This window comes from Candidatus Palauibacter sp. (assembly GCF_965208055.1).
Lineage (GTDB): Bacteria > Gemmatimonadota > Gemmatimonadetes > Palauibacterales > Palauibacteraceae > Palauibacter.
Window position 1 is genome coordinate 1,263,130 of record NZ_CBDBNY010000004.1, and the last position, 57,671, is coordinate 1,320,800.

Here is a 57,671-nt window from a genome sequence, read left to right on the forward strand (position 1 = left end):
CGTCGATTCCGCCTACGTCGAGATCACGCGCGGCAGCAACGCGACGCCGACACTCGGCGACCTCGATGGAGACGGCGACCTCGACCTCGTGATCGGGGAGTCCTCGGGGGCGCTGAACTACTACGAGAACACCGGGTCGGCATCGAACCCCAACTTCGAATTCGTGAGCGACGAGTACGGGGACATCGACGTTGGCCGCCGGAGCTTCCCCAAGCTCCGCGACCATGATGGGGATGGAGATCTGGACCTCATCGTGGGCACCGAATCCGACGGGATCCGCTATTTCAGAAATGACGGGGGATCCGGGTCGCCCGATTTTGTCGAGGCGGACGGCTTCTTCCCCGCCCCGGATGAACTTCCGCTCTTCTCCACGCCCGAGTTCGGAGACCTCGACGGGGACGGGGATCCGGATCTCGTCGTCGGCACCGCCGGCGGCGGCCTCTATTACTTCGAGAGACACTGATGAGATTGATGAAATCGATGAACGGAACACGGACTTTCTTCGCCGCGGTCGCCTGCGGCTTCCTCACGGTCGGCGGCGCGGAAGCGCAGGAATTCGGCGGCGCCGTCGTGCTTCACGAGGGCCGAATCATCGTCGGCGAAGCGATCGACCCCGACGCGGATCCGCAGAATCCGGCGACATCCGCTCCCCGCAGCCTCTACGTGTATGAGCGGAGCGGCGACGGCTGGACGCGCACCGCGACGCTGGGCGCGCCGGAGCACGAGGGTGCGGACTTTTTCGGCCGCTTCATCATCGCCGACGGCGACCGATTGCTCGTCGGCGCCACGGCCCTCGACCAGGACGGCGACGGCGAGAGCGACGGGAGCGTCCTCATCTATCGGCGCGCCGGGGATGGCTGGGAGTTCGAGCGGTATCTCCGTCCCGAGAGCGTGCCGCTCGGATCGTCCTTCGGCCGCTTCGCCTCGCTTGCGGGCGACGTGCTCGTCGTCACATCGCTGGGCTACCAGGGGACCGGAGGCGCGTGGGTCTTCACGCGCGGAGACGATGGCGCCTGGATCGAGGACGGCATCCTGACCGCCGCCGACCCGGATCCGCAGCAGGAGTTCTTCGGCTGGGGCGTCCACACCGATGGCGAGCGCGTGATCGTGGGCGCTTTCGGCGGACCCCAGCTTCCCGGCGCCGCGTACGTATTCGGCCGCGACGCGGATGGCGACTGGACGCAGGAGGCCCGGCTCGGCTTCGAGGGGGACGAGATCCAGCCGGGCGCGGCCATCGTGGGCAATCGTGCCGCTTCGGTTGCGGTCGGCATCGGCGGTTCCCACGCATTGCTCGGCTTGCCGGGCGCGTATGACGGCACGGGAACCGTGCTGAACTACGTTCGTCGCCCATCCGGCGACTGGGTGCGGCAGGGATCGCTGTCGGCCTTCCACCGTGAGCCCGGCGACAACTTCGGAGCCACCATCACGGCCCGGGACGACGAACTGTGGATTGCGGCTCCCGGCGCGGGCCTGTTCGGCGCCATCTACGCCTTCTCGTGGGACACCTCGGCCGGCGGCTTCGGTGCGGCGACCCGGATCGTTCCGGGCTCCGGAACGGACGCGGGAGACGGGTTTGGCCTCTCGATTTCCGCCAGCGGCGACCTCGCGGTCGTCGGGCAGCCGTGGGACGATGCGGATCTCGGCTCGGCCCTGGTGTTCGAGCGTCGGGACGGAGCGTGGACCGAGTCGGCAAAGATCTTCATCCCCGAGGAACGGCGCGCGCTGACGGCGCTCTCCGAGGTCGACTGCGCCGAGGACGGGATGGCGGACCAGTTCACCTGCGACCAGGTGGACGTACTCTCGTTCCTGCCGCTGGACGCGATCGGCGGCTCCGACCGCGGCATCGAGACGAACGACGTCTGGGGCTGGGCGGATCCGCAGACGGGGCGCGAGTACGCGATCGTCGGGCGCACGGATGGCACGGCGTTCATCGACATCTCCGACCCCTCGGCGCCCGCCTATCTGGGCAGCCTTCCGAAGACGCCCGGCTCGGTCACGCAGTCGTGGCGGGACATCAAGGTCTACGCGAACCATGCCTTCGTGGTGGCGGACAACGCGGGCGAGCACGGGATGCAGGTGTTCGACCTCACGCGGCTCCGGGACGTCGGGGACGCACCGGTCGAATTCGACCCCGACACGGTGTACGAGGGGATCGCGAGCGCCCACAACGTGGTCATCAACGAGGAGACCGCGACCGCCTACGCCGTGGGCTCGAGCGGGGGCGGCGAGACGTGCGGCGGCGGGCTGCACATGATCGACATCAGCGATCCGAAAGCGCCGAGCTTCCTCGGCTGCCACGCGCAGGAGGGTACCGGACGCGGCCAGACCGGGTACACGCACGACGCGCAGTGCGTGAACTACCACGGCCCGGATGCCGAGCACGCCGGAAAGGAGATCTGCCTGAAGGCGAACGAGACCGCAGTCGTGATCGCCGACGTCACGGACCGGGACAACCCCGTCACGCTCTCCACGGCCGACTACCCGGCGGTCGCCTACACGCATCAGGGCTGGCTCACGGAAGACCACCGCTACTTCTACCAGAACGACGAACTCGACGAGATGGCTTCCGTGGGCCGCGCGCAGGAGGCAGGGACCGAGCCGGACATGGGCGCCAGCCGCACGCTCATCTGGGACGTGTCGGATCTGGACGATCCGATCCTCGTCAAGGAGCACTTCGGGGAGACGTTCACGATCGACCACAACCTCTACATCGTCGGCGACCTCATGTACCAGTCGAACTACGTGAGCGGGCTGCGCGTGCTCGACATCAGCGACCGCGAGAACCCGCGCGAGGTCGGCTTCTTCGACACGGTGCCGTGGGACGAGTCCGTCACCTTCGACGGCTCGTGGTCGAACTACCCGTTCTTCGCGAGCGGGACGATCGTCGTGTCGAGCGGCAAGGAGGGCGTGTTCTTCCTCAGGTACCGCCGGCCGGAACTGGTGCCCTGAGGCGCTCGGGCCGCCCGGCCGCCGCGGCCACCCGGCCGCTGACGGCGCAAGCGCTTGCGCTGCTGGCGGGGGTGGCGAGTTGGGGATGCTCGGATGGCACGGGCCCCTCCCCGGCTCCGCCACCGCCGCCCGCGCCGCCGGAACCCGCCGCCTTCGAACTGGCGGTGAACGAAGTCCTGACCGGACTCTCGCAGCCGGTCTTCCTCGCCGCCCCGCCGGGCGACTCGAGGCTCTTCGTCGTGGAGCAGGTGGGCCGCATCCGCATCGGGAACGCGGACGGGCAACTCCTCGGGAATCCCTTCCTCGACCTCTCGGGCCGCGTGGGCACGGCGCCCGAAGGCGGCCTTCTCACGATGGCGTTCCACCCGCGGTACGCGGACAACGGCCAGGTCTTCGTCTACTACACCGACACGGAGGACCACACGGTGGTCGAGCGCTACACCGTCTCCGGGGACCCCGACCGTCTGGATTCGAGCTCGGCGAAGCCGATCCTTGCGCTCACCCAGCGTCGCCGGAACCACAACGGCGGGATGCTGCAGTTCGGGCCCGACGGGATGCTGTACATTTTCCTCGGCGACGAAGGCGGGGCGGGCGACCCGTTCGGCAACGGGCAGAACCCGGAGACGCTGCACGGTTCGATCCTCCGCATCGACGTGGACCGAGGCGACCCGTACGCGATCCCGGATGACAACCCCTTCGCCGGAGAGGAGGGCGCGCGGGGCGAGATCTGGGCCATCGGCGTGCGGAATCCGTGGCGCTCGACCTTCGACTTCGCGGGCGATGCGCTCTACGTGGCGGACGTGGGCCAGAACGAACGCGAGGAGATCAACGCGGTGCCCGCGGGCGAGGCGGGCGTGAACTACGGCTGGAGTACGATGGAAGGGTCCGCCTGTTACCAGAGTTCCGGGTGCGACATGTCGGGTCTCACGCTGCCTGTTGTCGAGTACGTCCACGACGGCAGCGTCTGCTCCGTGACGGGAGGTTATGTGTACCGCGGCTCACAGCTCCCCGAGATTGTGGGGCACTACTTCTACTCGGACTTCTGCACCGGCTTCCTGCGGAGCTTCCGTCTCGACGGCGGGCGGGCGGCGGACGAGCGACGCTGGAATGTGGGAAGCCTGGGGGCCGTGTCCTCCTTCGGCGTCGACGGCTCGGGGGAGCTGTATGTCGTGAACCTCAACGGCTCCGTATCCCGCCTGGAGCGCCGCCAACCGTAGCGGATCGGCTCACCGTTGCGGCCCGGCTCAGATTCCGAACGTCATCCCCACCTGGAAGAGCACGAAGTCGACATCCGAGGCGATCGGTGAGAACGAACTGCCGCCGAAACCGTCCTCGACGATGCTCCCGGGCACGAGATACTCCGTGCGGCCGTGCCTCCGGTATTGGGCCTCGACCCGCAGCAGTCCCGGGTTGGCGGACCGGTTGATCGGGATCGCGAGTCCGCCGCCGAAGCCGTACGCGGCGCGTACGTCGTCGAAGTTCACCGTCGTCCCGTAATCGGGCGATTCCCGGAGATCCCAACCACGCTCGACGGTGCTGACCGTGAAGAAATAGCCGAGCCCCACGAAGCCGTTCACGTAGGGCTGTACGGGGCCGTGCGGAAGCCGGATCTCGGGGCCGAGTCCCAGATAGCCCACGTTGTTGCGCGTGACGATGTCGGTCAGGATCCGATCCGTCGCCGCGAACAGGGGGAAGCCAAGCGTCTCCGATCCGTAGTTCACGTAGCCGGCGTCGAACCGAACCCGGAAGGCGGGGGAGTCCTCGAAGCCGAGCAGAGCGGTGAACGCCGCCCCGAACCCCTCCCCGACGTACGAACCGAATTGCCCCTGCGGCGCCATCACGGAGAAGGTGCCGCCCAGATCCCACTGCGTGCCGTTTCCGCCCGAAGATGGCTCCCCGGACGGCTGGCCGTGGAAGTGTCCGCCGCGGACCTGCGCCGCGGCGTCTACGGGCGCCAGCACCCACAAAGCCCCCAGCGTCGTCAGGGCGGCGAGTCCGACCCCGAGGGCGCACAGGCTCCCGCTCCGTATCCGTGTACGCATCGTACGCATCATCTGTCCCGCTCCATCCCGCGTCTCCGTGGCGTCCGGCCGGTCGCCCGGCCCCACGCCCGCAGTCATACGCCGTTTCATCCGCCGCCCCGTAGACGGCCGCACTCCGGAATCCGTCACAGCATGATCTCGCCGGAAAGGTAGAGCGCCGCGCGGCCGGCGATCGTCACCCGGTCCCCGAGGTGGCGACAGACAAGGGTACCGCCGCGGGCGCTGATCTGCCGCGCCTCGAGCGGCGCCTCGCCGCGGCCGAGCCGCTCGGCCCAGTAGGGCGCCAGCGTGCAGTGCGCGGAACCCGTGACCGGATCCTCGGGCACGCCGACGCTGGGCGCAAAGAAGCGGGACACGAAGTCCGCGCTCACTCCCGGCGCACTCACGATGATCCCGAGGCGATCCAGTCCGCGCAGCCGGGTGAAATCCGGCTTCAGCTTCCGGACGTCGTCCTCGGCATCCAGGAGTACGAGGTAGTCCCGGTCCGAGGCCAGAACATCCGCGGGTTCCGCTCCCAATCCCTCCACTAGGGCGCGAGGAGCTTCGCGCGACATCGCGGGACGCGCCGGAAAATCCATCACGAGGAGATCTCCTTCGCCCCGTTCCACGATGAGTTCGCCGCTTCTCGTCTCGAAGCGCACACTCTCGCGGTCCGGCGCCAGCCTCCGGAGAATGACCCAGGCGGAGGCCAGCGTCGCATGTCCGCACAGGTCGACCTCGGAAACGGGCGTGAACCAGCGGAGCCCGAACCCGCCCTCCTCGCCCGCGCCATCGCGAACGAAGAACGCGGTCTCCGAGAGGTTGTTCTCCGCCGCGATCTGCTGCATGACATCGTCATCGAGCCACGCCTCGAGCGGACACACCGCCGCCGGATTGCCCTCGAAGGGCCGGTCCGAGAAGGCGTCGAGCTGATACAGCGGAATTTTCATGCGTTCTCCGTGCGCCGTGACCTCTCAGGGCGGCTGCGCGCCCGTTCCGGTTCAGGCAAGCTACTGTCGTATCGCAGAGGTCCGCGAGCAACCGGGAGTGCCGGAGCACGGGGTTCACGGTGCGCGGCCGTGCCGGTAGATTCGGCCCATCCGCGCGAAACGTCCGCGCGCCGTCGGGACGCGGCAGAAAACGAGCAAGGAAGGCGTGACATGCCGGTTGAAATCACCGGATACTGGCTGGCCAAGACCGAACCGCACGTATACTCGATCGACGACCTCGCCCGGGATGGCGAGACGGAATGGGACGGCGTGCGAAATTACCAGGTCCGGAACTTCATGCGCGACCGGATGAATCCGGGCGAGAAGATCCTCATCTATCACTCCAACACGAAGGTGCTCGGCGTGTACGGCGTGGCGGAGGTCGCGGGCCCGGCGCACCCGGACTCCACTCAGTTCGATCCGGACAGCAACTATTTCGATGCGAAGTCGAGCCGGGAGAACCCCCGCTGGTGGTGCCCGGATTTCCGCTACGTGGAGACCTTCGGGACGCCCGTGACCCGCCAGATGATGAAAGAAACGGCCGGCCTCGAGACTATCAATGTGATGAAACGCGGCATGAGACTCTCGGTCATGCCGGTGACGGAGGACGAGTTCGAGATCATCCTCCGCCTGGGGCGCGGAGCATAAGAGGAAACAGGGGCAAGCCATGTTGTGGTTCGTGATCATACTCGCGGTGGTCGCCTTCATCGTCATCGGGATGTACAACGGCCTCGTGCGGCTGCGCGTACGCGTGAACAGCGCCTGGGCCGACATCGACGTCCAGCTCACGCGCCGCTGGGATCTCATCCCCAACCTCATGAAGACGGTGGAGGCGTCGGCGGGCCACGAACGCGAGACGCTCGAGGCCGTGGTAGAGGCGAGGAACCGGGCCATGGGCGCGCGGGGGCCCGCCGAGGCGGGCGCGGCGGAGGGAGCGCTCGCGGGGGCACTCGGGAGGCTGTTCGCGCTCTCGGAGGCCTATCCCCAGCTGCGGGCGGTCGAGGCGTTCACCGACCTCCAGCGCTCCCTCGATGAGATCGAGGAGGCGGTGCAGAACGCGCGACGCTACTACAACGCCGTCGTCCGGGACTACAACACGAAGACCCAGATCTTCCCGACGAACCTGCTCGCCGGGGTGTTCGGCCACACGCGCCGGGAGTTTTTTTCACTCGACGACGAGCGGCGGCGCGAGGGGCCGAAGGTGGCGTTCTCGTGAAGCGGCGGCATCCGCGACGAGCCGCGGCAGTCGCGGCCCGAGCCGCCATGCCGGCGGGCGCGATGGTCGGCGCGATGGTCGGCGTCATGGTCGGCGCGATCGTCGGGGCCGTCGTCGGGGCCCTCTGCCTTTCCCCTTCCCCGGCGGCCGCGCAGGAGCGCTCCTGGCTCATCGAGAGCTTCCACGCCGACATCCGGGTGCTGGAGAACGGGTCCCTCGAGGTGACCGAAACGATCCGGCCCCGCTTCGATGGAAGCTACAACGGCATCTACCGGACGATTCCCGTCGAGTACCGGAGCAACAGATTCCGCTACAAGCTGCGCCTTTCCGTGGAGGCGGTGACGGACGCCGACGGGAACCCCCTGCGCTACGAGACGAAGCGCGATGGGGATTACCTGAACACGAAGATCTGGGTGCCGGACGCGGTCGACGCGGTGCGCACGGTCCGGCTCTCCTACGGCGTGACGAACGGGCTCCGCTTCTTCGCAGCCGATGAAGGAGAAGACGGCATCGTCGAGGCGTACGACGAGTTGTACTGGAACGTGACGGGGACCGAATGGCCGGTCCCGATCGAGACGGCGAGCGCGACCGTGAGCCTTCCGCAGGCGGTCGAGGGCGTGCGCGCCCACGCCTTCACCGGCGGTTACGGTGCGACGGGCCAGGACGCGGCGGTCGACGTCACGGGAAGCCGGGTCGACGTGCGAACCGACGGACCGCTCGGCTTCCGGGAAGGCCTGACCATCGGCATCGGATGGGATGCCGGGGTCGTCCGGCGGCCCACGGCGATCGACCTCGCGAGCATGTACCTGTTCGCGAACTGGCCGCTCTTCCTGCCCTTCTTCGCCCTCGCCTTCATGTACCGCCGCTGGAACGAACGGGGTCGCGACCCCGAAATCGGGTCGATCGAGCCGCGCTACGAGCCGCCCGGTGACCTGACGCCCGCCGAGGTCGGCGTCATCATCGACAACCGCGCCGATCTGCGCGACATCACGGCGACGCTGATCGACCTCGCCGTCCGCGGGCACCTGTCGATCGAGGAACGCGGGGAGAAGGACTACCTCTTCGAGCGACGCGACACCGCGGGCGACCCCCTGGCTCCGCACGAGAGTGCGCTCCTGCGGTCGGTCTTCGGGGGGCGAACGACCCGCCGGCTCTCGGACCTCAAGGACCGCTTCTACAAGGACCTGCCGGAACTGAAGTCGACGTTGCTGGCGACGCTCATCGAGCACGGCGTGTATACGGAATCGCCAGCCATGGTCCGCGGGAAGTACGTGGGGCTGGGGTTCCTGGTCGGAATCGTGATCTTCTTCGGCGGGCTGCTCGTCCAGGTCCAGGCCGTGCTCCCGCTGGCGATGCCGGCCGTCCTGGCGGCGGCCGTCGCCTCGGCGCTCGTCATCATGATCTTCGGGCTCTTCATGCCGGCGCGCACGAAGAGGGGGACGGAACTGCTGCGGCAGGTGAAGGGGTTCGAGGAATTCCTCACGCGCGTCGAGTCCGACCGTTACAGGCGGAAGATCACGGGCCCGGAGATGTTCGAGAAGTGTCTGCCGTACGCCATGGCGCTTGGCGTCGCGGCGCAGTGGGCCAGGGCCTTCAGGGACCTGTATCGCGAACCCCCGGACTGGTATCATGGGCATGCCCTATCGACGTTCAACTCTCACATTCTGGTCTCGAACCTGAACAGCATGTCCGCGGAGACGCACAGCGTGATGCAGTCCGCGCCGCGCAGCGCCCAGAGCTCGAGCTTCCCGGGCGGCGGGATCTCGGGGGGCGGCGGATTCTCGGGCGGCGGATTCGGCGGAGGCGGAGGAGGCGCGTTCTGATATGACTTCCAGCACGAAGATCTCGGTCGGCGACCGCGTGGAGCCGTTCACGCTGCCCCACGAAGCCGGGGGAACGATCGATCTGGGGGATCACCTCGGCCGCGACCGGGTCGTGCTCCTCTTCTTCCCTCTCGCGTTCACCTCGGTCTGCACGGCGGAGATGTGCCGGGTGCGGGATGAGTGGAGCGCGTATGCGTCGCTCGACGCCGCCGTGTTCGCGATCTCCGTGGACAGCCCGTTCGTCACGTCCCGATTCAGGGCCGAGGAAGGCATCCCCTTCCCCATCCTCTCCGACTTCAACCGCACGGTCTCGCGTGACTGGGGCGTGTTGTACGAGGAGTTTCACGGGCTCCGCGGCGTCTCCAAGCGGTCGGCGTTCGTGATCGGAACGGACGGCAGGGTGGCGTACGCGTGGGTGTCGGAAGATGCGGGCGTTGAGCCGGATTATGAAGAACTCCTGCAAGCGGTTGCCGACGCGCCCTGAGGACGGAGACCGACAGCAGCTACGGAGACGATGCCATGTCGATACCGCTCGCGCAGCAGCAGTGCATCCCCTGTCGAGGCGGGGTGCCACCCCTTGAGGGAGAGGCCCTCGACGCGCTCGCGGAACAGCTGGGGGCCGACTGGAGCGTCGTGGACGGGCACCACCTCGAGAAGGAATACCGTTTTCCGGACTTCGTGACGGCGCTCGGCTTCGTGAATCGCGTGGGCGAGATGGCGGAGGAACAAAACCATCACCCGGACCTGTTCCTCGCCTGGGGACGGGTCGTCGTCCGGATCTGGACGCACAAGATCGACGGACTGACGGAGAGCGACTTCGTGTTCGCGGCGAAGGCGGAAACGCTGCACCGACCCGGCGCGTGAAGCAAACGACATCCTCGACGGCCATCGAGGAGCCCGGCGACCAGGGACGGCGAATCGGCGCGTACAGGGGCGCCGAGCCCGGGCCGCTCGTCATCTGCATCGCATCGCTGCACGGGAATGAGCCGGCGGGCATCGAGGCGCTGGAACGGGTAATGGGCGTCCTCTCGGAGAGCCGGCTTCGGATGCGCGGGGATCTCGTGGGTCTTTGCGGCAATCTCCAGGCGCACAGAGCGGGGACGCGGTTCATCGATGAGGACCTCAACCGCGTGTGGCAGCATGACCGCGTGGACGCGGTGCTGGAGTCTCTGCGGGGCGGAGGGTCGGCGCGGGACGGCGACGGGGCGCCGATGGTGGGGAGCGCCGAGTTGGCGGAGCAACGGGACCTGCTGGCCGCCTTCCAATCGGAACAACGGCGCGCGCGGGGGCCCATCCATGTCCTCGACCTGCATACCACCTCGTCGGAAAGCGCGCCCTTCACGACGCTCGGGGACACCCTTCAGAACCGGGCGCTCGCGCTCTGCCTTCCCGTCCCGGTGGTCCTGGGACTGGAAGAGCAGATCGACGGCGCCATGCTTCACTACTTCGACCGCCTGGGTTGGGCGAACATCGGCATCGAGGCGGGGCAGCACAGGGCCGCGTCGTCCATCGACGCGCACGAGGAGGCGGTGTGGATCCTGCTTGAGGCTCTCGGACTGATCGAGGCAGGAAGCGCTCCGGAGGGGGAGGAGCGGAGGGCTCGTCTCGCCCGCCGGGCGGAGGGTCTGCCGCGGGTGCTGGATGTGCGCTACCGCCACGTGGTGTCGGAAGAGGACGGATTCCGGATGCACCCCGGGTTCACGAACTTCGACCTGGTCGAGGCCGGGCAGGAACTCGCCGTGGATCGGCGCGGACCCGTGCAGACGGCGTTCGCGGGCCGGGTTTTCCTCCCACTCTACCAGCGGCAGGGAGACGACGGGTTCTTCATCGTCCGGCAGCGGGCTCGCGTGTGGCTCACGGTGTCCCGGGTGCTGCGGACGGCCGGCGCGGATCGCATGGCCGCCTGGATCCCGGGGGTCAGCCCGCATCCCGAGCGGGGCGACGCGGTCATCCTGGCCCGGTGGGCGCGCAACCGGTTCGTGATCGGATACCTCCACCTCCTCGGGTTCATCGCCCGGAGCGAGAGCGGCGGACGGGTGATGGTGAGGCGGCAAGAGGGGCCCGGCCCCCGACCGGAGCCTCCGCCCAGAGCCAGCTAGGGATCGGATCGGACCCGTGGCTCGTTCCCGGCCTCCATTCGGCATCCGCCGGGCCATGGCCGCGCTCGCGGCCGCAGCGGGGATAGCGGGGATCAGCGCCTGCGGAACGGAGGTCACGCCGCCGGAGCCCCCGGGGAACCGGAGTCCGGTGGCGGTGGACGCCCTTCCCGACCTCGACGTGCGGCTCGGGCATCCGGCCGTCCTCGACGTGGCCCCCTGGTTCCGGGATCCGGACGGCGATGCGCTGACGTTTGCCGCAACGTCCCTCGACGCGGGCGTGGCGCGCGTGACGGCGGCCGCGCATCGGGTGACGGTGGAAGGGGTCGCGCCGGGGTCCGCGACCCTGGAAGTGGCGGCCCGCGATGGCGGGGGGCTTTCGGTCGCGCAGCGCTTCGAGGCGACGGTCGGGGTCGGCGTCGCGCTCTCCCTCGGCGTGGCGCAGGCTCGGGAAGGCGGCATCGCGCGAGTCGAAGTCGTGCTCGACGACCCTGCGGAGTCGCGGCTGACCGTGCGCTATGCGCTGGGGGTGGATGACGCGCGGCTGACGGATGACGCGGATTCGGCGGACGTGCTGGCCGCAAGCGAGGGCGCGGTCGAGGTCCCCGGGGGAGCGAGCGGCGCCGTCATCGAGATCCGGATCGCCGACGACGATGAGATCGAGCCGCCCCGGGAAGTCCTCACCGTTACGCTGGAGCGACCCGCGACCGGGAGCGGTTTCGTGCTCGCCCCTCCTTCGAGCGCCGTGGTCGTCATCCGTGAGGGAGTGTGCGACCGGACGGCCGCCGTGCGCGACGCGATCGTGCGCGGGCTCCGGGCCGACGACTGCAGCGCCCCGGACGGGCAGGCGCTGGCCGCGCTCCGCTCTCTGAGGATCAGGGCGCGGGAATCAGCCCCCGAGGGCGGCACCGGAGCTGTCCTCGGCGAACTGCGCCCGGACGACCTGAGCGCGCTCTCCGGCCTCGAGTGGCTCGCACTCCAGGACTACCGCCTGAAAGCCCTTCCCTCCGGGGCCTTCTCCGATCTCTCCAGTCTGGAGGTGCTCGATCTGGCGGGAAACCTGATCGCCGACCTGCCCCCGGGCGTGTTCGCGGGTCTCCGCAGGCTCGAATGGCTCTCCCTGGTCGATAATCGGCTGCAGGCGCTTCCGGCGGGCATATTCGGCGACCTCGCCGGCCTGCGGGAACTGTATCTGCAGGACAACGAACTGAGCACCCTGCCCCCGGGCGCGCTCGCGGGCCTGCGGAGTCTGGAACGGCTGACCCTCGGGGGGAACGAGGCCGCCTTCGCCTTCCCCGTGCGCCTCGCGCGAACGGACGATGAGGACGCGACGGCTCCGGGACCCGCCAGAATCGAGGCCCGGATACTTGAGGGTGCGCCCTTCGACGTCCGGCTCCCGCTTCTCGCCCAGGGGGGGACGCTCTCGGTCGATTCGGTCCTGGTGCGGGCGGGCACCACGGCGAGCGCCACCGTGACGCTCACGCCGGGCGACGCCGCCGATTCCCCGGTCTCCGTGACCGTCGGCTCGGACGAGGCGCTGGCCGAAGCCTGCGCGGATCGTTGCGACGGGTTCGATCTCGTCGCGGGGGACCCGCTCGTCGTGTCCAACCCCGCCTCGGTCACGATGTCCGTCCCCTACGCCTATCTCACGCAGGCGGCGCAGAACCGGGAGGGCGGCGTACCTCTGGTCGCCAACCGGCGCGCCCTCCTTCGCGTCTTCGCGACCGCCGACGAAGTCAACGGCTTCCGGCCGGGGGCGACGGCGACCTTCTTCCGCGACGGAGTGGAGACGTACCGGACGGAGCTTGACGCACCCGGCGGAGGGATCCCGCTGGCCGTCGACGAGAGCCGGCTCGAAAGATCCTTCAACGCCGCCATACCGGGCCACGTCCTGCAACCGGGCTTGAGCATGGTCGTGGAACTCGACGCGGAGGGCGCGCTCCCCCTGACCTCCTCGAGCCGGTCCCGGTTCCCGCCCGAGGGCCGGCACGACCTCGACGTGCGGGGGGTGCCCCCGCTGCGCGTGACACTCGTCCCCGTGCAGTACCATTCGGAGGAGAACCGGGATGTGAATCCGGGCGTGGCGGCGTTCGCGCGCGAACTCGCGGAGGCGGGCACGGGAGGGGGCTCGGCCGTCGGCCGGAGCGTGCTGCGCTACGCCCGCACGGTGCTGCCCGTCGGCGACCTGCAGGTGGCGCTCCGCGAACCCTACCATACGGGGGCGGACACGTCGGAGGCGGGGGCCATCGGCCTCATTCGCGAGATCGAACTGCTCCGGGTGATGGAAGCGGAAGACCCCGGGGAGCACTACGCCGGGATCTTCGGAGTCCCGAAGCCGCTCTCGCGACACCCCGACGCGTACTGGATCGACGGGCTCGGGATGCTCGGCGGGCAGAGTTCTCTCACGGGCTCGCACGGCCCGGACCGGCTGCTGCAGAGAACGGGTCGTCTCCGCCTCGTGTTCGCGCACGAGTTGGGACACAACCTGGGGCGCCCGCATACCCCGTGTGACGAACCCCTCACCGACCCCGGGACGGTCGACGCCGACTATCCGTGGCCCGATGGCCGTATCGGGGTGTGGGGACACGATTTCGGGGACGGTGGCGGGGACGGTGGCGACGAAAGCGGCGGTGACGGGCCGGGGCTCGGGCACCTGTTCAACCCGGAGGGATACCGGGACCTGATGTCCTATTGCTATCCCCAGTGGATCAGCGACTACAGCTTCACGAGGATGCTGGAGTTCCGCCTCGCGGACGCCGGCAGTGCCGGGATCTCGTCGTCGGCGCAGGCGGCGGATCGCCGAACCGCGCGGGGCGACATGCTCCTGCTCTGGGGCGGCGTCGACGATGGCGAACTGCGGCTGGAACCCGCCTTCGTATATCGGACAGCCGCACGTCGTCCATCGCAGCCCGGCCCGTACCGTCTGTCGGGTCGCGACACGGAGGGACGGAGCCTGTTCTCGGTCGGCTTCACGCCGACTCCGGTCGCCCACGGGATCGATGACGACAACCGCGCGTTCGCATTCGCGATCCCCTTCGACCCCGCCTGGGCGGAGACGCTGGATGTCCTCACGCTCAGCGGTCCGGAGGGCACGACAACCGTGGACCGCGCCCGGGGCGGCCGCGCGGCCCTACTCGTGGACCGCGTCACCGGGCGCGTCCGCAGCATCGTCCGACATTGGTCCGATACGATACCGCCGATGGGGGCGACGGACGGAACCGGGGTTCGAGCGGTGCGCGGGCTCCCGCGCCGTCCGGGCTGAAGCCACGGCGCGAGATCCGGGCTCGGATGGCCCGTTGCGCCAAGGATTTCCTCACCGAAGCATGGGCCGGCGTCGCTCCGGTGTCGCCGGGGTTCGCACCCCGGCCTTCGTTGAGCGGCCATGGCCGCGAGATGGTCGGCGTTGGCCCAGCATGTGTGGTAACAGCGCAGCACGGTCTTGGCCGCCTTCCACCCTCCGAGTTCGCAGAGCACCTTGAGCGGCAGGTCCATCAGGTCGCTGGCAAACTTCCGTCTCAGCGAGTGCCAGCCCCTTCCGCGCTTCGGCGCGAGTCCTGCGAGGCGCTCCGCCCGCTGCCACCAGAAGCGGGCTTGCGGGAAGCGCAGGCATGCCGAGGGATTCATGGTCGCGGGCAGGACCGGCGCGTCCCCGCTCGCCGGGTTGCGCCTTCGCGCCTCCTCGAAGACTTCGATGGCTTCGGGGGTCAAGGGCGTGCGGTGCTCGTAGCCCGTCCTCTCGTGCTCGGCGCGCCACCGCACCGTTTCGCATTCGAGGTCGATGTCAGACCACCTGAGGTTGCGAATCGCGCCGATCCGATGCCCGGTCTCGTGCGCGAGCACGAGGGCGACGTGGCATCGCCAATCGACCTGCCGCGAGATTTGGAGAAGTGCCTGGTATTCGTCGTCCGTGAGAACGACCCGGGTTGGGTTCTTCTCGACGGGCTTCCTGAGGCCCTTGAGCGGGTTCCTGTCGAGGAGCAGGCGGCCCTGCTCGTCCCTCGACCGCGCCGCCCAGTTCAGCACCGCCATCAGGAACGTGAGGTCCCATTCGATCATCCGGTTGCCCACGGGCTTTCCACTGGGGCCGACCGCGCCCGCCCGGCGCTCCCGGATGAACCGGTCCCAGTCTCGCTGGGAAAGGGTCTCGGGCCTTCGGTCCCTGCCGAAGAACTTGACGGTGGAGGGTTCGAGCCCTCGACTCCTCGCCCATCGCCACGCGGATCGTCCCGGGAACGCCTGATCCAGAGCGGTTTCGGCACATCTACGGGCTCTAGGATCGCCCAGGATCGATGATCGCCGGCCTCCGAAGGGTATGGGTCGGGTGGATTTCCGCTTGGCGGAGGCCTCCACAGCCATCCGGCTGCGGTCAGGGACCCACCTCGAATTCCGAACGGGGGAGGCCTGACTGGCGAATGATCGACATCAGCGTACCGATCCGCAGCTCTCGGTGGTCCGGAACCGGGACGGTGAGCGTTCCGTCGGCATCCGCCTTCTGCATGGCGATGTGGCTGCCCCGTCGTCGGACCTCGACGAAACCGTTGGCCGCCAAGATGCGGCAGGCTTCACGGCCGGACAGGACGCGAAGCCTAGCCAACCGCAACCTCGATCTGAGTTACGTAGACTTCGCCTCGCAGGCGCCGGTCGACCTCGCCGGGCGGCGCGGTCTCGAAGAACAGGGCGAGGGCTTCGGCGAGATTGTCGCGAGCCTCGACCACGGTCTCGCCCTGGCTCGCAACGTCCAACTCGGGGCAGAGCGCCACATAGCCCTCACCCTCGCGCTCGCGCTCGACGATCGCAGTCAGGCGTCGGGTCATTGCGGTTCCTCCATGGGAGCGAGACCGAAGACCCGGTTGGCTTCGACGACCAGTGCGATGGCTTCTCGAAGGCTCGTCCGAGCTTCTTCGAGGGAAGCGCCTTGGGTGTTGGCACCGGGGAACCCCTCGATGAAGGCGATGTAGCCTTCAGGAACTTTCCGGAACACCGCCATGCATTGCAGGTCCACAACTGACCTCCTTGATGCTCATGATGCATTGACGCTAGCAGTCACCCGGCGCTAGCGCCATCCTCGCCCGGCCTTTCGCGCAGAGCCCGTCGAAGCCCTGAACGGCGAAGGTAACAGCTTGTCCCGCCGAGGTTGCCGTTCCCCCGTCCGCGCGACAACCGCGCGTTCGCGTTCGCGATCCCCTTCGACCCCGCCTGGGCGGAGACGCTGGATCTCCTCACTCTGAGCGGACCCGAAGGCACGACATCGGTGGACCGGGGCCGGGGCGGCCGCGCGGCCCTACTCGTGGACCACGTAACCGGACGCGTCCGCAGCATCGCTCGACACTGGCCCGACACGGCCCCGCCGGCGCGGGCGACGGACGGAACCGGGGTTCGAGCCGTACGCGGGCTTCCGCGCCATCCGGGCTGAAGCCACGGCGCGAGGTCCGTACTCCAGCGGAGTCGGTCGCCCCGACCGCTCTACGGGTTCGTGGCCGTGTCCCCACCCTCGGCTGAGACGGGGCCGCGCCCCCGAAAGGTCTCTTCGATACTGAGCAGCCGGGCGTCAACCCCACCCAGGCGTCGATTCACGTCATCCAACCGCCGGTTCACGTCATCCAGGCGCAGGTCCACTCCATCCAGACGCTTCACGGCGTCCAACCCGGCCTCCAGCCGCTGTTCCACGCCATCGATCCTGGCTTCGACCGAACCCAACCGGGTGCCGAGATGCCAAACGCCGCTGAACCACAGGGACAGCAACGTCACGAGAGACACGAGGCCGCCCGCCCCCACGATCCATCGATCAGGATTCTTCATCATCGTACTTCGTTCTCAGCTTCCAAACGCCGCCATGGCATTACACTGGCCCCATCCCGCATCCGCGGCAGATCGCGCCCCGCCCGCCGTTTCGCTTCGCCGTCCACGCCCAACGTGGCACGGGCTCGCAACGGGTCGTCAAGACGAATGTGGATGGCCTTCCCACACAACGAAGACGCTGGATCCCCGCACGCTGTTGATCATTGACCGCATCACCGCCTGCGTCTTCGGCATCCGTGCGTAGAAATTCGCGCAGCTCGGTGACGGTGCTGACCACGCCCTCGCCGCCCTGCGCGCAGTCATGCTCCGCCACGGCGGCGAACCGAAAGCGGACGGCTTCGACCGCGAAGATCCGCGGGTGATCGCGGAGCAGGATGAAGACCTCGCCGTTCCAGTCCGCCGCGAACTCGGCCATCCGTTCCCCCCTACCTCGTCGAGCGTCAGGGCCACGTCCGCCCCCCTCGATTCACAGCCACTGCCCGGTCGGCATCCTAATCGCCCGAAACCAGACGTTTTCGATGATCGCGGCAAGCAGAGTATCTTGGGTCGTGTGCCCGTGCCGATTCGTCGCCGGATTCCCACCCCGGCCTTCGTTGAGCGAGTACGGTGCCGCTTGGGACAAGCGCGAGCATCGTTGTGTCACCGGGGCTTTGGCCCCGGTCTTCGTGCATCAGCACCGGTCGATGGCCCGTTGATCGGTGACGTTAGCTTGGCGGGAGTTGCGCCGATCAGCCGCTCCGTCATGAGCCCCTTGACCATCCCGCCGTTGAAGTGTATCCATCCAACGTTTCCGATTCTCAAGTTTATCTTGTTCCAAGTGGAACTGTAGTATATTCTAGAGCGCATTAGGGACACTCGACGTGGGGGACAACATGAAAAACGGCATGAACCTCGAAACGCTCGTCGCGGCGTGCGCGGACAGCTCGCTCGACGACGGCATCCGCATCGACACCGATCTGGAGTCGCTGGCGGGGCCGGGAGGGCCCGTGAAGCCCGCCGTTTACGAGGGCGGCAGGTATCAGGAAGACCGCCGATGGGCCTCGCCCTCCGACGAGGAGCCGACACCCGTCATCGTGATCGACAACGTCCCGTCGCAGGCCAACCGGCTCGAGGACGCACTGCGGCGTCATCGAGCTTCTGCCTCGGTGCCGGAACTGGTTCTCGACCTGTCCGACCTTACCAACCTGCCCTCGCATCTGCCGTCGCAGATATCGAGTCTGCAATTCCCCCACCGGAACGCGGACGCTTACCTCCGCGACGCGCAGCTGGATGGGGAGGATTTCGTCAGCACAACCCTCGGACGCGCCATCCTCGCGGCTACGCCCGAGGCGTGCGGTCCCCTCATGGCATGGTTTCCGCAGGCGCTCCTCTACGGATTCTGGCAGTCCCACCTTGGCAAGAAGCGTCACAACACGAAGCACGCGCGCGCCTGGGTATCGGAGATCATTGGCTGGAAACCCGCGGCGAGCGAAACGCGAGTCCTCGGCCTCAAGGGGGATCCGTTGAACCTCAACACCGATGAGACGTTGGCCTCGAATCCCGATGATCGCCTTCACTGGGAAATCGGAACGGCGAAGTTGAAGGAGATCGAGGGCGGCAAGCGAGACAAGCTGTCCGAGATCGGTCACGGGCAGGTGCCCTTCATGGGAGATGAGGCAGCGGCCGCCGCAGTCTCGTTCGCCAGGGTCACTCAGCGCGCGACGCTCTCGCTGGCCCAGCTCCGGCGCGTGGGTCTCGGGCCGGATCACTCCGCCGAGGCGGACGCGGCGGCCCGCGCCTTGCTCGTCGGGCTTGGGCTCCATGCGCACGCGATGGCGTTCGGTCGTGGATTCGCGCTTCGGTCCGGGGCGGAACTGCGGCCGACGAGGTCTACCGCGACATGGCTGGGTGCGGGTGGAGATGTAAAGTTCGAACTCGGCGGCAGCGAGGAAACCGGCGAGTTGTTACGGGCGGCTCTCGGGCACGCGAGGTCGGCAGACGTCCCGCTCGATGGCTGGGGAGAGTCCCCGATGCGGCTCACGCCCAAGAGCAACCTGCGGCAGGCAATTCTCGCGACGTGGCCGGAGATGGAGGACTGATGCTGGCGATCTCCGTCGAACTGCTGCACGGCACATTTCGCGCGGATCCCGATGGCACCGCCCACACCGGACACCTGAGAACCGGCGAGTGGCCACCCGCCCCCTCCCGCTTGTTCGCCGCTCTCGTGGCCGCAGACGGGACGAGAGACCGGTGTCGGGTCACCACGGGTCGGGAGCTGGAGTGGTTCGAGAAGCTTCCGGCCCCCGTCATCCACGCGCACGCGGAACCCTGGCACCAGCCGTTACTTCCGCGCTACGTGGCCGCCGCCGACAGAACCTTCGCGACGACCCCGCCTGCGAAGAAGGGCCTTCGCAGGGGCACCCGCGCTCATCTCGAGTACATAGGGCGCCAAGGTGTCGAGGTGCGGCCGGGGGTACGCGTTACCCCCCGCCACTCGAGCGTTGTATATGCTTGGGACACACCCTGCCCGGGCGAGATGGTGCACGCCCTGCGCCAGCGCGCCGCCCGCATCGGATACCTTGGAACCGCCGATTCTCCCGTTCGGGTCCGCGTGCACGCGAAACTGCCGGACTCCATCACGCCCGACGATGCGTTTCGGCCGCAGGACGATGGCGACATGGCGGTTCGCGTGCCGCGCTCAGGAGACGTGCAGCGGCTGGATGCGGCATACGATGCGTGGGCGGAGCGCGGAGTTACGGCGGCCCGCGGCCAGTTCCCTGCCCTCAGGCACGAGGCCAAGTATCTCTCCCCGACGGCGGATTCGACCGTTGATCGGGGCACGGTGGTCGCGTGGCTTCGGCTCGAGGCCGCCGTCTCGGGGCGTCGCGTCTCGACCGTCAACGCTGTGTTCAAGGGGGCCGTGCTCCGCAAGTACCAAGATTTCTACGGAGAGCCGCCTGCGACCCTACACGGTCATGGATTTCGTAAGCGCGGCTACGACTTGGCCCGCTTCCTCGCACTCCCCGACGCGGGGTTCAAGCGATCCCGGGGTCGCATCCACGGTCTGGCGCTCTGGCTGCCGCCGGGCTGCGAGCCGGGAGTCAAGAGCCGGGCCGGACAAGCTGCCCTCGCCGTCCGACGCCTCTGGGGAGGGGGCCTCGACGTGGCCGTGATGCCTCACGCCAACCGGGGCGGGCCCGTTGCGGCGCGACGATCGCGTTGGGAACGTTCCGCACGCTGCTGGATTACGGCCTTTCCGGCAGTGCACGAGCGCCGAGTGCCCCTCGATCTGGCGGAAGTGACGAGGTGGTGCGCGCATGCGGGGCTGCCGGCACCGGTGGCATTCCGCTCGGCGCGTGCTCCGCTCGTCCGCGGCGGCGTCGACCTGGCGCCCGTGGAGGTCAATCGTCCCGGAAGGCCGGGGCTTCCCTACTCCCATGTTCAACTCTGGTTCGCCGAACCAGTTCGCGGGCCGGTCGTGATCGGGTCCGCTCGGCAGCGCGGTCTCGGCCTTTGCATCGACCTCCAAGAGAGGGATGCGGCAAATGACTGATGGGTCGCGGCTAGCTCCGATACCGAAGTTTCCCGACTTCTATGAGGCGCTCAACGACCGGGAGCCCTTCCCGTGGCAGACTCGACTCGCCGAGCAGGTCGGGGATTCCGGTTGTTGGCCCCCCGAAATCGGCGTTCCCACGGGCTTGGGGAAGACGGCGTGCCTCGACATCGCCATTTGGTGGCTCGCTTCGCAAGCCGGACTGCCCCCGTCCGACCGCACGGCCCCCACGCGGATCTGGTGGCTGGTCAATCGGCGACTGCTCGTCGATTCCACGGCCGACCACGCCGAGCGGATCCGTGACGCGCTCCGTGAGGGCGGAAACGACGTCCTCCGAACCGTCGCCGCACGGCTGCGTTCCCTTGCGGCCGCACCCACCGCCTCACCGCTCGAAGTGATCCGCCTGCGTGGCGGCGTCGCGTCCCGGCGGCCGACCGATCCCTCCGTGCCCACCGTAATCCTCTCAACCATCCCGATGTACGGATCTCGCTTGTTGTTTCGCGGTTACGGGACAAGCCGGACGCTGCGCCCGGTCGAGGCGGCCCTGGCCGGGTGCGATAGCCTTCTCCTGGTGGACGAGGCGCATCTCGCGCGTCACTTGACGAACCTGATCCCGGCCCTCGCGGCCTGTAACCCCGGTGCGGAACAGGTTCTCAACGCGTCACGGTCTCGGCCTCGCGTGGTGGCCCTCACCGCCACCGGCGAAGCATCGGAGGAGGACCGTTTCGATCTTGACGAACAGGATCGGGCGAACGAGACGGTTCGGAAGAGGCTCAACGCCGCCAAGCCAGTGCGGGTGGTCGAAGTGTCCAAGGGCAGGCCCGAAGAACACTTGGCGGACGTGGCAACGGAACTGGTTGAGACGGCAGGCTTCGCATCGTCTTGTCTTGTGTTCGCAAACACCCCGGACACCGCCAGAAGGGTTCTCGCGCGCCTGCGGAAGCAGTTCTCGCGGAATGCGGCGGACCTGCTCCTGCTCACGGGCCGCACGCGGGAGCGCGAGGCCGAGCGCATCAGGAAGCGGATTCTTCATCGGGGCGAGGGTATGGCGGCGAACCGTGACCCGCGGGCGGAGCGGACTCGCCACCTGATCGTTGTCGCCACGCAGACGCTGGAGGTCGGGGCCGACATCGACGCGGAGTACATGGTCACCGAGGCGTGCGGAGTGCGTGCGCTCACGCAGCGGCTTGGTCGCCTCAACCGCCTCGGCCGCTTCGACCACGCGCGGGGAGTGTATGTCCATGCGCCCCCACCCAAGCAAAAAGCGCGGAAGGGGGCGGGGACGGCCGGGTGGCCCGTCTACGGCCGTGAACCGGTCACCGTGCTGGAGCGCCTCAAGGATGAGTTGCACCCCCGACGAGGAGACGTCGACCTCTCGCCGAGCCGCGTGTCAAATGTGCTCGGTGAACCGCACGACGATCCCGGACGGGCTCCAGAGGTGCTAGACGGACTGCTGTGGGAATGGGTGAAGACGACCACGCAGCCTGCGGGAGAAGCCCCGGTCGAGCCGTACTTCTCGGGCATCTCCGGCGTCGATTATTCGGTGGCCGTCATCTGGCGGGCCCACCTGCCCGAGGCGGGCATGCGGATCTGGCCACGCCCCTTCGAACGCGAAGTGGTGAGCGTTCCAATCAGAAAGCTGCGGGATGCCCTCGCCGAAACCTCGGACGTGCATCGGCTCCGATCCGACCAGACCACCGTTGAGGTGGTCGCCGTTCGAGATGTCCGGCCCGGAGACACAGTGCTGCTTCCATCGAACGAAGGCCGACTCGACGAGTTCGGCTGGAATCCAGATGCGGTTTCGCCGGTCCTGGATGTGTCGATCTTGGAGCGCGGTCTACCCCTCGACCAAACCGCTATCGAACGACTGGGCTTCTCCCTGAGCAAGAAGACGGAGACGAAGTCTGGTCTCGTACGCCTGCAGCACCTCCTCGCGATGGCGCTGGGCGAGGTTCGAGACGACGAAGAGATCGACAAGGCCGAACAACGGGAAGCCGCGGAACAGTTCCTCCAAGCCCTGCTCCGCATTACGCCCGGCGGTTGGGACGAGTCCGAGTGGGACGCAACGATCTCGCGTCTTGATCCTGAAGTCGTGGTTACACCCAGGGAAGTCGCGCGCCTGCGACTGACGGCTCCCGAAACCGAGGAAGAGCGAGGCATCGGGAGCGACGAGATGGACGAGACCTCACTCTCTCCAGCCGCCGTCCACCTCGACCCTCACGGAGAAGCGGTGGGGGCCTTGTCCGGATTGATCGCGGAGCGACTTGGGTTGGCCCGGGAACTCGCGACCGTGGTGGGGCAGGCGGGAAGGTGGCACGACATCGGGAAGGCCGATCCACGGTTCCAACGCTGGCTTGATCCAGACGCAGGCGCGCGAAACGGACGGTCCTCTCCGTTGCTCGCCAAGTCGGGGATGCCCAGGAGCCGTTGGAACGCCACGCAGGCAACATCGGGCTGGCCCCGCGGGGGCCGACATGAGGAGTTGTCGGCGCGGCTGCTCCAGACCCGGATGGAGAACCAAGACGATGAGTTCGACCCAGGCGAGGCCGATCTCCTCCTTCATCTCGTCGCCAGCCATCACGGCAATGGGCGGCCACTCACTCCACCCACCGACGATGGTGCGCCGGACCGCGTCGCATGGGAGGTCGAGGGCGTCCGAGTCGAGGCCCCGGCCGACCTCTCGCTGATTGACTGGGAACAGCCAGCCCGGTTCCGCCGACTCAACCGGCGGTTCGGACCGTGGGGGCTGGCCCTCCTGGAAGCAGTTCTGCGCCAAGCCGACCATGCCGTCTCGAGCGGCATGCTCGTACCGGAAGGGGAGGCCACGCCATGAAGGAGTTCACCTGCCCCGGGTTGCCGGCGTCTTGGGTGAATGGGTGGCTCGCGGCGGTCGGAGCGACCGTTCTCAGCCCGGAACTTCGCCTCCGCTGGACCACCGGCGGAACGCCTTGCGCGGTGTTGTGCGCACGGGAAGGCGAACCGGTCTCCCTTCTCGCGGATTCCTGGCCGAGCCGTGCGCAACTCGAGAGCATGCCGATCAAGAGGACTTGGCCGGACGTGGAAGCCATGCCGAGGAACGTTCCGGTCGACGCGTTTGCCAAGCGCATCGCCGCCGTACGCGGGGAGCCACTCGCGTGGACGCTCTCTTCGACCGTCACCGACCTTCACGTCGACGACAAGGGGAACGTCGCGCATGCGCCATTCGACCCGCCCGTGCCGCGCGGATACGTGATGCACGACCGGCTGCTACGGATTTACTTCGAGCCGTCGGCCGAGCGTCTTGGGCAAACGCTGGAGGGGACCGGCGAGCGAATCGAGAGCAACGGTCTCGGCTTCGACATTGCACGGATGGGCTCTGCGGCGGACAACGCCTCCAAGTGGGTTGATCCGGTTGTGGAGACGCTCGCGTTTTTTGGCTTGGCCCTTCTCCCCGTACGCGGACAAGGGACGGACGCGGGCTTGGGGAGGAGCGTGCGCCCCTCCACCATCCAGCGCGGGTGGGTGCGAGAGAACGAACCGCGGGCGCGGCCTCGGTTCGTCTGGCCCGCCTGGACCAGTCCACTGGACTCCCCAGCGATCGATGCTCTCCTTGATGTCTGGAGGGCGGAATCGAGAGCTAGCTGGCCCTCAGTGGGGATCCACGCGGCGTGGCGTAGTGTGAGTTACGAGGCGAAGAGTACATCGGATACCACGCGCGGCTACGGTTCGGAACGAATTTGACCGACCGTCCGGTGGTCCTCATCTCGGCCATCGAGCATTTTGCGTACTGCCCCCGGCAATGTGCTCTCATCCACTCTGACGGCGTCTGGGCCGAGAATGCGCACACCGTCCGCGGTGCCAGGGCACATCGACGCGTGGACTCCGGAAAATCCCGCCACGAGCGCGGCAAGCTCGTGCTTCGGGCGATTCCGCTGTGGTCGGAGACGTTCGGGCTGTCGGGGAGGGCCGACGCCATCGAGACCGACGGTGATGCTGTTCGCCCGGTCGAGTACAAGTCCGGCGTGGCGCACGGTGAGGCGGCCGATCTACAAGTCTGCGCACAGGCCATTTGCCTGGAGGAGATGCTGGGCGTCGTCATCCCGGCGGGCTATGTGTGGTACGGTGGCCCCAGGCGCCGCGTCAGGGTGCCCCTGACGTCGGCGTTGAGGGCCCGCGTGGAGGAGGTCGTTGAGGCGATCCGGGGGCAACTGCTGTCCGGAGACCTCCCGGACGCACCCAATGATGAGCGGTGCGACCAATGTCAGCTGCGCTCCCATTGCCTCCCGGAGTTGACGAGCGCCCCGCGCCGGGTCACGCGGTACATGCGGGGTACGGTGTTCGAGTGCGCTATCTGAGTACGCTATACGTTCGCAACCATCGTGCGCGCGTGGGCCACCGGCGCGGATCGCTCGTCGTGAAGACTCCGGACGGGCATCAGCGAGTGCCCCTCGAGGGAATCGATGGCCTCGTAATGCTCGGTGGCGGGCAGATCACCTCGCAGGCCTTGGAGGCATGCGTCAAGCGGGGGGTTCGGGTAGCGGCGCTGCGACAAAGCGGCGCCGTCCGTTTTGTCGTCGGCCACAAGACCGGGGGCAACGTCCATCTACGTATCGCCCTTTACGGTGCGGTTACTGACGCGGAGCGCTCGCTCGCACTCTCCCGCGCGGTCGTGGCCGCAAAGTTGCAAAACAGCGGACGCGTCGTTGGCCGCTGGAGTCGCGACGCCACCGATCCGGCGACTTCTGAAAGCCTCTCATGGCGCGCTGGACAGATTCTCTCGCGCGTGAGCCGGCTTGAACAGGTGTGCACGCCCGACCAAGTGCGGGGCGTCGAAGGTGATGCGGCCCGAATCTACTTTCGCGGAATTCGCGAACTCCTCACAAACGCCGAACTGGAGTTCCTCACAAGGAGAAAGCGACCGCCGCGCGATCCCGTCAACTCGGCGCTGAGCTTCTGTTACGGACTGTTGGTGACGGAGTTCATCGGTGCGATCGAGAGCGTCGGGCTCGACTACCAGATGGGTTTCTTTCACCGGCCCCGTTCGGGTCGCCCCTCGCTTGCCCTCGATCTCGCCGAGGAACTGCGACCGCTGACAGACCGCTTCGTGGTGTCGCTGGTCCGTCGCCGTCAGCTGCGGCAGGACCACTTCGTCAGCACTCCCGGCGATGCGGTCTACCTGAGCGACGAAGGACGGACAGCGTTGATCCGCGCCTGGGAACGACACAAGGAGAGGGAGATACGGCACCCGCTGCTTCGCCGACCGGTGGGCCGCTGGGCACTTCCGTCAATTCAAGCGACGCTGTTGGCCCGCCATCTCCGTGGCGACATTCCCGCCTACCCGCCGTTCGTAATGCCTTGAGACATGGACTACTTGGTCACCTACGACATCGCCGATACGCAGGGCGAGGGAGCGATTAGGCTTCGCCGCGTCGCCCAGATCTGCGAGCGATACGGCGAACGCGTACAGTTATCGGTGTTCGAGTGTAGACAATCGCCAGCGCGTCTCGCTCGCATGATTGGCGAGCTGCAAGATGTTATGGACCGTCACGAAGACTCCCTCATCGTGTACCGCTTCAGCGGCGGAATCGACGACGCCCGCCTTCGATTCGGACGCCGCTCGCCCCACAAACTTGGTGACCCTTGGATCATCTGATCACGCTGCGAACCCCCGGTGATCCCGTCGGGACCGCTCTCTGCGCCCGGCGGAAGCCTCGATCTCAGCGAGCGCACGTCTCGATTCGATCCGGGAACGGCTTCTCAAAGCCCACATGAAGCCCGGATCGGTCCCCCTCCAGCCCCTCCGGTCTCGTTCCAACGCCGATTCTTCCCGTTTTCGACCCCCACGGCCAGATTAGCTGTGTCGCCGGGGTTCGCACCCCGGCCTTCGTTGAGCGGTCTACCAGTGCGATTCCCATATGCGGTTCGAGCCGCAGGTGTCGCCGGGGTTCGCACCCCGGCCTTCGTTGAGCGCTTCACGCTCCGCTCCCGCATCGGTAGGAGACGAGGGTGTCGCCGGGGTTCGCACCCCGGCCTTCGTTGAGCGGTCCAGCGGCCCGCTGAACCACGGCTGGCCGAAGAGTGTCGCCGGGGTTCGCACCCCGGCCTTCGTTGAGCGCGGCTGCGGTTCCTTGCGGCGGGCGGTGCGGTGCTCGTGTCGCCGGGGTTCGCACCCCGGCCTTCGTTGAGCGTGACGGCCTGCACGCGCAGCACCCGCTTGCTCATGTCATGTGTCGCCGGGGTTCGCACCCCGGCCTTCGTTGAGCGCTCCAGATTTAGCGATGGCCCTCGTTCCCGTAGCGGGGTGTCGCCGGGGTTCGCACCCCGGCCTTCGTTGAGCGCCCACATCCACGGTGAGCCGGCCACGGAGGACAAGAAGTGTCGCCGGGGTTCGCACCCCGGCCTTCGTTGAGCGGAGGTCGGGATCACGCCGCGTTGAGAATGACGAACGGGGTGTCGCCGGGGTTCGCACCCCGGCCTTCGTTGAGCGCCGCTGGCCCTCACCCTTCCGGCCGGCTGGCTGGCCGAGGTGTCGCCGGGGTTCGCACCCCGGCCTTCGTTGAGCGCTCCATGTCGGTGGGGAGACCCCGCCCCTTCTGCCGGGTGTCGCCGGGGTTCGCACCCCGGCCTTCGTTGAGCGCGCAGCAACGCGAAGCAGGCCGCGCTCCGCGCAGCCTGGTGTCGCCGGGGTTCGCACCCCGGCCTTCGTTGAGCGTAGCAGTTATGGAGTAGTTGCGTTTAGAGATGTTACTGGTGTCGCCGGGGTTCGCACCCCGGCCTTCGTTGAGCGTATGGGGTCCGTGACGCGACGCCTACCGAATTGAGGCGGTGTCGCCGGGGTTCGCACCCCGGCCTTCGTTGAGCGAGGCTGGTCCGTCCTCCCATCGAAAGGTGGACGAGGTGTCGCCGGGGTTCGCACCCCGGCCTTCGTTGAGCGGGGGGCGAACTGTACGGGGCGGGCGGCGAGACCCGCATGTGTCGCCGGGGTTCGCACCCCGGCCTTCGTTGAGCGACGTAGCAAGCCGCCGAGTGCCAGTCCTGAAACTTCGTGTGTCGCCGGGGTTCGCACCCCGGCCTTCGTTGAGCGTCATAGTGGAGCACGGGAGCCGAACATGAAGCGCCGCGTGTCGCCGGGGTTCGCACCCCGGCCTTCGTTGAGCGATCCCTCCGAGCAAGGAGACGTAGTCCTGATGCGTCGCGGTGTCGCCGGGGTTCGCACCCCGGCCTTCGTTGAGCGACCTGGAGCGCCACGGGCTTGCCGCCCGGCCTGAACCCGTGTCGCCGGGGTTCGCACCCCGGCCTTCGTTGAGCGGACTTCCGCCTCGTCTCCTTTCTCGACGGGAACGACGAGTGTCGCCGGGGTTCGCACCCCGGCCTTCGTTGAGCGCTCACGCGGTTCGCACGGCCTCGGGTCCGCGCGGTGGTGTCGCCGGGGTTCGCACCCCGGCCTTCGTTGAGCGGGGAAGTCGGGCCAGGGACGGTGCTCCAGGAGGAAGTGTCGCCGGGGTTCGCACCCCGGCCTTCGTTGAGCGTCGGTGCGGAGCAGCAACACGAACGTGCTCGGCGCGTGTCGCCGGGGTTCGCACCCCGGCCTTCGTTGAGCGCTCCGACTAGCTCGCACCGATACCGCCACGAGACCCGTGTCGCCGGGGTTCGCACCCCGGCCTTCGTTGAGCGATGATCGACCCCAACGAATACGACGCCGAACACGACGGGTGTCGCCGGGGTTCGCACCCCGGCCTTCGTTGAGCGGCCACCGCGCCGTTGGGCGCCCTGACGTCGACGGCCAGGTGTCGCCGGGGTTCGCACCCCGGCCTTCGTTGAGCGCGAGGAATGGGGCGTCGAGATCGACGGGGACGCGTTCGTGTGTCGCCGGGGTTCGCACCCCGGCCTTCGTTGAGCGTCCCAAGCCGCGTTCGTGACCGTCTTGCGAACGGTCTCGTGTCGCCGGGGTTCGCACCCCGGCCTTCGTTGAGCGGCCTCGGTATGTGCCGGAATCGAAGCCGCGAGCGTGGCGTGTCGCCGGGGTTCGCACCCCGGCCTTCGTTGAGCGGGGGACCGGGACGCCGTGATCGCCGAGTGCGTGATCGGAGTGTCGCCGGGGTTCGCACCCCGGCCTTCGTTGAGCGTAGTCGAGATCCCTGCGAGCGGGTCCGCACGTCCCGTGTGTCGCCGGGGTTCGCACCCCGGCCTTCGTTGAGCGGGTGGGTGGCCTACGCCGATGGCGGCTTCCCCGGGCTGTGTCGCCGGGGTTCGCACCCCGGCCTTCGTTGAGCGATTGACAGGTGGCCCGGTTGCCTCGCGGCGAGGCGTTGGGTGTCGCCGGGGTTCGCACCCCGGCCTTCGTTGAGCGTTTGCGAGCCACCTAGCCGCAAACCCCAAGTCGCTAGTGTCGCCGGGGTTCGCACCCCGGCCTTCGTTGAGCGAAGACGCTGGATGACGGCGTTTACGGGAGATGAGCATGGTGTCGCCGGGGTTCGCACCCCGGCCTTCGTTGAGCGACGATCAACATCGACGATCCGCGATCCTCCGTCCTCCGCGGGTGTCGCCGGGGTTCGCACCCCGGCCTTCGTTGAGCGATCGTGTCCGTGTCGACCGTCTCCACGCCGAGCGGCGGGGTGTCGCCGGGGTTCGCACCCCGGCCTTCGTTGAGCGCAGCGTCGCGAACATGGCGAGGATAATCGCGTTGATCGGGTGTCGCCGGGGTTCGCACCCCGGCCTTCGTTGAGCGATCTCGAAGTACGGCGGGCAGCTCAAACGTCTCCCGGTCGTGTCGCCGGGGTTCGCACCCCGGCCTTCGTTGAGCGCGGCCGTGGTCCTCGCGGGCGGAGATTGTCGTGCACTCGTGTCGCCGGGGTTCGCACCCCGGCCTTCGTTGAGCGTTGAGCGTCGGCTACGAGCTGGGCGTTCCGCCCATCGCGTGTCGCCGGGGTTCGCACCCCGGCCTTCGTTGAGCGGTCGAGGACGATTTCAACACGGGCTTGCTGGCGGCGTGTCGCCGGGGTTCGCACCCCGGCCTTCGTTGAGCGTTGACGCCCGTTGCCATGATCCCGGCCACGGAGACGGGGTGTCGCCGGGGTTCGCACCCCGGCCTTCGTTGAGCGTCGCCCGCATGCGCCGAGGAGCAGGCCCGATCCAAGATGTGTCGCCGGGGTTCGCACCCCGGCCTTCGTTGAGCGACCGAGTACCGCTGCAGCGCCTATACCACCACGGAGTGTCGCCGGGGTTCGCACCCCGGCCTTCGTTGAGCGGGCGGGACGCCGCCGTACGGGTGGGCCGTGCTCCAGGCGCGTGTCGCCGGGGTTCGCACCCCGGCCTTCGTTGAGCGCAGGCAACGAATTGCCGATGGCCGCCTAGATGCGGCCCGGTGTCGCCGGGGTTCGCACCCCGGCCTTCGTTGAGCGGCTCTGGCCTCGATCCACACGCTCGACTTCTACGCCGGGTGTCGCCGGGGTTCGCACCCCGGCCTTCGTTGAGCGCGAACGGGAAGCCCGATGCGGTGGTCCTGCGGTGCCGCGTGTCGCCGGGGTTCGCACCCCGGCCTTCGTTGAGCGAGGCTCATATGGATATGCTCCCCGGACGGGTCCCGGTGTGTCGCCGGGGTTCGCACCCCGGCCTTCGTTGAGCGTGGTTCCCGCCGCCCGCGGCGACCGGGATCGGGAGCGGTGTCGCCGGGGTTCGCACCCCGGCCTTCGTTGAGCGGACCCACAGCACAAGGCCTGGCTGGTGTGGCGAGCAGGTGTCGCCGGGGTTCGCACCCCGGCCTTCGTTGAGCGCAGCAGGAAACGGCGTCCGAAGGCCAGTATATCAACGGCGTGTCGCCGGGGTTCGCACCCCGGCCTTCGTTGAGCGACGGCGGGGTGGGAAAACGCGGCGGACGTGCCCGCGGGTGTCGCCGGGGTTCGCACCCCGGCCTTCGTTGAGCGGACATGCTCCTGCGGCTGCCGACCGCCTATGTCGAGGGGGTGTCGCCGGGGTTCGCACCCCGGCCTTCGTTGAGCGTTGGGGGCGGCCATGAGCTTCACGCGGAAACGTCCGAGTGTCGCCGGGGTTCGCACCCCGGCCTTCGTTGAGCGATGCTCCTGAACGGGGAGTGGGGTGCCGAGATCGAGAGCGTGTGTCGCCGGGGTTCGCACCCCGGCCTTCGTTGAGCGGGTCGGGTCCTCCAGCCGTCGGCCAACGATGGCGCGAGTGTCGCCGGGGTTCGCACCCCGGCCTTCGTTGAGCGCCTCAGGTGCTACTCATCAGCCACGTTCCAGACACGACAGGTGTCGCCGGGGTTCGCACCCCGGCCTTCGTTGAGCGGCACGGAGCCGGAGCGACAGACATCGCGGCGCGGCGAGTGTCGCCGGGGTTCGCACCCCGGCCTTCGTTGAGCGAGCACGCCGTTGATGTCGATCGCGGGACCGTCCGCCAGTGTCGCCGGGGTTCGCACCCCGGCCTTCGTTGAGCGAGCAGGTAGCGGTCGTCGGCCGCCGATCCGTAGAGTGTCGCCGGGGTTCGCACCCCGGCCTTCGTTGAGCGCTCGCGGTGGCGGGCGGATCCGACCGCAACTTCCGCAGTGTCGCCGGGGTTCGCACCCCGGCCTTCGTTGAGCGCTAGAGATGGAAATCGCCTACGGCCTGACCCGCAATGTGTCGCCGGGGTTCGCACCCCGGCCTTCGTTGAGCGTCTGAGGAGGAACAGGCCGCCATCGCCGCCGCGCGGCGGGTGTCGCCGGGGTTCGCACCCCGGCCTTCGTTGAGCGGCCTGGGCCTTCACCGGCGTCGGCGGTCAGGTGGAGCACGTGTCGCCGGGGTTCGCACCCCGGCCTTCGTTGAGCGTTGAGGAGGGGCTCCGACTGTCCCACGAGTCCGCTGTGTCGCCGGGGTTCGCACCCCGGCCTTCGTTGAGCGAACCCGCGCCGGTCGCGGAGGTCAAAGCGGATGTCGTGTCGCCGGGGTTCGCACCCCGGCCTTCGTTGAGCGTGTGAGGACTGCGGCACGATCAACGCGCGCATCGAGAAGTGTCGCCGGGGTTCGCACCCCGGCCTTCGTTGAGCGGTGAGCGGCCGCATGAGGATGTCGTGGCCCGTGCCAGTGTCGCCGGGGTTCGCACCCCGGCCTTCGTTGAGCGGTGAGCGGCCGCATGAGGATGTCGTGGCCCGTGCCAGTGTCGCCGGGGTTCGCACCCCGGCCTTCGTTGAGCGTTGCGATAGGTGCTGTAGCGCATGCCGATGTAGGCTTGTGTCGCCGGGGTTCGCACCCCGGCCTTAGTTGAGCGCCCTGTCGAGTTGCGTACCACCGCAGTCGCTACGAGGAGCCGTATGAGGAGTTGGAGTTGAGTGTGGAGGACGAGGAAGCCCACGCGTGGGCGATGTGCCGCATCGAAAGCGAACTTTCGGGCGCTTCGGAGCTGCTCACCGAGGTTTACGGCGTTATCACGAGGGGGGCATCAGGATAAGGGTGCCTTGAACCCCGGGGTGCTGCGCGCCGACTTGTCTGAATCCGCGTCTTCCCGCGTTCCATCCAGCGCCTCCATGTGGGATCGATCAAAGAAGGCTTGTTGGTACCAGCCCGCAAGGAGCGCCTCGATTCGCTCTACGCTTCCTCCGGTGGCGCCGAAGGTTCGAGTAGCGCTATCAGCTTGGGAATGTCTCGCTGGACCGTTTCCTACAGCAGTTCCACGTCCACCTCAAAGTAGGCGTGCACGAGCCGGTTCCGCATGCCGACGATCTCCCGCCACGGGATCTCCGGATTCAGGTCCCGTGTACGGGCGCTGACCCGGCTTGCGGCCTCGCCGCCGATCTCAATGGCCTTGATGAGCGCGTGCTGGCGAAGCCTGTCGTGCTCGAACTTGGCGAACGTCGATTCCGAGGCGAATTCTTCTGCGTCGCGCGCCGCGAGGAGCATGTCCAGCAGATAAGCCTCGTCACCTCGCATAGACCGTCGTGGCCGATCGCAGAATCGCCCCCCTCCGCAGGTAGTTTCGACTCCTCTCGACTCCGCGCCGCTCCACGAGATCCACGCGGCGACCGAACAACTCGCTCAACTCATCCTCGATGCGAGTCATTTCCATGAGGGTGGGCCGGGCAGAGGGATGGAACGTCACGAGGACATCCACGTCGCTCTCCGGTCCGAAGTCTTCGCGCATGGCTGAACCGAATAGCGCGAGTTCGGCGATCCGCCACCGTTCGCAAAAGGCGGCGATCCGATGCCGGGGGATTTCGATTCGTCCGGGAATCTTCATGGCTCGATGGTAGCGAAGTGCTCTGCGGCAGGGTAGCTGCAGGCCGTCTACGCGAACGTGGCCAGCACCTGGCGGAGGGCGTCGATGTCGCGGGGTTCGTTGTAGACGTTGGGCGAGACGCGCAGCGCGTCGCCGCGCAGGGAGGCGTAGACGCGGGCCTCGGCGAGGCGGGCGTCCACCTCGGCAAGGTCGCAGCCCGCGGGCAGGCGGACGCCGAGGATGTTCCCGGTGCGCCAATCATCGTCCTCGATCGCCCATCCTCGGACGCGCAATTCATCCGCGAGCCCGGCGAGGAGCGCACGGCAGTACTCGAGGATGTTCGCCGGGTCCCATGCGAGGATGAGGTCGAGCGCTTCGATGAGCATCGGGACGAGGATGAAGTTGGACGTCTGGCCGACGTCGTAGCGGGCCGCCCCCTCCCGATAGTCGTCGGTATAGTCGACGAGACCCTGAAAGTCCTCGGCGCCGCGACGCGAGATCCACGTTTCCTCGAGCGGCGTGCCGTCGTCGAAGCGCGGACCGTAGTACCCGAACGCGGTCGAATAGGGCCCCAGGAGCCACTTGTACCCGACGGTGATCAACGCGTCGGGCCGGATGCGCTCGACGTCGAATGGCACGGCGCCGATGGACTGCGAGCCGTCTATGACGAGCGCGGCGCCGACTTCGCGCGCCCGCTGTCCCGCCGCCTCGAGGTCGATCCGGGTTCCGTCCGTCCAGTGGCAGTGCGGGAGCGCGACGACGGCGGTCTCCGGTCCGATCGCTTCGAGCAGCCGCTCGTTCCAGAGTGCGGCGGACGGGGGCGGGCCGGGACGGTCGACGGTGCGGATGTCACATCCGTGGGCCGCCGCCCGGCGCCGCCAGGCGTAGACGTTGCTCGGGAACTGTTCGCCGAGGACGACGACGTTCTGCCCCGGCTCGAGCGGGAGGTTCCGCGCCGCGACCTCGATTCCGTAGGACGCGGAAGGTGCGAGCGCGATCCGCTTGGGCGGGGCGTTGACGAGGCGCCCGAAGCGCTCTCGGGCACGGTCGCAGTCCGTGAAGAACTCCTGGCTCGGGAAGGGTGTCGGCGAGCACTTGCGGCGGATTCCCTCCATCCCCGCCTCGGCGACCGCCCGCGGCAGCGGTCCGAGATAGGCGCAGTTCAGGAAGTGTGCGCCTTCATCGAGCGCGAACAGACGCTTCTGGCAAGCGAGTGCGGGTGCGACGGCGGTTCTCACCCGGCGACGCGTCTCATTGCAGTGGCTCCGGGGCCGCGAACCCGGCCGGACGGCGCGGGACGTCGAGTTCGGCAATCAGGTGTTCGGCGTCGCGGCCGTTCAGCTTCGTCATGAGGGAGCAGCTCCCGATGGGGGTTCGTCCTCAAGATCTTCGACAGCGCCCTTCGATGTCAAAAAGGCACCCTGCCACGAGTATCCGCCGCCCTCCTCAAGGACATCTCAACTCGATCCGCCGGTTCCGGTCGAATCGGCGACAGCCGGCTCGGTGAGGAGCGCTCTGAGCCGGGCGCGGTCCACCTTGCCCGTCGCCGTCCGCGGGAGACGGACCATCATCTCCCAGCGGCGGGGCACGCGCGGACCCGACATCCGTTCGCGGCACCACGAATCGAGACGGTGCGGGAGGCCGGGATCTTCCCCGGCGACCACGGCGGCCACGATCTCCCCCCAAATCCGGTCCGGGACGCCGATCACGGCGGCTTCGCCGACTTCGGGGTGGGCGGCGAGCACGGCCTCCACCTGGGCGGGATCGACGTTCGCTCCTCCGCTCACGATCCGGTCGCGCAGGCGCCCGGTCACCTCAAGGTGGCCCCGCTCGTCGAGCCGACCGAGGTCACCGGTCGCGAACCAGGCGCCGGCGGGCCGCGCGGGCTCTCCGGCGTATCCCCGGAACAGCGTGTCGCCGCGCACCTCGATGTGCCCCGGGGGCGGCGCGCCGACCGGCCCCGCGGCCCCGTCGCCGGGCGGGCGGATCCGCACTTCGACGCCGGTCAGCGGAACGCCGCTCGACCGGTCGCCGGCGCGCACTTCCGCCGGGGTGGCCGTGGTGACCTGCGACCCCGCCTCGGTCAATCCGTACGTCAGCGCGATCGGCCACCCGGCGGACAGAGCCCGCTCCGCCAGGTCCGGCGGGGTCGCCGCGCCGCCCAGCAGGACGGCGCGCAGAGAGCCCGGCGGCCGGGCGCCAACGGCCAGCAGCCCGTGCAGCATGGCCGGCACGAGCGAGAGGTGCGTCACGGCGAATTCGCCGAGCGCCCGCGCGACGGAGGCGGCGTCGAACCGCGGCCCCGCCAGCGCGACCGTGGCGCCGGCGGCCGCGGCCCTCAGCGGCACGGCGAGCCCCCCGACGTGCGCCCAGGCCAGCGTCGCGAGCCACCGGTCAGCCGCGCCGAACTCGAGGCGCTCGTTCGAAGCGAGCGCGTTCGCGCGCAGCGACCGCCATTCGTGCGCGACGAACCGGGGAAGCCCGTCGGTTCCGGAAGTCGCGAGGATGGCGCCGGTCGGGGGAAGCCCGCGCGGCGGGCGTGCCGCGGGAGCGACGAATTGCGCCCGGGCGGAATCCCGCAGACGCAGGACGATCTCTCCGATGCCGGGGACGGTGAGCGCGCGTGTCGTCCACCCGGAAGTCGGCCACGCAGCCGCCCTCGCCGTGAGGGCGGCAGACGGCCGGAGCGCCGCGATGAAAGCGTCCCGCTCGTGCGGCGTCCACTTCGCGTGCGCGGGCGCGAGCACCCGGCCCACCCCCGGCGCGGTTTCCAGCGCGACCGCGGCAAGGGCGGCGGCGCCACACGGATCCAGCGGGAATTCGTGTGCGACGACGGCCCCGGCACCCACGCCCTCTTCCTCCAGGGTCGCGGCCACTGCATCCGCCGCGGCGCGGACCTCCGCGGCGGACCACGCCCGGTCGCGCGACACGAGCGCGAAGGACGACGCCGGGGCAGGGGTCGCGGCGCCGCTCACCACAGACAGCCGATCGCGAACAGGAGGCCATACGCGCCCGCCGCCCGGGCGGTGCCCGCGAGCGCCGGGTTCAGCGCCCTCGGGTCTTCATGGCGCCACACGGTGTGGAGCGCGGGCGCGGCGAGGAGTACGGCGCCGGAGGCGAGCAGCGTGCCCACCGGCCACAGGCCCGCCAGGAAACCTGCCGGAGGGATCGCGATCGCGGCGACGAGCAGGAGTGAGTACTCCACGCATGTCCCGGTGCGCCCAAGCCGGACGGCGAGCGTTCGCTTGCCGGCCGCGGCGTCCGTCGACCGGTCGCGGAGGTTGTTCACGACGAGAATCGCCGTCGCGAGCGCGCCGGCTCCAGCGCCGGCGAGGATGGCCTCGGACGGCCAGCGGGCCATCTGCACGTAGCAGGTGCCGGCCACCGCGATCGGGCCGAAGAATGCGAAGGTGAAGAGGTCGCCCAGCCCGTGGTATCCGAAGGGCCACGGCCCTCCCGTGTAGCAGATCCCCGCCAGGATCCCCGCTACGCCGATCCACACGATCGGCCAGCCGCCCACTCCGACGAGGTAGGCGCCCACCGCGACCGCGAGAGCGAAGCTGACGCCGGCCCTGAGCCGCACCGCCCGCGGAGACAGCAGCCCCGACTGGGTCACGCGCGGCGTACCGAGCCGGTCCGCCGTGTCGGCGCCGCGCACGAAGTCCGAATAGTCGTTCGAGAAGTTCGTGCCGATCTGAATCAGGAGCGCCCCGGTCAGCGCCGCGAGGAAGGGCCTCGGAGAGAACTCGGCGCCCTGCCAGGCGAGGCCACCCCCCGCGAGGACGGGTCCCATCGCGGCGGGCAGCGTCCGAAGGCGCGCCCCGGCGATCCAGGCGCGCAGCGCCCGGGGCGTCTCCAGGCGGGAACTCAGGGGCGCCAAGGATACTGTCTGAAGTTCGGCGGACGTTTCTCGAGGAACGCGTTCTTCCCTTCCTGGCCCTCCTCGGTCATGTAGAAGAGCATCGTCGCGTGGCCCGCGAGTTCCTGCAGTCCGGCCTGGCCGTCGCAGTCCGCGTTCATGGCGGCCTTCAGGCACCGGATCGCGAGCGGGCTCTTTCCGAGGATTTCGCGCGCCCAGTCGACCCCCTCCGCTTCCATCCGCGCCAGCGGGACGACCTTGTTCACGAGTCCCATCCGCTCGGCCTCGTCCGCTCCGTACTGCCGGCACAGATACCAGATCTCCCGCGCCTTCTTCTGCCCCACCGAGCGGGCGAGGTAGGACGAACCGAACCCGCCATCGAAGCTCCCGACCTTCGGCCCTGTCTGGCCGAACACGGCGTTGTCCGCCGCGATCGTGAGGTCGCACACGACGTGCAGCACATGGCCGCCGCCGATCGCGTATCCGGCGACGAGCGCGATGACCGGCTTCGGCATCGAGCGGATGAGACGCTGGAGTTCGAGGACGTTGAGGCGCGCGACCCCATCCTTCCCCACGTACCCGGCCGTCCCGCGCACCCGCTGGTCGCCGCCGGAGCAGAAGGCCCACTTCCCGTCCCTCGAGGGTCCGTTGCCCGTGAGGAGGACGACGCCGACCTCCTCATCATCCCTCGCGTCCAGGAACGCCTCGTGCATCTCGAACAGCGTGTCCGGGCGGAACGCGTTGCGGACCTCGGGCCGGTTGAAGGCGATGCGGGCGATCCCGTCGCTCTTGTGATAGGTGATGTCCCGGTATTCGCCGGCCGGCTCCCAGTCGACGCCGCTTTCCGGGGGGGAAAAGGTCTCTGCCATGGGGGTTCTCCCTCAGATCTCGCGGCGCGCCGCCTCCTTCGCGCTTTCGATCGCGGCGGCGCGCTGCTTCCAGTTGTGTTCACGCTCGACGCACGCCTCGGTGAGGCGGAGACCCCGGCCCTCCGATTCCGCGCCCGGCGGCTTCAGTGCCTGCTTCAGTGCCTCCCGCAGTTCGGCGGCCGAGGAGACGAGACGGTGCGGGATTCCGGCTGCGGCGGCAACCGCGCCCAGATCGATGGACTGCGGCATGACCACGTAGGGGGTGAAGGGCGGGTCGTGCTCGCGGATCGGCAGCATGTGGAAGATGCCGCCGCCGCGGTTCTGGATGACGACGAGGTGAAGCGGGATCCCCGGCGAGCGATCCGCGAGCAGCGCCCCCACATCGTGAAGCAGCGTGAGGTCGCCGATGAGCGCGGCGGCGGGCCGGCCCGAGGCGGCGGCGGCGCCGAGGGCCGCGCTCACATTGCCATCGATGCCGCTTGCGCCTCGCAGGCCAAGGGTGCGCAGGGGTCGATCCGTCGCGCGCGTGAAGGCGTCCACATCGCGAATCGGCATCGAGTTGCCGATAAACCACGGCGTCCCTTCCGGGAGGCTTTCCGCCATGGCGTCGGCGATGGCACCCTCGAACCACATCTCCGCCAGCGACGGCTCGACCGCGGCGCGGGCCGCGCGGTCCACTGCCCGCCACCGCTCGCCCCAGGCCTCTTCCGCCTCTGCGGCCTCTTCCGGGTCGGCCGCGGCCGCACGGTCGAGGGTCGCGACGGGATCGCCGGTCAGCGGTCGCGCGCTCGTGGCGAGATGATCCCGCCAGCGGTGCGTCGCGTCGAGAACGAACTGCGGCGCGGCCGCGTGCCTTTCCAGGTAGCGACAGACCGCCGCGGAGGTCGGCGCGCGTCCGACTCGCACGATCAGATCCGGGCGCAGCGCCGCGGCGACTTCGTCGGCACGGAGCGCGAGATCGGCACTGCTCATCGTCCACCGCTCCGCGCCCGAGCCGAAACGGGCGCCGGAGAGCGGGTCGGCCACGAGCGGAGCGCGAACGCGGGCCGCCAGCGCGAGGGCGGCGCGGCCGATCCCGGGCCGCTGGTTGGGGCCACAGACGATGAGCGGTCGCCGCGCGCCCCGCAGCAGGGCGGCGAGTGCGCCGCCGGCGTCGGGCGGCGGCGCTCCGGGCGCGTCACCGGGCGTCGCGGAGTCGGGGAGGCGTGGCTCCAGCCCGGCCGGTACGTCGCCCGGCACGCGAACCGGCTCGAGCGGCTTCGCGAACTGAACGTTCAGATGCGCCGGTCCGGCGGGAGGCCCGAGCGCCGCGCGCCACGCCGCCTCCACCGCGGCTCCCAGGCTGGCGAATCCCGCCGCCGTCGGCTCCGGAAGCTCGAGATCGATGGATCGCCGGGGATAGCGGCCGAAGAGATCCCGCTGGTCGATCGTCTGGTTCGCATCCGTGCCCCTCAGCGCCGCCGGTCGGTCTGCCGTCAGCGCGAGGAAGGGGATCTCGCTTTGGCTCGCCTCCACAACCGCCGGGAAGAGGTTGGCCGCGGCCGTGCCGGACGTCGTGACGACCGCCGCCGGCCGTCCGCTCGCGGCGCCCACGCCCAGAGCGAAGAAGGCTGCGCTCCGCTCATCCACGTGCGGATGAAGGGTGAACCGGTCGTCCGAGGCCAGCGCTTCCACGAGGGGGGCCGAGCGGGATCCGGAACCCAGGCAGGCATGCGACACTCCGCGGCGGGCGAGCCCATCGACGAGCGCCCGGGCCCACAGCGTGTTCCGATTGGGGGCGGCCGGGGTCCGGTTCACCGCATCCGCGCGACACCGAACGCCGCGAGCATCGTCTGCAGCTTGACCCGGGTCTCGTCCCATTCCGCCCGAGCCCGGGAGCCACTCACGAGGCCTGCGGCGGCGTAGAGCCGCAGGAGCGGGCCCCTCGCTACTCCGCCGCGCAACGCGGGAGCGAACTCCCCGTTACCGTCTTCGTCGAACCAGCCGACCGGACCCGCGTACCAGCCGCGACTCGCCACCTCGCGCGCGCGGATCATGTCGAGCGCGTCGGAGCGTGGGTCGCCACACACGGCCGCGGTGGGATGCAGCGTCTCCACAAGCGACAGGATATGCGTCCCCGGCCGCGTTTCCGCCTCGAGGTCCGTCCGCAGGTGCTGGATCCGCGGCAGACGCAGGAGGGCAGGTTTCGGGATCGCTCCGATCCGGACACCGGCCTGACGCAGCCGTTCGACGATGTCCTCGACAACGACGAGGTGTTCCTCCCGGTTCTTGCGGCTGTCGATCAACTGGCGGCCAAGCCACGCGTCCGATGCCGGATCCGCGCCGCGCGGCGTCGACCCGCCGACCGCCATCGTGCGAAAACGCCGGCCGCGCAGCGAACCGATCAACTCCGGGGCGGCGCCGACGAAGAAGCGGTCGCGCGCGAACTGCATCAGGTAGAGGTGCGCGAGCGGGTTCGCCGTGCGCAGAGCGGTGAGAACGGCGGCGGAATCCGGCGGTCTCCCGAGCGTGATGTCGACGGAACGCGCGAGCACGACCTTTCGAACCCGGCCGGACCGGATCTCGCCGAGGATCCCGTCGACAGCGTGCTGCCATTGCCGGCGATCCACGAGTTCCTCGATGGCGGTCGCGGACGGGACGGGTCCCGGTGCCGCCCCCTGGCGCTCGAGCCTGGACAATTGTTCGCGTGTGCGTGTCGCGCGCAGCCGGAGTCGATCGATGGCCTGACCGCCGGAGGTGTCGGACGGGAAGCGGCGCGTCACCGTCAGCCACGCGCCACGTTCGTCCGCCTCGACTTCGTAGGCCGGCAGCACGAAGCGCGCACTCGGGAACGCCTCCCAGAAGCCCGGCTCCCGATCCGCGCGGCGCGCGGAGTCGAAGGCGAAGCCACCGTGCATGCGCGGCCGCCGCGCCTCGCCGTCCAGGTCGAGGACCCACGGTTCCGCGAACAGCTTCGCCGCACGCTCCCGCATCCAGGCGATGAGATCCCCGCGCGGCGGTCCCGCCACGCCCTCCCGGCTGTCGATTTCCGCCGCGGAGCCCGCGTGCGCGATCCAGTGCGGGCCGCTCTGCCAGAAGCCGCGCACGCCGATCGGCGGCGAGGCGAGCACCGCCTCGGGCTCGATGCTTGGCAGACGCAGAGTCACGCTGGCGAAATAACCCGCCCCGCGCGCGGCTTCGACCGCCTCCTCCGCCCGTGCCCCGCGGGAGGGCCGCGCCGCCTTCATGCCGTCGCCCTCATGCGGTCGCCCTCATGTCGCCGCGCTCGCGCCGCGCTTCGACCTCGCGCGCCGTCCTGTGCGCGATCGCGTGCAGTTCCGCGGTCAGTCGGTGCGTGGCCGCGTACCCGCCCGACAGGAGGAGCGTGAGCGGGAGACCCTCCCCGCGCAACGTGCCGATGACCCGCCGCTCCCTTCGCTCCAGGCCGGCGCGCGTGAGCGCGAGACGCCCGAAACGGTCGCCGGCGAGGACATCCACGCCCCCGAGGTAGAACACGAGGTCGGGACGCGCCCGGGACACGGCCTCGGGGAGGAATCGCCGCAGCGCCTCCTCGTATTCCTCGTCTCCCGTGTCATCGGGCAGGGCCACGTCGAGGTCCGACGGGGTGGGCCGGAACGGGTAGTTACCCGCCCCGTGCATGGAGAACGTGAAGGTGTCCGGGTCGTCGGCGAACACGGCGGCCGTGCCGTTCCCCTGATGGACATCGAGATCCACGACGAGCGCGCGGCGAATCCACCCGCCGCGGCGCAGCACCCTGACGGCGACGCCCACATCGTTCAAGACGCAGAACCCTTCTCCGTGATCCGGAAATGCATGGTGCGTCCCGCCGGCCAGGTTCGCCGCCACGCCATCTTCCAGTGCCATCCACGCCGCATTGACCGTGCCCCGGACGGCGAGTCGCGACCGACGGACGAGCGCGGGCGACCACGGGAGCCCGAGGCGTCGCTCCTCCGCGCCCCCGAGAGTACCGTGCCGGAGCTTGTAGAGGTACTCCGGCGTGTGCACGAGCGCCAAGTCCTCCCATGCGGCCTCCTCCGGCTCGACGACGTCCTTCGGCTCGATGATCCCGTCGCGTTCGAGGATCCGCCTCAGCGCGAGGAACTTCCCCATCGGGAATCGATGACCCTCGGGCAGCGGCACCGTATACCCGGCGCTGTAGGCGACGCGGAGTCTCGACACGGCTACGGTCCGCCCGCGACTAGAAGAGCCGGAACTGGAGCCGCAGCAGACGGCCGGGCTGCGGCAGTCCGCACTGATCGAAGACCGTCGCGTCCGCGAGGTTGTCCAGCGACAGGGAGGTCTGGAGCGTCCGGAAGGGTCCGCCGATCGCGAACTCCCGACTCACGACGAGGTCGACGCGCGCCGTCGGGTCGAGAGCCACATCGGCGTCGAGATCCGGATCGACGCAGTACTGGCGTCCGATCGCCTCCACCGCGGCCCGCGCCCGGAAACCCGCGGGGAGCGGGCTCTCCACATGTGCTCCCGCGGCGATCCCGGGCTGGTACTCGGCGCGAAGCCCGCGGCTCTCAAACCGCTGGTCCGTCACGCTCACATTCTGCCACGTCAGGTCGCCGCCCACGGACACCCCGCCCCACCGCGCATCGCCGAGCAGTTCGAGCCCGGCCGCGTCCACGCGACGCCGGTTCTCTCGCCGGAACCTCCCGTCCCCGAGCCCCGTGCGCACGATCGCATTCGAGAAACTCTGGACGAAAAGCACGGCCTGTGCCTCGACCTCCGCCCCGAACGCTTCCACCGTCCCGGTGACGCCGCTCTCCACCGCGCGCAGGACCTCCGGCGCAAGCTCGTGGTTGGGGACGAAGCGGCCGAGCGCGCCCGAATACAGTTCCCGCAGCGAAGGGAAGCGGACGCGGCGGCTCGCCCCCATGTGAAAGCGCACGCGGCGTCCGATCTGCGCGGATCCCCCGACGCGCGCGCCCCAGTCGTCGATCGCCTCGCGCGCTTCCCGACCGCCCGTCTCCGGCGTGCTGCCGTGGTCCCAGCTCGCCCCCAGGCTGATGCGGGCGCCGGACCAGAACCCCGCGCCGGGACCCGCGAGCGGCAGCTCGACCTCGCCGCCGAGACTGAACAGGCGCTGGCGGAAGGTGGACTCGCCGCCGGGCACGATCCGCTCCACGTGGCGGGTCTCGGCCACCGTAAACGCCGTCCGCACGACCCCCTCGCCGAGTTCATGGTCGGACAGCCCCCGGAAGGTGAGGGTGCGGTCGTCCGCGAACTCCTGCCCCGCGATGTCCTCATAGGCCAGCGTCTCGAACTCGTCAATCTGCGCGTCGCCCGCGTCGACCCCGATGCTGACCTCGAAGTCTCCCGTGCCGAAGGGCGTGCGACCCCACCCGGTGCCCGCCGAGACCGTGCTTACGATCCGCTTCGTCTCCGGCATCCTCCAGCGCCGCGGACTGATCACGTGGAGTTCCGGCGGAATCCCCTTCTCCGCGCGATACCCGAAGGTGGACATGGAGACCCAGGCGCCCCCTTCGGATTCGACCCGGCCCGTGAAGAAGGCGCTCGCGTGATCGAGATCGCTGTTCAGACGCCGGTTCGGGTCGCCCGTGACCGGCTGTGCGACGCCGCCGGGAAGGGGTACGCCGTCACGCGTCCGGTAGGCGCCGCCCGCCTGCACGGACACGCCGCCGTCCCCCGAGCTCCACGTGCGTCCGAGGCGCACGCCGCCGAAGGCCGCGCCGGTCGCGTCCATGCCGCCCTGCATCCCGTTGAGCCGCCGGTCCGCGTCCACGCTCCCGTGTCCGATCTCGATCGAGACCACGCCGCCGAGAACGTTCGGACCATGGAGGACCGAGGAGATGCCCCGGAACAACTGGATTTCCCGCGCCGCGTCGACCGGAATGAGCGAGAGGTCCGTGCGCGCGTCCCAGCCGAGCGTCAGCGGCACCCCGTCGACGAGCACGGCGAGTTGGCGCGACTCGGTTCCCCGCAGCGTCGGTTGAGCCTCGCCGCGGGAGTTCTCCCGCACCTGCAGGAAGGGAATCTCGCGCAACGCCTCCTCCAGCAGCGGGACGGCGGCCACGCGCGGCGACTGGAGGCTGAGGCGCACCGCGCTCGCGCCCGAGACGCTGGCGACCGGCCGCAGCGCCTCGATCCGGAGTTCGCGGAGCCGGAAGGAGACCGTGTCCCGCGACACGGAGTCCGGCACCTGCGCCGCGACTCCCTGCGCCCCCGCGAGACACGCCAGCGCGGCGAGAAGCGGCCACGCGCCCCGCCGAACCAACCGCCGCCCGACCTTCCGTTCCATCCTCCGTGTCATACGCTCCCGCTTGCCGGCTCCACCGTCTCTCCCGAAGCACCGCGCCGCGTCCTGCCGCGCAGGTTGCGATCCTGCAGGAAAGACGCGCAGAGAGCGAAAAGCGCTGCCAGCGCGGCAACGGTCCCCACGACATCGCCGAAACGCACGTACACGGTCAACCCATCCGTCGTCGACACGTCGGCCACAAAGGACGCGGCTTCGAAGAGTTCGGTGCGGTGCGAGACCCGCCCCAGCGGATCCACGATCTTGGAGATGCCCGTGTTCCCGGAGCGCGCCGCCCCCATTCGCGTCTCGATCGAACGCATGACGAGGTGCGCCGGGTGCTGCCACAGGGCGCTCGAGCGGCTCCACCACGCGTCGCGGCCGAACCACGAGTCGTTCGTGATGTTCACGAGGAAGTCCGCGCCGTTTCGCCGGTAGTGTCGCGCCAGCGGCGAGAAGATCGATTCGTAGCAGATCATCGTCCCGTACGCCGCGCTGCCATCCTCCGTGGCGATCTCGATCGGGGCCTGCCATTCGCCGACGCCGAAGTTCCCCCCCGCATAGGGGATGGCCTCGAACCATTCGGGAGGCATGAACGGCACCCGTTCCACGAACGGCACGAGAAAGCGCTTGTCGTAGCGGTTGACGACGCCTTCACCGGGTCGGAAGTGGAAGGCGGAGTTGAACGGCTGGTACTCCCGGTCCCCGAGATCGTCCGCCCCGCGCCCGCCGATCGCCACCTCGGCGTCGAGCGCCTCGGCGATCCCCTCCGCCCAGACGCGAGCCTCGGGCCACCCGGCGTACGGATAGGAGGGGAGCGGATCCAGGATGCCGGCCCCGAGCATCGTCTCGGGGAAGAGGACGAGGTCCATCCGTTCCCGACCCGGCCACCCGGAGATCAGCGTCGCCGTCGAACGGAAGGCGCTGTCGGTCGACGCGGCGCGATCCGTGTTGCGCAGGTGCTGCGGGACACTGGGTTGCACGACGCCGACCCGGGCCGCGGGCCGCACCTCCAGCGTCTGCCAGCGCGCCACCGAATAGGCGATGGGGAGGGCGAGCACGAGCAGGAGTCCGGCCGCCGGCCGCCGCAGCGCGCGCCAGCCCCCGGCCCGGCAGGCGAGGAACCCGGAGGCGACGAGGGCGTTCGCGAGCGCGAGCCAGAAGGAAAGCCCGCGGGATCCCACGAGGTCGGCCGCCCCCACCAGGATGGGATAGGCCGAGAGCGTGTCGCCGAACTGCATCCAGGGGAAGGAGACGTCGAGGAGGTGGGCTCGCAACACCTCCCCGGCGGTCCAGAAGACGGGGAAGACGACGTAGAGCGGCCACCGGAAGCGGGTCCGCACCAGGTGGATCCCTCCCGCCACCCATGACATGAAGACGGAAAGGATGAGGATCGGGGCGACGAAAGCGAAAAAGGCGAACCACGTGTAGAAGACGAGGGCCACCAGGAGCCAGTACAGGACGAGCGAGAAATAGACGAGCCCGAAGAGGAATCCTCCCCTGCGGGCTTCTCGCCGGCCCTCCGCCGTCGCCGGGAGTCCCTCGAGCCACACGATGAAGGGGACGAGCGCGACGAAGGACGTCACGAGCAAGTGGAAGGGGGGATGGGCGAGCCCCATCAACACCCCGCCGAGGAGGAGAGGGCCGGCCCGTTCGGGGACGATCCGCGCGCGCCAGTTCAACCCGCGCCCTCCGGCGCCGATTCCAGTGCCGCGTCCAACGCCTCGCCCGCGACCCTGACCGTTTCCGCCACGTCCGCGTCGGTGTGCGCGGTGGAGATGAAGCCCGCCTCGAAGGCGGAGGGGGCGAAGAAGACGCCGCGCTCGAAGCACGCCCGGTAGTAGCGGGCGAAGAAATCCGGGTCCGCGCGCCGCGCGCCATCGAAATCGAACACGGGACCCTCGGTGAAGAAGACGCCCCACATCGATCCCGGCGCGGCCCCGCAGGCCGGGATGCCTCGGGCGCTCGCGGCGGTCAGAATGCCGTCCACGAGCGTCGCGGCGCGGCGCTCCAGGTCGGCGAAGGGGTCCGTCCGGTCGAGTTCGTCGAGTTGGGCGATGCCCGCGGCCATGCCGAGCGGGTTCCCCGACAGCGTCCCGGCCTGGTATACGTCCCCTTCCGGCGCCATCCGCCGCATCAGCTCCCGGGGGCCGGCGTACGCCGCGACCGGAAGCCCCGCGCCGAGCACCTTTCCGAGCGTGACGAGGTCGGCGGCGACCCCGTAGCGCTCCTGTGCGCCACCCGGCGCGACCCGGAACCCGGTCATGACCTCGTCGAAGATGAGGAGGCTCCCGGCGCGGTCGCAGCCGTCGCGGAGACCCTCCAGAAAGCCTTCGCGGGGCGGGATGAGGCCCGCGTTCCCCGCCACCGGCTCCACGATGACGGCCGCGAGCCGGGCGCCGTGTTCCGCGAACACGGCAGCCGCCGCCTCGAGGTCGTTGTAGGGCGCCGTCAGCGTCAGGCCGGAGGTCGCCGCCGGCACGCCCGGCGAGTCGGGGAGGGACAGCGTGGCCACGCCCGATCCGGCCACGACGAGAAAGGCGTCCGCGTGGCCGTGATAGCAGCCCTCGAACTTCAGGATCAGGTCACGGCCCGTCGCGGCGCGGGCGAGTCGCACGGCGGACATCGTCGCCTCGGTGCCACTGTTCACAAAGCGCACCATCTCGACGCCCGGCACCCGGGCGGCGACGCGTTCCGCGAGTTCGACCTCGCGCGCCTGGCAGGCCCCGAAGCTCATGCCGTCCCGGGCCGCGCGCGCCACGGCCTCGACGACGGGCGGGGCTGCGTGGCCGAGGATGAGCGGACCCCACGAGAGGACGTAGTCGAGATAGCCGCGTCCGGCCTCGTCGAAGATCCTCGCGCCCTCGCCGCGGGCGGCGAACAGCGGCTCCATTCCGACGGCGCCGAACGCCCTCACGGGCGAACTCACGCCGCCCGGCATCACATCGCGCGCCCGCCGAATCCAGTCGGAGGCGGCGGACGCCCGGCGAGGCCCGCGGCTCACCGGCCCCAGGCGCTGTCGAGTCCCAGCACGGGGAGCCCCCGCCCCGGCAGGGCCGGAGATGGCGCCGCCCCTCCACGCTCGGACGCGCGGCGCACGACTTCCCGGACCCGCCCCGCCAAATCGAAGTCGGCGGCCCGCTGGATCTCGACCCGCACGAGCGAGCCGGGGGCGAGGCCGTCTCCGCCCACGAGCACGGTCACGCCGTCCACGTCGTCCGCCTGGCTCTCGATGCGGCCGAGGTGCGCGGCGCCCGGAGGATCCTCGTAGAGGAGTTCGAGCGTGGGCTCGTCCGAGGCGGCGGGCGCATCCACGACGGCGACGCGCTCGCGGCCGACCTCCGCGGCGAGCCGCTCGCGGCTCACGGCGCGCTGGACCTCGAGCACCTCCTCGAGACGGTCCCGCGCCAGATCCCCGGGCACGAAGCTCTCCTCCATGGCGGCCGCCCGCGTCCCCTCCTGCGGCGAGAACGCGAACGCTCCGAGCCGGTCGAACGGTACCTCGTCCAGGAAATCCACGAGTTCGCGGAACTCCGCGTCCGTCTCGCCGGGGAACCCCACGAGCACGGTGGTCCGCAGCGTGAGGTCGGGGATCGTCTCCCGCAGCCGGGCGACCTTCGCGCGCAGCGTCGCGGCCCGCTCCGGCCGGCGCATGCGGCGGAGCACCGTGTCGCTCGCGTGCTGGATGGGCATGTCGATGTACGAGAGCAGCCGCGTCTCGGACGCCATCAATTCGATGAGTGGATCGCGCAGGCCCGCGGAATAGATATACAGGAGACGGAACCACGGGATCGATGTCTCGCGCAGCAGCGCCTCCACGAGCGTCGCGATGTCCGTCCCGTCCCGCTGTTCCCGGCCCCAGTGCGCCAGGTCCTGCGCCACCAGGTTCACTTCCACGGCGCCCTGCGCCTCGAGGCGCTGCGCCTCGGCGACGACACGCTCCAGGTCGAACGAGCGATGCTTGCCCCGCCAGAGCGGGATCGCGCAGAACGCGCAGGAGTGGCTGCATCCCTCGCTCACCTTCAGGTAGCGGACGTGGCGCGCCCCGACGGGGATCCGCGCCCCCGGATGCGCGCCCCCGGCCGGCGCCGGTCCCTGGAGGAATCCGCGCTCGCGCAACTCCGGCACGAGGCGGTCGAGGTCCCGCAGTCCGAGCAGGAGGTCGACCTCCGGCAGCGACTCCGCCATTTCCTCCCGGTAGCGCTCCACCATGCACCCGACCGCCACTACGCTGCGGCAGGCCCCGTCGCGTTTCAACCGCTCCGCCTCGAGGATGGTCTCGATCGACTCTTCCTTCGCGGCGTCGATGAACCCGCACGTGTTGACGAGGATGACCTCCGCTTCATCCACATCGGTGCGCTCGGCCCCGTGGCCGATGAGTTCGGCGAGCATGCGCTCGGAGTCGACGGTGTTCTTGTCGCAGCCGAGGCTGATGAGTCCTAGTCGCATCGCACGTCGCCGGGAAAAACCGGCACCCCCTCCGGAGGCGCGTACTCGAAGACGGCGGGGTCGATCCGGGCCTGGGGTTCGAGCTGGGTCAGAGTCACCGTGCGGAGGGTCCGGTTCTCCTCGCGAATCCGAAAGCGACGCACGTAGCGGTCGGAGGCGCCGATCCACAGGCGGACCTCCACGTATCTCGCCGGAAGTTCTCGCGGCTCGAGCGACACGATGCGCGTCTCCACGCCATCGATCTCCTCGGTCCCCTCATCGGTCGCGCGGTAGGTCGTCCGCGCCTGCGACAGCAGACGCCCGAGGATGTCGACCGAGCCGATTTCCACACCCTCCTCGAGGGGAGAGACCATGACCTGATCGTGGAGTGAGGGCTCGTAGAGCCAGAGACAGGACCCGTCGGCCACGTAGATGTCGCCGGCCGGTTCGTCGAAATCCATGCGGAACCGGTTCCGTCCGGCCTGATACCAGGTCCCGCGGCCCTCGCGCGTGCGGCCCAGAAGCGGATTCTCGATGCGCTGGGAGAAGGCCGCCTTGAGCCGGTCGAGCGAGGCGTAGGCCGAATTCGCAAGGGCGAGGAGCGAGTCCACGTCCACCGGCCCGGGCTCTTCGTCCGGCGGCCCAGGCCCGTCCGGATCGGAGGCCTCCGGGGCCGGAGTCGTGTCTTCTTCGGCCGGCGGTCCGGGCCCGTCCGGATCGGAGGCTTCCGGGGCCGGAGTCGTGTCTTCTTCGGCCGGCGCCGCGCCCCCCGCCTGGTCCGACCCCTCGACCGGGTTCGGCTCCTCGACCTGGAGGTCGCCCTGCCCGACCGCCTCGGCCCCCGCCGTCGCCGGTCGTGCCGGGTCGCCGCGCGGGCCGAACTCCGCCTCGATCCGGGCGCGCGCCTCCGCGACCTCCGCGGAATCCGCATCCGAGCACGCCAGCGAGAACGCACCCGCGAGGGATCCGACCGCGAGCAGGCCGATGCCCCCCGAACGAGACGGTTGCGGACGGAAGAGCCTCATGGTTCGTCGACGTCCCCGCCGTCCAGGTCCGCAAGCGTCGCGAGCACCTCCCGCGGCTTGGATCCCTCCGCGGGTCCCACGATCCCCGCCGCGTGCAGCTGGTCGATGATCCGCGCCGCGCGCCCGTACCCGATCTTGAGCCGACGCTGAAGCAGGCTTGTCGAACCCGCGGCGTGCGAGATCACGATCTCGGCGGCCTGCCGGAACAGTTGGTCGCGATCCTCGGCGCCCTCGTCCGAGACCCCCGACCCTCCCTCTTCCTCCTCCAGTTCCTTCAGCAGATCGAGGATGTCGCGCTCCGAAGCGGCTTCTTCCTCGGCCCTTTCGGCTTCGGCACGCGCCTTCGCCTGCTCCCGATACCAGTCGAGGAGGCGTTCCGTCTCCTCGGAGGAGATGTAGGCGCCCTGGATGCGGACGGGATCGGACTCGCCGGGCGGCAGGAAGAGCATGTCCCCGTTCCCGAGCAGGCTCTCCGCGCCGTTCTGGTCGAGAATCGTGCGACTGTCGATCTTCGACGCGACCCGGAACGCGATTCGGCTCGGGATGTTCGCCTTGATGAGGCCGGTGAGGACGTTGACCGAGGGCCGCTGCGTGGCGAGCACGAGGTGGATCCCGACCGCCCTGGCCTTCTGGGCCAGCATCGCGAGCGGCGTCTCGACCTCGGACTGTACCGTCATCATGAGATCCGCCAGTTCGTCGATGATGAGGACGATGTACGGGAGCGGACCCTCATCGTAGAGCGCCGGCTCATCCATGACGCCGCGCTTCGGGAGGAAGACCTCGCGCCCGCCCGTGATTCGTCCGTTGAACTCCGCGATGTTCCGGCACCCGTTCGCCGAGAGCAGTCCGAAACGGCGCTTCATCTCGTAGACCGCCCACTTCAGGACGGACGCGGCCTCTTCGTTGTCCGTGATGACCGGGTGGCGGAGGTGCGGGAGATCTCCGTAGACGGACAACTCCACCATCTTCGGATCCACCATCAGGAGACGGAGTTCGGCCGGCGTGTACCGGCCCACGAGGCTCGTGATGAGGGCATTGATGCACACCGACTTCCCGGATCCGGTCTGGCCGGCGATGAGGAGGTGCGGCATCCGGGTCAGATCCGCGCACGTCGGCTTGCCGGAGAGGTCGCGGCCGAGTGCGAGGGGGAGCATCTGGCGCCCCCGGCGATACGACGGGCTCTCCAGTATTTCGCGCACGAGCACCATCTCCGACGCCGGGTTGGGCACCTCGACGCCGACGGCGCCCTTGCCGGGGATCGGCGCCACGATCCGGACGGACGGCGCCTTGAGTGCTAGCGCAATGTCGTCCGCGCGGGCGGAGATCTGTCCCACCTTCACGCCGGGCGCCGGGACGACTTCGAACTGCGTCACGACGGGGCCCGTGGTCCAGCCGCCGATCTCGCCGGCCACGCGGAAGGTGGCGAGCTTCTCGATGAGGACCTCGCCGAGCCGGTCGAGATCGCGCACGCCGAGGCCGCTGCCCTGCCCCGACGGCGCGTCGAACAGGTGAATCGGCGGGACATCCGGGGAGCCGGGATCGCCGGTTTCCTCCAGTTCGGGAACGGGAGGCGCCTCGTCCTCCGGCTCCGGCTCCCGCTCCTGCTCCGGATCCGCCCCCGCGGGGTCGGGCTGCGCCCGCTTCGACTCCGCGGACTTCCGCCTTTTCGCGGCGCGGCCGCGCCGGGCCGCCGCCCTCGTCTTCGCTTCGCTCGGCGGATCGGGCTTTGCGGGCGGCCGCGGGAGACGCGCGGGCGGCCGCGGGAGACCCGACGGCGACCGCGGCGGACGGGACCTCCGCCCGGCGCCGGCGAAGGAGCGACCGAGCCCGAGGACCGCGCCGGCGGCGGCTGCGACGCCGCGGCCGAGCGAGCGTCCCCCTGCCGTCACGGCGCTGGTCAAGGACCAACTCATGGTGACGAACAGTGTGAGCACGAGGACGCCCGTGGCGAGGAGCGCACCGCCGAGACGGCCGAACACCTGTGCGAGGCCGGCCCCGGCGGTCTCTCCCAACCAGCCGATATTGCCCCCGGCGGCGGGTCCCGGCGCGGCGATGAGCCAGTACAGCGACGGAAGAGCCGCAAGCAGCGCCACGGTGAGGATGGACCAGCGGAGGGCCCGGGCCGGATCGCCCCACCCGAGGAAACGCAGGCCCCACATGAACGCCGGAACCGCGAGGAGCGGCGAAAGGGCTCCGACGGCCCTCTCGAGGTTGTCGTGAAGCAGTGCCCCGGCCGGCCCGATCCAGTTGCCCCCCCCGGTGAATAACGGAGACAGCAGCGCGAACGCCACCAGGAGGCCGAGCAAGATCAGCGCGACGCCCAGCACCTCGCGCCGTTGCCGTTCATCCACCATCACGCATCCTCCCCGCCCCGACTGCCAACGAGAGCGCCCCCTCGCCAGACCGGCACGACCTCGAGATCATCCAGTCTCGCGCAAGCCGCCAGATCCGCGGACCGGCCGATCGCGCGCAACGCCCGGCCTGCCGCGGTGCCGGCGAGACCGGTCGCCGTCGGCGGTCCCAGTCGGGCGGAGAGGGCCTGCGCGGCCCGTGCGCCATCGGTCAGTTCGGCCTCCGCGACCGTCTGGACCAGCCGCCCTACAAGATGGCCCGCGCACCACGCGTCGTCCATGCTCACGCGGCCTCGCCGCTCCCCGCACAGGAGCGCCTCCCCGTCTCGCGCCGCCTCCTTCCGAGCCTTCTCGACGGTCGGCACCGGAATCACACGGTCGGCTCCGGCCGCGAGGGCGGTCGCGATGCTCGTCGTCGCCCGGATCACATCGATGACGATCGTCGCGCGTCCGCGCGGGGGGTCGATCGCGAGTTCTCCGGGAAGCCACAGCACATCGATCGCGCTCACGGGCGATCGCCGCTCACGAGCGGGTCAGGAACCGCTCGACGAACCCCGTGTCGATGTTCCCCGAGACGAAATCGGGATGGGCGAGCACCTTGCGGAGGAAGGGAACCGTCGTGTGAACCCCTTCGAGGATGAACTCCTCGAGCGCATGGTAGGCGCGGATCCGCGCCTCTTCGCGCGTCCGGCCCCAGACGATGAGTTTGGCGAGCAGCGAGTCGTAGAACGGAGGGACGATGTAGCCGGCGTAGATGTGCGTGTCCACGCGCACGCCGGGACCTCCCGGTGCGTGAAACGCCGTGACCGTGCCGGGCGAGGGGCGGAAGCCCTGCTCGGGATCCTCGGCGTTGATCCGGCACTCGATCGCGTGCCCCTGGAACTCGATCGGCTGAGGGATGGCCAGCTTCTCTCCGGCCGCGATCCGGATCTGCTCCTTGATGAGGTCGACCGAAGTCACGAGTTCGGTCACGGGGTGCTCGACCTGGATCCGCGTGTTCATCTCCATGAAATAGAACTGGCCATCCGGCGCGAGCAGAAACTCCACCGTCCCCGTGCTCTGGTACCCGATGGCCTTCGCCCCGAGGATCGCCGCCGCTCCCATCGCCTCGCGAAGCTCCGGCGTGACGGCCGGACTCGGCGCCTCCTCCACCAGCTTCTGGTGCCGCCGCTGGCTCGAGCAGTCGCGTTCCCCGAGGTGCATCACGCGCCCGTGGCGGTCGCCGACGATCTGGACCTCCACGTGACGGGGCCGCTCGATGAGCTTCTCGAGATACACGGTCGAATCGCCGAAGTTGGCCTCCGCCTCGTTACGCGCCATGGCGAAGAGGTTCCGGAACTCCGCTTCCTCGAAGGCGGCCCGCATGCCCTTCCCTCCACCGCCGGCGGCCGCCTTGATCATGACCGGGAACCCGATGCGGCGGGCTTCCTCCAAGGCCTCCGTCTCGTCGTCGACAGGCTCCGGCGAGCCCGGGACCACGGGGACGCCCGCCTCGATCATCGTCTTTCGCGCCTCCGCCTTGTCCCCCATGCGGCGGATCTGCTCCGGCGTGGGCCCGATGAACACGAGACCGCTCCGTCCGCAGATCTCCGCGAACTCGGCGTTCTCCGCCAGGAAGCCGTAACCGGGATGAATGGCGTCGGCGCCCGTGATTTCGGCCGCGGCGAGGATCTGCGGGATATTCAGGTAGCTCTCGCGCCCGACCGGCGGCCCGATACAAATGTCCTCGTCGGAAAAGCGGACATGGAGCGAGTCGTGGTCGGCCTCCGAATACACCGCGACCGTTCGGATATCGAGTTCACGGCACGCGCGCAGGATGCGGAGCGCGATCTCGCCGCGGTTGGCGATCAGGATCTTGCGGAACATGCGTCCGGCCGCGGCTTCAGTCGGGCTCGATGCGGAAGAGCAGCGCGCCGTACTCCACCGGCTCGGCGTTGTCGACCGCAATCTCCCTCACGACGCCGGCGACATCCGACTGAAGCTCGTTCATGAGCTTCATCGCTTCGAGGATGCAGAGCGTCTGGCCGGCCTCCACCCGGTCTCCCACGGATACGAAGGGGTCGGCGTCGGTGGCGGGCGCGCGGTAGAAGGTGCCGACCATGGGCGAGAGCACCTCGAACAGCCCCGACGCGGGCGCCGTCTCGGCCGGTGGGGAGGCGGCGGCGGCCGGAGCCTGCGCGACCTCCACGCTGCCGGCCGCCGCGGGTACCGCCGCCGCAGGCACGGCCGCCGCGGGTACCGCCGCCGCCAGGCGCGGGGACTTTCGGATCCTGACGCGGGTCGGGTCTCCCGTGTCCGAGCCGACAAGCTCGATGTCGAGGCCATCCACGCCGGAGTCCTCGACCAACTCGATGAGTCCCTTCAGCCAATCCAGGTCCATGGTCAGGTCACCCGCGTGATGTACTTGTTTTCCGTCCTGTCGACGCGCACGACATCGCCGATCTCGAGGAAGAGCGGCACCTGGATCACGGCGCCGGCCACCAACCGCGCCGGCTTCGTTCCGCCCTGGGCCGTGTCCCCCCGCACTCCGGGGTCCGTCTCGACAATCTCCAACTCGACGAACTGCGGCAGTTCGATCGCGAGCACGACGCCGTCGCGGGTGAGGCTCTGGCACTCCATGTTCTCCTCCAGATACTGGAGCTGGTCTTCCCCGATCTGATCTTCCGACATCGGAATCTGCTCGAAGGTTTCCATGTTCATGAAGTAGTACAGCTGGCCGTCCGTGTAGCTGTACTGCACGGGCCGCCGTTCCAGGCGCACCTCCCTGACCTTTTCTCCGGCCCGGAAGGTCTTGTCGATCACTCCTCCCTCCATCACGTCCTTGAGCTTCGTGCGGACGAAGGCCCCGCCCTTGCCCGGCTTGACGTGCTGGAAATAGGTGATCGAGTAGAGGGTGCCCTTGAGTTCGATCACCATCCCTCGACGAAAATCCGAAGTATCTGCCATGGTATCCTGCTAGAGCCGGACAAGGGCGCGTGGAAGGCGGGTCAGCGTGCGGACACCGGCCTCCCCGATCCGCACATCGTCCTCGATGCGCACGCCGCCGCGACCGGGAAGATACAAGCCCGGTTCCACTGTCACCACGTTTCCCGCCTCCAGGACGTCGTCGGAGCGGGACGAGAGGCTGGGGCCCTCGTGCACGTCGAGTCCGATCCCGTGCCCCGTGCCGTGGCCGAAGAAGCCGTCCATGTCTTGGCGCGCGAACGTCGCTCGCACGGCCAGGTCCACAATCCGGCAGGCGACCCCGTTGCCCACGGTTTCGAGCGCCTTCGCCTGAGCCTCGAGTACCTGCTCGTGGAGGGTCGCCTGCCACGGCTCTGGCGTCCCTCGCACGAAGGTGCGCGTGAGGTCGCTGCAGTAGCCGTCGACGCGGGCGCCGAAGTCGATGAGGAGGAGATCGCCGGGCTCGACGCGCCGGTCCGTGGGTGTCGCGTGGGGAAGCGCGGAGCGTTCTCCCGCCGCGACGATGGGGTCGAACGGGAGCGGCTCCGAGCCCCCGCGGCGGAGTTCCATCTCGAGCGCGGTCGCGATCTCGCGTTCGCTCGGAGCGGCGGACCACTCCATCGTCGACAACAACCGGTGGAACGCACCTTCCGCCACCTCGACCGCACGTTCGATGGCGTCCACCTCGTCGCGGCTCTTCACCTGCCGCAACGTCCGGACGAGATCGCCGAGCGGGACGAAGGCGATATCGGGGAGCGCGTCGCGGAGAGACTCGTGGTCGGCCACCGTCAGGCCCTCGGCCTCGAATGCGATGGGCCCCGCCGCGTCCGCCGCCACGTCGGCGACGCCGCGGATCCACCCATCGCGGCTGATATGGGTGCGGATCGGATCCGTCACTTCGACGCCCACCTGCTCCTCGTACCGAAAGTCCGTGACGAGCACCGGCGGACCTTCAAGGGGGATCCACAGAACCCCGGCGGAACCCGTGAACCCGCTCAGGTAGCGGACGCTGGATCGGGCGGTTACGAGGACCGACCGGCGGTCGGCGGCCTTCGTCGTCGCTTCGAGCCGAAGGCGCCGCGCGTCCGGCGGCGTCACTCCGCTCCCGCCCCGGCGCTCCCGCGAAGATGCCGGATGAGCGCCTCGAGACCGAACAGGTAGCTCGAGGCCCGGAATCCGGCGATGACGCCGATCGCGAGGTCGGAGAGGAGCGACGTGTGCCGGAACGGCTCGCGAGCGAACACGTTGGAGAGGTGGACCTCGACGAAGGGACGGCCGGAGCCGTCGAGGGCGTCGCGGAGCGCCACGCTCGTGTGGGTCAGGGCGGCGGCGTTGACGAGCCACGCATCCACCGCGCCGGTGTTCGCCTGCACCCAGTCCACGATCTCGCCTTCGTCGTTGGACTGGAAGAACGTGAGCGAAACGCCGTCCGCGCCCGCGCGCTCCCGCAGCAGCGACTCGATCTCGGCCAGCGTCCGGGTGCCGTAATGGTGGGGTTCGCGGCTCCCCAGGAGATTGAGGTTCGGTCCGTTCAGGACGCCGATGCGGGCCGGCTCGCCCACCCGCTCAGTCCGGTCTCGCGGGAGCTTCGCCATCGAGGATCCGGCGCAGCTGCTCGCCGATCGACTCGGGGGCGACCGCCGGGTCCGCCACCTCCGTCCCGCCCGCGGCGGGCGGGGCGTCCCGCGGCGTTCCGGTCGAGGTGGCCGCGGGGCGACGGGGGGATTGTTCGTCGGCCTCCTCCGCGCGACGACGCACCTCGGCGAGCACGGCGATGAGATCGGCGTTGTCCGGGTCGCGCGCGAGCATCTGCTCGTACACGGCGATGGCGCGGTCGAAGAGGCCCTGGCTCGCATACAGCCCGGCCAGCGTGGAGGTTTCGATCCCCCCGGGCGGAACGGCGGCGGAGTCCGACGCCTCGCCCCCCGGAGCGGGCCGCGCGTCGGCTTCGTCGCTTCGCCAGGCTTCCTCGAGTTCCTCCAGCCAGTCGTTCGCCGAAGCGGCGGCGCCGGGACCGCCCGCCCCCGTCTCGACGCGCTCGACGCCCAGCGCGATGCAGGCGAGAGGGTTCGCCGAATCGAGCGTCAGGATGTGCTCGAATTCGACTCGCGCCGCCTCGTCGTCTCCGAGTTCGAGCAGCACGCGGGCGTGGAGCAGGCGCGCGTCCAGATAGTACGGGTGTTCCCTCAGCCCATCCCGGATCACGCTCAGCGCGCGCTCGCGCTCCCCGGCTTGCCGGTACAACTCGGCGAGACGCGCGAACGTGTGGGTGCGCGACTCCAATTCGCCGTAGCGCAGGAGTTTTTCGATCTCCACGGTCTGGTCGTCGGCGGCCACAGGCTTCGCAGGGAGAAAAGCGGCAGGTTCGGGCCTTCCGACCCGGTCCCCGGCAACATACCGACCATTTTTTTCGGTTGTCAACGAACGTCGCGGGAATGCGGCGGGGCTTGCGCCTTTCGTTGCCCGGAACGCTGGGCCGGCGTACGTTTTCGGCCGATCACGGAACCAGCGGCCTGCCAGGACGGCCGCTCGCGTTCCGGCCCCGGCGCGGCCGCGTTCGGGCGACTCGATTCAAGACGAGAAGGTGGGTTCGGCGTCTAATGTTCATGCGGAAGATGCGCGGCAGCGCGAGCATCGTGATGGGCATCATGGCTGCAGCCTTCGTGGGCTGGCTGGTGTTCGACGGGATCAACGCGATGCAGGGAGGGAACCTCGGCGGGCAGGTCAATCCCGTCGTGGGGCAGGTCGGAGGACAGGACGTCCGCTACAACGAGTGGAACATCTTCCTCCAGAACCAGCTCGCGTTGAGCCGCGCGGCCGACCGTGGCATGACGGACGAGGATGTGCGCGTCGTGACCGAACGGGCCTGGGAGAGCCTGATCGGCGCGACGCTGATCCAGGCGGAGCTGGATCGGCTCGGGGTCACCGTGTCCGACGCGGAGGTTCGGCAGGCATTTCTCACCCAGCCACCGCAGGAGATGTTGAGCTACCCCGGGTTCCAAACGGATGGGCAGTTCGACATCGACAAGTACCGCCGGTTCTTCACGGACCCCGCGACGGATGAAACGCAACTGCTGCAGATCGAGAACTACTACCGCTCCATCCTTCCGCGCGCGAAGCTGCAGACGCTCGTCCAGAGCGGGATCTACGTATCCGAGGAAGAAGCGTGGCGGTTCTATCGGGATACCAACGAGCGGGCCCGCGTCCGCTTCGTGCGGGTCGATCCGGGCCAGACCGTGGCGGACTCCCAGGTCGCCGTTTCGGAGGATGAGATCCGGCGGGTCTACGACGAACGCGTGGACGAGCTCATTCGGCCGGCCAGCGCC

At 69.3% G+C, this 57,671-nt stretch carries 48 protein-coding genes, 1 pseudogene and 1 CRISPR repeat array (2 of these 50 only partly in view); of the genes and pseudogenes, 19 read left to right on the forward strand and 30 right to left on the reverse strand.

Annotated features, from left to right (window positions below; all coding sequences use genetic code 11):
- The 3 genes from ACOGXI_RS05740 to ACOGXI_RS05750 form a co-directional block, all read left to right on the forward strand.
- Positions 1–463 carry the end of an FG-GAP repeat domain-containing protein gene (locus ACOGXI_RS05740; RefSeq protein ID WP_419937928.1) on the forward strand. The gene continues 1,454 nt to the left of window position 1, outside the view, so 463 of the gene's 1,917 nt are visible here — the last part of the coding sequence; its start codon lies off the left edge, out of view; it ends in the stop codon at positions 461–463.
- Positions 463–2,949, forward strand: coding sequence for a choice-of-anchor B family protein (locus tag ACOGXI_RS05745; protein WP_419937929.1), 2,487 nt, complete (start codon positions 463–465; stop codon positions 2,947–2,949). The genes ACOGXI_RS05740 and ACOGXI_RS05745 overlap by 1 nt, the downstream gene beginning before the upstream one ends.
- A 164-nt stretch (positions 2,950–3,113) precedes the next feature.
- A complete protein-coding gene (locus ACOGXI_RS05750; RefSeq protein ID WP_419937930.1) occupies positions 3,114–4,166 on the forward strand; it encodes a PQQ-dependent sugar dehydrogenase in 1,053 nt (350 codons plus the stop codon).
- Between the two features lie 27 nt (positions 4,167–4,193).
- Here the strand turns inward: ACOGXI_RS05750 and ACOGXI_RS05755 are convergent, their stop codons facing one another.
- Together ACOGXI_RS05755 and ACOGXI_RS05760 are read right to left on the reverse strand one after the other, a co-directional pair.
- Positions 4,194–5,069 (reverse strand): hypothetical protein, encoded by an 876-nt coding sequence (locus tag ACOGXI_RS05755; protein ID WP_419937931.1) that lies wholly within the window; start codon positions 5,067–5,069, stop codon positions 4,194–4,196.
- A 47-nt stretch (positions 5,070–5,116) separates the two neighbouring features.
- The gene (locus ACOGXI_RS05760; RefSeq protein WP_419937932.1) at positions 5,117–5,920 is read right to left on the reverse strand and encodes a PhzF family phenazine biosynthesis protein; all 804 of its coding nucleotides are present in this window, start codon (positions 5,918–5,920) and stop codon (positions 5,117–5,119) included.
- Between the two features lie 210 nt (positions 5,921–6,130).
- On the opposite strand from ACOGXI_RS05760, the gene ACOGXI_RS05765 reads away from it, so the two are divergent.
- Genes ACOGXI_RS05765 through ACOGXI_RS05795 form a run of 7 tightly spaced genes read left to right on the forward strand, consistent with a single transcriptional unit; the run spans position 6,131 to position 14,356 of the window.
- Entirely contained in the window at positions 6,131–6,607 is a 477-nt protein-coding gene (locus ACOGXI_RS05765) for an EVE domain-containing protein (protein WP_419937933.1), read from the forward strand.
- Positions 6,608–6,638: 31 nt separating this feature from the next.
- A complete protein-coding gene (locus ACOGXI_RS05770) occupies positions 6,639–7,175 on the forward strand; it encodes a LemA family protein (RefSeq protein ID WP_419937934.1) in 537 nt (178 codons plus the stop codon).
- 47 nt (positions 7,176–7,222) lie between these two features.
- A complete protein-coding gene (locus ACOGXI_RS05775; RefSeq protein ID WP_419937935.1) occupies positions 7,223–8,998 on the forward strand; it encodes a DUF2207 domain-containing protein in 1,776 nt (591 codons plus the stop codon).
- 1 nt (position 8,999) lies between these two features.
- A complete protein-coding gene (locus ACOGXI_RS05780) occupies positions 9,000–9,482 on the forward strand; it encodes a redoxin domain-containing protein (RefSeq protein ID WP_419937936.1) in 483 nt (160 codons plus the stop codon).
- A gap of 35 nt (positions 9,483–9,517) precedes the next feature.
- Complete coding sequence (locus ACOGXI_RS05785) at positions 9,518–9,862, forward strand: 4a-hydroxytetrahydrobiopterin dehydratase (protein ID WP_419937937.1); 345 nt, start codon at positions 9,518–9,520, stop codon at positions 9,860–9,862.
- A complete protein-coding gene (locus tag ACOGXI_RS05790; RefSeq protein ID WP_419937938.1) occupies positions 9,859–11,097 on the forward strand; it encodes a succinylglutamate desuccinylase/aspartoacylase family protein in 1,239 nt (412 codons plus the stop codon). The genes ACOGXI_RS05785 and ACOGXI_RS05790 overlap by 4 nt, the downstream gene beginning before the upstream one ends.
- Positions 11,098–11,113: 16 nt before the next feature.
- A complete protein-coding gene (locus ACOGXI_RS05795; RefSeq protein ID WP_419937939.1) occupies positions 11,114–14,356 on the forward strand; it encodes a hypothetical protein in 3,243 nt (1,080 codons plus the stop codon).
- Positions 14,357–14,526: 170 nt separating this feature from the next.
- Here ACOGXI_RS05795 and ACOGXI_RS05800 read toward each other — a convergent pair.
- The 4 genes and pseudogenes from ACOGXI_RS05800 to ACOGXI_RS05815 all read right to left on the reverse strand — a co-directional run.
- A pseudogene (locus tag ACOGXI_RS05800) lies at positions 14,527–15,450 on the reverse strand (tyrosine-type recombinase/integrase); the annotation flags it as partial.
- 10 nt (positions 15,451–15,460) lie between these two features.
- Positions 15,461–15,688, reverse strand: a complete 228-nt coding sequence (locus tag ACOGXI_RS05805) for a type II toxin-antitoxin system HicA family toxin (RefSeq protein WP_419937940.1) — start codon at positions 15,686–15,688, stop codon at positions 15,461–15,463.
- Positions 15,681–15,908, reverse strand: a complete 228-nt coding sequence (locus ACOGXI_RS05810) for a type II toxin-antitoxin system HicB family antitoxin (protein ID WP_419937941.1) — start codon at positions 15,906–15,908, stop codon at positions 15,681–15,683. The genes ACOGXI_RS05805 and ACOGXI_RS05810 overlap by 8 nt, the downstream gene beginning before the upstream one ends.
- A complete protein-coding gene (locus tag ACOGXI_RS05815) occupies positions 15,905–16,081 on the reverse strand; it encodes a type II toxin-antitoxin system HicB family antitoxin (protein WP_419940161.1) in 177 nt (58 codons plus the stop codon). Before ACOGXI_RS05815 ends, ACOGXI_RS05810 begins: the two co-directional genes overlap by 4 nt.
- A gap of 147 nt (positions 16,082–16,228) precedes the next feature.
- Between ACOGXI_RS05815 and ACOGXI_RS05820 the strand changes: the two genes are divergently transcribed.
- Positions 16,229–16,507: a hypothetical protein gene (locus tag ACOGXI_RS05820; RefSeq protein ID WP_419937942.1), complete on the forward strand. Its 279-nt coding sequence runs from the start codon at positions 16,229–16,231 to the stop codon at positions 16,505–16,507.
- Between the two features lie 50 nt (positions 16,508–16,557).
- Here the strand turns inward: ACOGXI_RS05820 and ACOGXI_RS05825 are convergent, their stop codons facing one another.
- Both ACOGXI_RS05825 and ACOGXI_RS05830 read right to left on the reverse strand, forming a co-directional pair.
- Entirely contained in the window at positions 16,558–16,896 is a 339-nt protein-coding gene (locus tag ACOGXI_RS05825) for a hypothetical protein (RefSeq protein WP_419937943.1), read from the reverse strand.
- A gap of 37 nt (positions 16,897–16,933) precedes the next feature.
- Positions 16,934–17,308 (reverse strand): hypothetical protein, encoded by a 375-nt coding sequence (locus tag ACOGXI_RS05830; protein ID WP_419937944.1) that lies wholly within the window; start codon positions 17,306–17,308, stop codon positions 16,934–16,936.
- A 469-nt stretch (positions 17,309–17,777) separates the two neighbouring features.
- Between ACOGXI_RS05830 and cas7u the strand changes: the two genes are divergently transcribed.
- The 7 genes from cas7u to cas2 are packed head-to-tail and all read left to right on the forward strand — an operon-like array spanning position 17,778 to position 26,057.
- Positions 17,778–18,971: a type I-U CRISPR-associated RAMP protein Csb1/Cas7u gene (cas7u, locus tag ACOGXI_RS05835; RefSeq protein ID WP_419937945.1), complete on the forward strand. Its 1,194-nt coding sequence runs from the start codon at positions 17,778–17,780 to the stop codon at positions 18,969–18,971.
- Positions 18,971–20,425 carry a type I-U CRISPR-associated protein Csb2 gene (gene csb2, locus ACOGXI_RS05840; RefSeq protein WP_419937946.1) on the forward strand — a complete coding sequence of 485 codons (1,455 nt, stop codon included), beginning with the start codon at positions 18,971–18,973 and terminating at the stop codon, positions 20,423–20,425. Before cas7u ends, csb2 begins: the two co-directional genes overlap by 1 nt.
- The gene (cas3u, locus tag ACOGXI_RS05845) at positions 20,418–23,258 is read left to right on the forward strand and encodes a type I-U CRISPR-associated helicase/endonuclease Cas3 (RefSeq protein WP_419937947.1); all 2,841 of its coding nucleotides are present in this window, start codon (positions 20,418–20,420) and stop codon (positions 23,256–23,258) included. Before csb2 ends, cas3u begins: the two co-directional genes overlap by 8 nt.
- Entirely contained in the window at positions 23,255–24,145 is an 891-nt protein-coding gene (locus tag ACOGXI_RS05850) for a hypothetical protein (protein WP_419937948.1), read from the forward strand. The genes cas3u and ACOGXI_RS05850 overlap by 4 nt, the downstream gene beginning before the upstream one ends.
- Positions 24,142–24,759, forward strand: coding sequence for a CRISPR-associated protein Cas4 (gene cas4 / locus ACOGXI_RS05855; RefSeq protein ID WP_419937949.1), 618 nt, complete (start codon positions 24,142–24,144; stop codon positions 24,757–24,759). Before ACOGXI_RS05850 ends, cas4 begins: the two co-directional genes overlap by 4 nt.
- The gene (gene cas1, locus ACOGXI_RS05860; RefSeq protein ID WP_419937950.1) at positions 24,663–25,763 is read left to right on the forward strand and encodes a CRISPR-associated endonuclease Cas1; all 1,101 of its coding nucleotides are present in this window, start codon (positions 24,663–24,665) and stop codon (positions 25,761–25,763) included. The genes cas4 and cas1 overlap by 97 nt, the downstream gene beginning before the upstream one ends.
- Positions 25,764–25,766: 3 nt before the next feature.
- A complete protein-coding gene (gene cas2, locus ACOGXI_RS05865) occupies positions 25,767–26,057 on the forward strand; it encodes a CRISPR-associated endonuclease Cas2 (RefSeq protein WP_419937951.1) in 291 nt (96 codons plus the stop codon).
- A gap of 204 nt (positions 26,058–26,261) precedes the next feature.
- Positions 26,262–31,663: direct repeats of the CRISPR family, unit length 37 nt; unit sequence GTGTCGCCGGGGTTCGCACCCCGGCCTTCGTTGAGCG.
- 389 nt (positions 31,664–32,052) lie between these two features.
- Here cas2 and ACOGXI_RS05870 read toward each other — a convergent pair.
- The 22 genes from ACOGXI_RS05870 to ACOGXI_RS05975 all read right to left on the reverse strand — a co-directional run bounded on the left by ACOGXI_RS05870 (position 32,053) and on the right by ACOGXI_RS05975 (position 56,682).
- Positions 32,053–32,322 (reverse strand): DUF86 domain-containing protein, encoded by a 270-nt coding sequence (locus tag ACOGXI_RS05870; RefSeq protein WP_419937952.1) that lies wholly within the window; start codon positions 32,320–32,322, stop codon positions 32,053–32,055.
- Positions 32,312–32,629, reverse strand: a complete 318-nt coding sequence (locus ACOGXI_RS05875) for a nucleotidyltransferase family protein (RefSeq protein WP_419937953.1) — start codon at positions 32,627–32,629, stop codon at positions 32,312–32,314. The genes ACOGXI_RS05870 and ACOGXI_RS05875 overlap by 11 nt, the downstream gene beginning before the upstream one ends.
- Before the next feature lie 47 nt (positions 32,630–32,676).
- Entirely contained in the window at positions 32,677–33,846 is a 1,170-nt protein-coding gene (locus ACOGXI_RS05880; RefSeq protein ID WP_419937954.1) for an aminotransferase class V-fold PLP-dependent enzyme, read from the reverse strand.
- A gap of 219 nt (positions 33,847–34,065) precedes the next feature.
- Entirely contained in the window at positions 34,066–35,583 is a 1,518-nt protein-coding gene (locus ACOGXI_RS05885) for a class I adenylate-forming enzyme family protein (protein WP_419937955.1), read from the reverse strand.
- Positions 35,580–36,488 (reverse strand): 1,4-dihydroxy-2-naphthoate polyprenyltransferase, encoded by a 909-nt coding sequence (locus ACOGXI_RS05890; RefSeq protein WP_419937956.1) that lies wholly within the window; start codon positions 36,486–36,488, stop codon positions 35,580–35,582. Before ACOGXI_RS05890 ends, ACOGXI_RS05885 begins: the two co-directional genes overlap by 4 nt.
- Positions 36,476–37,336 carry a 1,4-dihydroxy-2-naphthoyl-CoA synthase gene (gene menB, locus ACOGXI_RS05895; RefSeq protein WP_419937957.1) on the reverse strand — a complete coding sequence of 287 codons (861 nt, stop codon included), beginning with the start codon at positions 37,334–37,336 and terminating at the stop codon, positions 36,476–36,478. The genes ACOGXI_RS05890 and menB overlap by 13 nt, the downstream gene beginning before the upstream one ends.
- 12 nt (positions 37,337–37,348) lie before the next feature.
- Entirely contained in the window at positions 37,349–39,133 is a 1,785-nt protein-coding gene (gene menD, locus ACOGXI_RS05900; protein ID WP_419937958.1) for a 2-succinyl-5-enolpyruvyl-6-hydroxy-3-cyclohexene-1-carboxylic-acid synthase, read from the reverse strand.
- Entirely contained in the window at positions 39,130–40,563 is a 1,434-nt protein-coding gene (locus ACOGXI_RS05905) for an isochorismate synthase (RefSeq protein ID WP_419937959.1), read from the reverse strand. The genes menD and ACOGXI_RS05905 overlap by 4 nt, the downstream gene beginning before the upstream one ends.
- A 10-nt stretch (positions 40,564–40,573) precedes the next feature.
- Complete coding sequence (locus ACOGXI_RS05910) at positions 40,574–41,515, reverse strand: histone deacetylase (protein ID WP_419937960.1); 942 nt, start codon at positions 41,513–41,515, stop codon at positions 40,574–40,576.
- A 19-nt stretch (positions 41,516–41,534) separates the two neighbouring features.
- Positions 41,535–43,604, reverse strand: coding sequence for a TonB-dependent receptor plug domain-containing protein (locus ACOGXI_RS05915; RefSeq protein ID WP_419937961.1), 2,070 nt, complete (start codon positions 43,602–43,604; stop codon positions 41,535–41,537).
- A gap of 8 nt (positions 43,605–43,612) precedes the next feature.
- Positions 43,613–45,280, reverse strand: a complete 1,668-nt coding sequence (gene lnt, locus ACOGXI_RS05920) for an apolipoprotein N-acyltransferase (RefSeq protein WP_419937962.1) — start codon at positions 45,278–45,280, stop codon at positions 43,613–43,615.
- Positions 45,277–46,602, reverse strand: coding sequence for a glutamate-1-semialdehyde 2,1-aminomutase (gene hemL / locus ACOGXI_RS05925; protein WP_419937963.1), 1,326 nt, complete (start codon positions 46,600–46,602; stop codon positions 45,277–45,279). Before hemL ends, lnt begins: the two co-directional genes overlap by 4 nt.
- Entirely contained in the window at positions 46,599–48,047 is a 1,449-nt protein-coding gene (gene rimO / locus ACOGXI_RS05930) for a 30S ribosomal protein S12 methylthiotransferase RimO (RefSeq protein ID WP_419937964.1), read from the reverse strand. Before rimO ends, hemL begins: the two co-directional genes overlap by 4 nt.
- Entirely contained in the window at positions 48,038–49,051 is a 1,014-nt protein-coding gene (locus ACOGXI_RS05935) for an outer-membrane lipoprotein carrier protein LolA (RefSeq protein ID WP_419937965.1), read from the reverse strand. The genes rimO and ACOGXI_RS05935 overlap by 10 nt, the downstream gene beginning before the upstream one ends.
- Positions 49,048–51,402, reverse strand: a complete 2,355-nt coding sequence (locus tag ACOGXI_RS05940; RefSeq protein WP_419937966.1) for a DNA translocase FtsK 4TM domain-containing protein — start codon at positions 51,400–51,402, stop codon at positions 49,048–49,050. The genes ACOGXI_RS05935 and ACOGXI_RS05940 overlap by 4 nt, the downstream gene beginning before the upstream one ends.
- 2 nt (positions 51,403–51,404) lie before the next feature.
- The gene (locus ACOGXI_RS05945) at positions 51,405–51,911 is read right to left on the reverse strand and encodes a 2-phosphosulfolactate phosphatase (protein ID WP_419937967.1); all 507 of its coding nucleotides are present in this window, start codon (positions 51,909–51,911) and stop codon (positions 51,405–51,407) included.
- Positions 51,912–51,924: 13 nt separating this feature from the next.
- Positions 51,925–53,268 (reverse strand): acetyl-CoA carboxylase biotin carboxylase subunit, encoded by a 1,344-nt coding sequence (gene accC, locus ACOGXI_RS05950; protein ID WP_419937968.1) that lies wholly within the window; start codon positions 53,266–53,268, stop codon positions 51,925–51,927.
- Positions 53,269–53,284: 16 nt separating this feature from the next.
- On the reverse strand, positions 53,285–53,782 hold the full coding sequence (accB, locus tag ACOGXI_RS05955) for an acetyl-CoA carboxylase biotin carboxyl carrier protein (RefSeq protein WP_419937969.1): 498 nt from the start codon (positions 53,780–53,782) through the stop codon (positions 53,285–53,287).
- Between the two features lie 2 nt (positions 53,783–53,784).
- Complete coding sequence (efp, locus tag ACOGXI_RS05960) at positions 53,785–54,348, reverse strand: elongation factor P (RefSeq protein WP_419937970.1); 564 nt, start codon at positions 54,346–54,348, stop codon at positions 53,785–53,787.
- Between the two features lie 9 nt (positions 54,349–54,357).
- Positions 54,358–55,443, reverse strand: a complete 1,086-nt coding sequence (locus tag ACOGXI_RS05965; RefSeq protein WP_419937971.1) for a M24 family metallopeptidase — start codon at positions 55,441–55,443, stop codon at positions 54,358–54,360.
- A complete protein-coding gene (aroQ, locus tag ACOGXI_RS05970) occupies positions 55,440–55,940 on the reverse strand; it encodes a type II 3-dehydroquinate dehydratase (RefSeq protein ID WP_419937972.1) in 501 nt (166 codons plus the stop codon). The genes ACOGXI_RS05965 and aroQ overlap by 4 nt, the downstream gene beginning before the upstream one ends.
- A complete protein-coding gene (locus tag ACOGXI_RS05975) occupies positions 55,912–56,682 on the reverse strand; it encodes a tetratricopeptide repeat protein (RefSeq protein WP_419937973.1) in 771 nt (256 codons plus the stop codon). The genes aroQ and ACOGXI_RS05975 overlap by 29 nt, the downstream gene beginning before the upstream one ends.
- Before the next feature lie 269 nt (positions 56,683–56,951).
- Between ACOGXI_RS05975 and ACOGXI_RS05980 the strand changes: the two genes are divergently transcribed.
- A protein-coding gene (locus ACOGXI_RS05980) for a peptidylprolyl isomerase (protein WP_419937974.1) crosses the window boundary here: on the forward strand, positions 56,952–57,671 show its start. The gene runs 1,116 nt beyond the window's last position; only the first 720 of its 1,836 coding nucleotides appear in the window; it begins with the start codon at positions 56,952–56,954; the stop codon falls past the right edge of the window.

Excerpts from the sequence above, each read along its gene's own strand:
- rimO (WP_419937964.1), bottom strand. The coding sequence starts at position 48,047 with ATGCGACTAGGACTCATCAGCCTCGGCTGCGACAAGAACACCGTCGAC.
- ACOGXI_RS05825 (WP_419937943.1), bottom strand. The coding sequence starts at position 16,896 with ATGATGAAGAATCCTGATCGATGGATCGTGGGGGCGGGCGGCCTCGTG.
- ACOGXI_RS05815 (WP_419940161.1), bottom strand. The coding sequence starts at position 16,081 with ATGGCGGTGTTCCGGAAAGTTCCTGAAGGCTACATCGCCTTCATCGAG.
- ACOGXI_RS05870 (WP_419937952.1), bottom strand. The coding sequence starts at position 32,322 with ATGCGAGGTGACGAGGCTTATCTGCTGGACATGCTCCTCGCGGCGCGC.
- cas7u (WP_419937945.1), top strand. The coding sequence starts at position 17,778 with ATGAACCTCGAAACGCTCGTCGCGGCGTGCGCGGACAGCTCGCTCGAC.
- cas2 (WP_419937951.1), top strand. The coding sequence starts at position 25,767 with ATGGACTACTTGGTCACCTACGACATCGCCGATACGCAGGGCGAGGGA.
- ACOGXI_RS05850 (WP_419937948.1), top strand. The coding sequence starts at position 23,255 with ATGAAGGAGTTCACCTGCCCCGGGTTGCCGGCGTCTTGGGTGAATGGG.
- accB (WP_419937969.1), bottom strand. The coding sequence starts at position 53,782 with ATGGACCTGGATTGGCTGAAGGGACTCATCGAGTTGGTCGAGGACTCC.
- ACOGXI_RS05875 (WP_419937953.1), bottom strand. The coding sequence starts at position 32,629 with ATGAAGATTCCCGGACGAATCGAAATCCCCCGGCATCGGATCGCCGCC.
- ACOGXI_RS05780 (WP_419937936.1), top strand. The coding sequence starts at position 9,000 with ATGACTTCCAGCACGAAGATCTCGGTCGGCGACCGCGTGGAGCCGTTC.
- ACOGXI_RS05935 (WP_419937965.1), bottom strand. The coding sequence starts at position 49,051 with ATGAGGCTCTTCCGTCCGCAACCGTCTCGTTCGGGGGGCATCGGCCTG.
- efp (WP_419937970.1), bottom strand. The coding sequence starts at position 54,348 with ATGGCAGATACTTCGGATTTTCGTCGAGGGATGGTGATCGAACTCAAG.
- aroQ (WP_419937972.1), bottom strand. The coding sequence starts at position 55,940 with ATGGCGAAGCTCCCGCGAGACCGGACTGAGCGGGTGGGCGAGCCGGCC.
- ACOGXI_RS05765 (WP_419937933.1), top strand. The coding sequence starts at position 6,131 with ATGCCGGTTGAAATCACCGGATACTGGCTGGCCAAGACCGAACCGCAC.
- cas1 (WP_419937950.1), top strand. The coding sequence starts at position 24,663 with ATGTCAGCTGCGCTCCCATTGCCTCCCGGAGTTGACGAGCGCCCCGCG.
- ACOGXI_RS05810 (WP_419937941.1), bottom strand. The coding sequence starts at position 15,908 with ATGACCCGACGCCTGACTGCGATCGTCGAGCGCGAGCGCGAGGGTGAG.
- ACOGXI_RS05755 (WP_419937931.1), bottom strand. The coding sequence starts at position 5,069 with ATGACTGCGGGCGTGGGGCCGGGCGACCGGCCGGACGCCACGGAGACG.
- menB (WP_419937957.1), bottom strand. The coding sequence starts at position 37,336 with ATGGCAGAGACCTTTTCCCCCCCGGAAAGCGGCGTCGACTGGGAGCCG.
- ACOGXI_RS05785 (WP_419937937.1), top strand. The coding sequence starts at position 9,518 with ATGTCGATACCGCTCGCGCAGCAGCAGTGCATCCCCTGTCGAGGCGGG.
- ACOGXI_RS05905 (WP_419937959.1), bottom strand. The coding sequence starts at position 40,563 with ATGAAGGCGGCGCGGCCCTCCCGCGGGGCACGGGCGGAGGAGGCGGTC.
- csb2 (WP_419937946.1), top strand. The coding sequence starts at position 18,971 with ATGCTGGCGATCTCCGTCGAACTGCTGCACGGCACATTTCGCGCGGAT.
- ACOGXI_RS05830 (WP_419937944.1), bottom strand. The coding sequence starts at position 17,308 with ATGGCCGAGTTCGCGGCGGACTGGAACGGCGAGGTCTTCATCCTGCTC.
- ACOGXI_RS05745 (WP_419937929.1), top strand. The coding sequence starts at position 463 with ATGAGATTGATGAAATCGATGAACGGAACACGGACTTTCTTCGCCGCG.
- ACOGXI_RS05775 (WP_419937935.1), top strand. The coding sequence starts at position 7,223 with ATGCCGGCGGGCGCGATGGTCGGCGCGATGGTCGGCGTCATGGTCGGC.
- cas3u (WP_419937947.1), top strand. The coding sequence starts at position 20,418 with ATGACTGATGGGTCGCGGCTAGCTCCGATACCGAAGTTTCCCGACTTC.
- ACOGXI_RS05760 (WP_419937932.1), bottom strand. The coding sequence starts at position 5,920 with ATGAAAATTCCGCTGTATCAGCTCGACGCCTTCTCGGACCGGCCCTTC.
- accC (WP_419937968.1), bottom strand. The coding sequence starts at position 53,268 with ATGTTCCGCAAGATCCTGATCGCCAACCGCGGCGAGATCGCGCTCCGC.
- ACOGXI_RS05915 (WP_419937961.1), bottom strand. The coding sequence starts at position 43,604 with ATGGAACGGAAGGTCGGGCGGCGGTTGGTTCGGCGGGGCGCGTGGCCG.